Source organism: Acinetobacter legionensis (assembly GCF_057165765.1).
Window position 1 is genome coordinate 2,537,545 of record NZ_CM169896.1, and the last position, 57,671, is coordinate 2,595,215.

The following is a 57,671-nucleotide window of genomic DNA, read 5'->3' on the forward strand; positions in this document are numbered from 1 at the left end:
AATCTTAACTTTATACCCTGCTTTCTTAAATTCCTCACCCAAATTAATTATTTCATGATGAGTGAAATCTTTAGTGATATATTCACTTATAAACAGCTCTCCTTGATCCGCTTTTAACCGAATTTGGGTCTTCAAAAAACTTTTAAGCTGATCAATTGAAAAATACAGCATGTGATTTGAATCTATTTTATTGTCACTCATTTTAGGTTTTGGCATTAAAAAAACTCATATTAAAGAATGTCAAAAATATTATGATCAACTTAACTTTGAATTGAGTATAAATATTGAAATATCATGTATTCGGTTGAAATCAATCTATACGATTATTTTTTAACAACTTTTAAGCAATGATGACAAACTTCCAACTCACCATCTTTACAATAATGTGTTTCAATTACGCGATGAAAGCCAAAAATACATTTTATGAATTGAATCAAAATCAACTCCTCCATAGGGTAAAAGCTCACCTCAAGATGAGCTTTCCCAGCCAGCAATTTTATTATGGAAGCCATATTCCAGTTGGAACATTTCCCAATAAGTGTACGAGTAATGTTAAAGCTACAAACATGAAAAAGAAAAATGCAATGCTTATTGATTTGTGTATCATGATTTCACCTCCACTTTATTGTTGTTTCTTTTTTATACAATAAATCATTTAAAATATCAAATAATTTAAATAACTTATAATTTATTTTTTACCATTTGTTAAAATTAAGCTTTCGATTGCAAAAAGATTGCAAAGCTAAAACTAGCCTAATCAACTCAAATTTAAGATACAACTGGGGTATAAGGTCTACCTATTTCAGTGAATTTATTCGAAACTGCAATTCTCGTATGCACTTCATTGACCTGACTTAAAAAGTACTTTGCTGATAATTTATCTCCTAATAACCTAATTCAGTGCATCTTGGTTTCAACCAAACTTCGAAGATGATAGCCTGACCAATTTTCCCACATTGTCCTCCCCAAATACTTAATCGTTCTTAGTTGTTGTTTTCTCTTTAATGTATGAGCTTTTGTATCTTTCCAAGGCTTTGCATTTTTTCTCGACAGAACGATAGAACGTGTATGTCTATCTGAAATCACCTATCAACAGTATTTTTTGTCATAAGCTCCATCCGCATAGTTGGAATCTATATGTTTATTTTTGGAATTTAATCAAGTAAATCCCTGAATACTTTTGAATCTCCCACGATATTTGTAGTGAGCTGAACAGCACGTATTTACAATGTTTTAGTATCAATACCAATGTGGAGTTTACACCATTGTCGACAATATTCAGGCTAAGGTTTTTTACGCTTCCATTCTCCTTCAACTAAAAATTTCATACCTGTAGAGTCAACTCATAGGTGAAGTCCATCTCTGCTTTGTTCTAAGCTAATTGCAATATCAGTATACTTTTGTCTTCCAAAAAGGGTTGAATAATTTGGTGCAGTCCAGTCTAATCTGCAAAGACGAACGAGACTTTGAACAAATCCTGTGGTTATTCGTAAAGTTAAACGAAAGAGAGATTTAATTATTAAACAGTACTGAATCGCTTTATCTGAGTAGGTTTGATTTCGTCCTTGTTTGTGTATTGATTGTGCATAGCGCTGAGTAATTGGAATCAAACCAAATAGTGATATTGCCACAATTAATTTAAATCTTCGCAGTATACTGCTCATGTAAGGAGACCAATTCGTTATACGATATATTTTGGATGCAGACTTATTCATCTAAGAGTTATATTGCTGAATGAGCCTTTAGAGATAGCTTTGTGCAACTAAGCCAAAATTAACTACCAAATAATAAAAATAAGAGAATTCATAGATTATCCTAAATTATAGATATCTGACTTTAAACCAAATATTCCAAGGCAAAGCTGACTGATATAAAAAAGGCACATTTGCGCCTTTTTTATATCTAAAGTATATTTAAACAATAATATTTAGTTTTTTAGTAAATAAGTTTTAATAATTTCATTCTCATCTAATATCATCAACTCATCAGCTACCCAAAAAATATAAAACTCGTTTTTAAACTTAATCTTTCTTTTCGAATAGTTTGTTACTGAGTCTGACTGGTTAGCTTTTACTTTAAAAGACTTTTTATTATCATGTCCTAGCAGCTTACTTCCGTGCCAAGGTCCACCTATACAAATATTCATAATGTTTGAATTAAAAAATGTGGTCTTGAATGTACATTTAAATCCTGGAATAAACAATCTATACCTTGGTATAAATTTTAATCAAAAACTTACTCTCATAATTCGTCCCTATGGTGCATTATTTAATACTTTATCAGCTAAAGCTAAAAAACCAGCTCAACAATTTACGATAGCAATTCCTAATATTGACTCCCTCCAAAAATAACGTGATAAAAATCACATTAAACACACAATATTTTTGAAATAAATAGAACAATTCATCTTATTTCATATTTTTAAGTAGAAGTCAGAAACCGATTGTTTATTGTCTAACATAAAATTAATCAACCCACCTAAAAAAGGTGGGTTGATTAAAGACTTAGATAGCAAGTCAAAGTGAAAAGCACAACCTTCTTCACTGATTAAATTTTACACAATTCATATTAACATTCAAATAAAATATTTTACCTTTTGGTAAATCTTCATATATGTATCGTCAACTTTATGTAACAGCCTCATTATTTAAACTAGAAAAATCAAAGATTTTGTGCCAAAAAAGCTAAATCATCAATCTTTATAGATTCACAACCCTCACATTTTCTATTCTAAATTTATCTCATATTACGCATATAAAAACTAAATAAAATACTGATATATATACTATTTTATTTAAAATAATAGAACTTGATTTTTTTTGGTTATTTTAAACACTATTAAAAAAAAGCGATTTTGAAATATTCAATACTCACTGATGACCATAATGCTCATTGGCATTTATTTTAAAGATAACACAAATAAATATTCATAAAGAGAGGGTCATGTGGGTATGTAAATCATACAAAATGATAGAAAAATAGAATAGGTTCACTACAATAATAATAGGAAATCTTGCATGTAGCCAGTCAGACACTAAACAATGAACTTAAATTCAAATTTCCCTTTATAATCAATTTCATCCAAATAATCTTTAATGTCATGCGCTATATTTTTAAAAGTATTTAAAACATCACTTGGTGGATCAATCATAACTTCAATTTTATAATTTTCATCTTCTCTATTTATAGTATGTGTATATGCACCATCACAACTCATTCTTAATTCTAGATCATGCTCAATCTTTTTAGTTAAGTTATTTGTTATCAACACAATTTTTGAAAATCTATGCATATTCCTTCTTTCCATAATCAGATAAAGAATCTCGCAATTCCAACCAAAAATCCTTTTTAATTAAAAGTTTGATCAGTCAGAGAAGCTATGGCGCTTGAGCTACGATTCACTATATCGTATTTTATAGATATAATAATTCAGGTTTAGTAAAACAATCAACTGTTAAAATTTAAAAGATTCTACTATTATGAGATTTCTTTCTCAAAAAATTAAATTTTTTAGAACTTTTATAGATAAATTATTATCATTAATAATAGCACATTTAAATAAAAAATTTAATAATATCAAAAATATACATAGGATAATTTTATCAAAAATCATTGTAACATTTCAAATCATGTTCTTAAACTTCAATTCCCAATAAGACTCTATCGATCTGAGCTTGATTAATAAGATTGTGGCTTAGTAGGTTTCTTAAACAAGTTAAATGGATTAGATTGAATCAGTCGCACTGTCGCAAAGGGTCTAGCTTTATTGGTAATAAAGAAGCTCAAGCAACACTTGATGCTGAAAAATCCAGTACAGATAATACTAAATAACAAACAATCCAAATGCTTCAAAAAACGGCTTTAGCTGGAGTGAATGCAATTGTTGGAATGGCGAATGTTGTAGCTGGTGATGTTAATGCGAGAACTCAGTCGAATAACGAATATTCGGATAAAGCAGCGATTAAAGAAGGGGCTAAAGGTAAAAAGCAAATAGATTTTTTAAAAACTTATTGGGGCATGGTAGTTAGAATCGAAAAACATTTGATGTTAAACCAGAGTATATATTAGCTCAATTTTCAGGTGAAACTGGGTGGGGAGAACATATAAATCCAGGGGCAAAATTTAATCTGGGAAATATTATGGCAGGTTCTTCTTGGAAAGGAAAAACGGTGAGAGCATGGGATAAAATAGAAAAGTCCTACGACCCTTACAGAGTTTATGACAGCCCTGAACAATTTGCAGATGACTATATAAAAACAATAGCAAAAGCAGGACGATATAAAACAGCTAAAGGTGCAAAAACTCCTGAAATGTTTTTTCAGTTCTTAAAAATTCAGTTTATGCTTCCTATAAAACTATGTATCTAAAAATTTAACCATGGTCAAAGATGTTAGTCAGCACCTTAGTCTTAACAATGTATCTCAATCAGATAACCCATCAAAGCCTAAAACCCAGATTAACAAGGAGATACTTTCTAAATTTGCTCAAAATGCAGAAATTCCAGACAATATTAAACCTGTCTTTCCTAATTTCTATAATACTCAGTCATCTAATCGTATTGTGAATATCAATCAGAAAACAGATATTCACGTTAGCGGTATTTCTGATCCGATGTTGGCAACTCGAAATGTTCGTAATGAACAAGACGCGATTAATCTGCAAATCACTAGAAATTCTAAGGGAGTGAAGGTTTAGTTAATTAATACTCACTGGTGTATCTGATCTTTTGAACTCTTTGCCATATTCAGAGTATTCATTATCTTGAATTGAATAACATGTTTTTACATTATCATAATCATCTCGATAAGCAAAAATACTTCCTTGAGTGCATAAGAGTGAATTATTAACTGAGTATTGGATTACGGGAGGTTTTCCTGTTAAATCTCCTTTTTTATCTTTAAAACCTAGAATTCCATCTCTTAAAGGTAAAGCTAAGCCATTTTTTGTATCTAAAGCAATAAATCTAAATATTTGAGGTGATGAGCTTAGGTTGAGAAGAATGTACTTTTGGTTAAAATTAGGTTTTTGTGTTTTTAGAGCATTTTTGTATTTAGCCACGTTTACTTTTGAGCAAAAGTCGAAATCATCATAATCAAATTGGCATTCGGTTGTAGCTTTGTATGGAGCATTAGCCCAAGCCCCACCACTAATTAAAAGAGTTAAAAGGAATAGTTTTTTCATTTGTTTGCTTCTCTAAAATTGTGTTTACTTGATTAATTGATAGGACTAAGGCGACCAAATAATTTAAAATCTTTAGCTTTAACCCAACCTGAAGTATCATTGCCGTTTTTATCTATATACATTACATAAAGCCAAGTTTGATTTTCGTTCTTAAATTCCTGATAAGCTATAACTGAATCATTCTGAATAATAAATACACCTTTCAACTTACATTCGCTTGATGGTGCTGAATGAAAATATGATCTAAATCCCTTTGTACCTTGAACTGTATAGGAATACTTTGTTCCGTAATGCATGCCATTATCATCTGCTATCTTCGATAGGTAATCACATGTCTTAGCCCAAGCCCCGCCGCTTAATAAAAGGGTAAGAATTATTAGTTTTTTCATTTATTTTCATCTCTAAAAGTGTGCTTACTTGATTAATTAATAGGACTGATACGATCAGATATTTTTAAGTCATTTTCTTTAATCCATCCTGAAGTATAAACTCTATCTTTAGAGCCATACATCACATAGATCCAATTGTGGTTATCATTAGTAAACTTTTGATAACCAACCACTGAATCATTAGGAATTAAGTAAGTCTTAGCATATTTACATTTATTCGCCGGTGCAGAATGAAAGTATGCTCTATGTCCCTTTGGTCCTTTAACAACAAAGCTGTATTCAGTTCCATAATGTATGCCTTTTTTATCAGCTATTCTGTTCAAATCTTCACAACTTGCCCATGCCCCAACACTAAACATACAACAAGCAATTAAAATTAGTTTTTTCATTTATGGATCCCTTTTTTATTCACTCTATGATAGATTTTTTACTGAAAAGAACAAGATGCAGTTAATTTATAGATGACTAGAAACTCGGGGGAATATTTTTCATGAAACATATTATCTTTTTTAGCTTAATAAGCCTTATAAGCTGTTCAGTAATTGCTAAAGATTGCCTTGAATTGGTATCCTCTACAAATATTAGAGATATGCTATTCTAAGAAATTAAACTCGGCAGCAAAGAAACTGCTTTTAATATATCAGAGTAAATAAAAACTCTTGAACCTGACTATAAGCAGCAACTAATAAAAGCTCAAAGGCTTTGGGTGCAATTTAAAGAAGCAGACTGTATCATGAGTTAAGTTATTCAACCATCATACACATACACACGATGATACAAGGATCGATCTGCTGTATGTGTTTATGTTAGTTTATATAAAGCAATAAAAAATCCCTAAATCATTATAATTTAGGGATTTTTTAAATCATACAAAGCTATTTGAGTTTATATGACTTTAATATCTTGGTAGGTATATCCAGACTCGAACTGGAGACCTCTACGATGTCAACGTAGCGCTCTAACCAACTGAGCTATACACCTGAAGTGCTGAGAATATTATTCATTTTTTAATAAGATGACAAGCCTTATTTCTTCACTTTTAATGCATTCGCACACTCTTTAAGCAATTTCTTGATATTTTTAATATCCTGTTGATTTTCATTACCTAAATAGACAATTTTTTGAAAAATCTGATTCACTTGCTCAAACAGATGTTTTTGTTCAGCCCGCAAGGTTAAACGCTGCATCCATTGTTGAAACGTTTCTGCTTCTGCTTTTTGATCAACCACAGATAATTGATGATTAAATTGAGCAATGATTCGCTCAAGTCCTGACATTTGACGAATGCGCCAAAATTGCGTCACACCCCAATAGATCAACAGTAATCCGAGAATTCCAAAAATTAAAACCAAACCATAACTATAGGCCGATGTTAAGCCAAGTTTCTTCATCCAGCCGCTTTGCTTCTCTGCATCGTAACCGACAACCTTACTCTGCCATTGAAAACCAGCATAGTCACTCCAAACACGCAATGTTCTAAGCAGCGATGAATGCTGAAAACGCAAATTTGAATAACCCGCATCACCAAAAATCGAACGATCATCATTCATCACATTTTGCATACCACGATCAATACGTGTTGGTGCAATGATAGCTGTTGGATCAATGCGTTGCCATTGCCCATGTTGATAAACCTCAGCCCAAGCATGTGCATCTAACTGGCGTACTTCCCAACTCTGACCATCAGGAGACAACTCCCCCCCTTGGTAGCCTGTGACCACACGCGCTGGAATCCCAACATAACGCATCAGCAAGACAAAGCTTGAGGCATAATGTTCACAAAACCCCTGCCGTGATTGAAACAAGAACTCATCAACACGGTGATTCCCTAACTTTCCAGGGGCAAGTGTATAAACAAAATTTTCTTTCTTGTACCAGTTCAATACATTCTGAATATAAGCTTCAGGATTAGACTGACTCTGCTGATACAGATTTAAAGCAAACTTCTGAGCTTGTAGATCACTCTTTTTAGGATAACTGAGGTTATTTTTCAGCATCATCTGTTCAAAATGTGAATCCTGACTATCTCTAACCTGACCTCCCAACCACTGTAATTCAATTAGCTGGGTTCGCTGTACCAGTCGTTTAGGTGTAATCGACCAATCTTGGTGTAACTCAAAATGTTGTTCTATTGGAATGGACTTTTCCAAACCGGTAATCCATTGCTGACTTGGATCACTGGCAAGATACTGATAATGAAATCCATCAATCTGCCCTGTTATCTTGGAATAGGCTTTTACCTGTTTATTGGGAAATTCACTTGTCCATGTTGTGCCATCATAGCGATCAAGCACCATCGCACGCCAATATAGTTCATTACGGTTTGGTAATTGCTTCATATTGCCAATAATTCGGAATGCTAATGAACTAGACTGTGAAAGCTCAGCGATATCACCAGGTGACATACGATCACTCAATCCCGTTACCGCTTTATTATTGGGAATGGGGATTTGCCAAAGTGGTGGCAACCGCGGGAAAAACATAAACAGTAAAACAAAGAATGGCAAAGCTAATGCAATAAATTTAACAATATGTATTGAATCAGTTTTAAATGACTGAAAAATCGGTTGATCTATTTCAAAATTAACGATTTGTACACGATATATCCCAACCAAGCTACTGATTAAACAGCACAAAACTAACAGTGCCATCCAAAAGGCTTGGCTGTGTAAAAACAAACTGGCACTGACGAATAAAGCGAAGTTAAACAGAATAATGAAGTCTCGTTTTGATTTGGTTTCAAGCGCTTTAGCAAATAAAAAAGTGGAAAGAACGGCTGTCCCTGCTTCTACGCCTAAAAATGTGCGTGAATCAAAATAAATGATGAGCAAAGCTAAAAGTGCAAAAACTAATTTTGGGATTTGTGTAAATAATCGAGGCAGATTATAGACTTGATGTTTATTAGTTTTGTCATAATACAGCGCCAAAGTCATTATATTAATGAGGAATAAAATAGACAATGCAATAGGCATATAAGCCAGTTGTGCCAACCAAATTAAACTCAGCACAACTAAAATTGAAATTTGTATCGATTTATTCATTGTTCATCCTCACGCTTGCGCCAATAAGGTTTTGATATGAATATAGTGCTGTTCTCCAATCCCATTTTCAGTTTGTGCATGCGGTAAAATAATGCTGTACGGCGTTTCAGTCTGATGACATCGATCGACCAACTCCATCATAAAACTCAGCTTCTCTTCATGGTCTGCACTTGGCATTTTGCTATATTCAATTTGCATCGCATGGGTATCGACCAAATCATCGAATTGTTTGACAAATAATCCTTGTCCACGCGCAGCCTGTTTCCAAGAAATGCTTTGCAATGAATCACCTGATTTAAAAGTCCTTAACTCTTTAAATTCATCTAAATCAGGTTCGCCCGTATTAGAATAATTCTGTGATTGATGCGTTAAAGGCTTCGCTTCAGGAGCAATCCAATAACTTTCAGTTAAATAAATATAGGTCCATGCCCGCACCAAACCGAGTGGATATGTGGAGTAAATTTGAATTGGGGGGACTGAAAATTCGCCACGTTGTTGTGGGATAAAATTCAATTCAAAACTTTGTTGTTTTTCTTCAAATAGAAAAGATTGTAATTGTTCATCAAATTTAAAGTTTAAAAATTTAGGCGTAGCACGGTCCTGTTGTAGGTTTACTTTCACTTTAAAAACTTCATTAACCTTACCCACCTCATCGACAATTACGTCTAATGTAATCGCATGTAATTGTTTAAAACTGAGATAGAAACTAATACATAAAATCGCACTCATTAAAAAACAAAAGCCAAGAATTAAATTATTGGCATAATTAATACCAGCAATAAAAGTAATCAGAATGAGGACTAGATATAAAAAACCCTGCTGGTATATAAAAACCAACACTTGGTTTTGTTTCAGTGTACGAGTTCCTGTATAGCGAAACCGAAGATGCAGCCATTTAACAAATCGTTGACCTAACATAAGCGTTTCCAATTAGCCCTTTACAGGAACTTTTTGCATAAGCGCTCGTGTCTCAGACTCACCTAATCCTATACGATGAGACACCACAGCAACAAATACGGCTTGTACATCATCTGCAATTACAAATTGTCTTTTTTCAATCAAAGCATAGGCTTGTGCTGATTTTTTTAACGCCAATAATCCACGTGGAGATAAGCCATGACGACCTTTACGTGTTTCTTCTGCTAAATCAAGCATATATTCAAAAACCACATCGCTCAATGTAATTTGATTTACCATACATTGTAATTGCAAAATTTCCTGATGTTGAAAAATTACTTGCAACTTTTCAATCAAATCATGTCGTGAGTTTTGTTGTAGTAATAGTTTTTCTGCTGCGCGTGATGGATACCCCAAAGACAGTCGCATTAAGAAACGATCAAGTTGTGACTCTGGTAAACTATAGGTTCCACTTTGAAAAAGTGGGTTCTGCGTTGCAATCACCCAAAATGGATGAGGTAAAGAGTAACGTGTACCATCTATAGTGACATTGCCCTCTTCCATTGCTTCAAGCAAAGCACTTTGGGTTTTAGGGCTACAGCGGTTAATTTCATCTGCAAGCAGAATTTGGGTAAAGATTGGACCGTGTTTAAACTCAAATCGATGCTCTTTTTGATTAAACATATTGATCCCAATCACATCACTTGCCAGCATATCATTGGTAAACTGAATCCGTTGAAAATCGAGACCTGCTAGACGTGACAAACTGCTGGCTAAGGTGGTTTTTCCAAGTCCGGGTAGATCTTCAAAAAGTAAATGTCCACCAGCTAATAGACTACATAACGCCAGTTTAGTCTGATGACTTTTATCTAAAATAATTTGGTTAATTTGACTTAAAAAGTCATCAATTTTGGGGTAAAACTGAACGAGGTCTAAATTTGTTACAGGACTATGTTGTTCTGATGCCTTTACTTGTGTTGTTCCCCAAATCACCTTATATTTCCCCAATAAAATTATTGTAACTTCTTTAACATACACGGTTTTAAGGAATACTCAATCTTGACTGCTATAATTCCTTATTTTCATTTGCTGAATATTAGATATACTTCAAAATTTATAGCCCCCATCAACTAAAATTTTAACTTTGCAGCATGTTTTAACTTTATTTTTAAATCATCTGCACCAATTGAAAATTCACTTCCTGAAATTTCAGCCTGTTTAATCAATTCGATTAAGGTTTTATTGATAGGCGCTTGTTTACCTAACTGCTGGGCGAGCTGAACGACTTCGCCATTAATCCAGTCCACTTCTGTGGTTCGCCCTGCCATCAGATCATCTTGCATAGATGATCGCGCCAAGGGATCAATTGCCAACATTTTACGGCTTAATATTTTAAAAATGAAATCGGGCAAACTGATTATTTTAGGCAATAGATGTGCCGAAATTGCTGTGAGTTTGGCTGGCTTAATTTGTGCTAAATCTAAGAGATATAACGTTTCTTGTTGCGCCATAGCAAGGCATTGTCGATATTGATGATTAGACAATTGTTGTTTTAACGGTAACTTTGATAAAGCATTGATTGAATTATTTAAATTCAGCAAAATTTTTGCCCATTGCACTGCAAGCATATCCTGATCAAAAACAATTTCTAATTCAGCTTGTTTAAAAAGCTTGGCTAAATCCTGTTGCTGTGCATACGCTTTCACATGCAACGCACCAGATGTCCCTTGATGAAAATGCCCAACTGCTTGAACTGCAACATTAAAAGGCACCATACCTTCTAAAATCGAATGATGTTTTAAAATCCGCTTTAAAATCGGAACATTACTCAACCCGTTTTGAAAACTCACAATATAGGGTCTGTGTGCGCCCAAGTTGTCATAAAGTTCCTTGGCAACTTGCTCAGTCGCAGCCGACTTTACACATACAAAAATAATATCAGCATCTGTGACTATTTTAGGATCAACACTGAGCTGTAAATCATTTGCCGCGATTTTTATCGTTTTACCAGTGTAATCTGTCAGTTTTAAACCAGACGTGCTTAATTCTTCATATACACGAGAACGTGTAATAAAGCTCACATCAGCACCTACCGTTGCTAATCGACCGCCAATATAACATCCAATACTACCAGCACCATAAATATAGATTTTCATAGCAGTCTCCTTTTCATTTATATGTATTACATGATTTTAGCGGAGTTAGAATTTGCCAACTGTCAGTTATACGACAAGTCTAATCATGAAGTGTGCTGTTATTGCGTTAAACCGATAAATCACTTCGCTCATCTTCAATAAAAAACGGCACCCAAGTGCCGTTTCTATTTAAGCTTTAAATCAACTTATACATTCCATCAACATGGGCATTTCTTCATTGTTCCACCAGCTGTTGGATAGCGGGCATCTACACAATAGCGATGAAAAGTCTTTTCATCCATTGCATCCATATCGGGATGATGCTTTTTCATATGTTCCAGATAATTTTGATAATCTGGAACACCCACCATCAAACGGAAACTTTGTTGTAAGCGTGTCCATAATGTTGCAATTCTAGACCAATTTTTAGGATTAAAAATTAGTTCCTTTTGCGACATGATGGTCATCTTGATGATTTTATAAATCACCGTTTTACCACCTTGAGCAAATTTAAGCTTCATCACTCACCTCTCACTCTATCTGCAATATCAACTTAGTGTGATTTAGAAACAGACACTTCTTCAGGATCTGCATATACCGCTGGAGCTTCATTTACTGTTGGTGTAGGACTCGCCAATGCACGACGAATTGCGCCAATAGCGGCAAACAGCATCACAATCGCAACAATCATAAAGAATGCACATAGTGCAGCATTGATTTGATTGGACAATACAATGGTTTGCATTTCTTCAAGTGTTTTGGCTGGTTTTAAAATTTCACCATTGGCAATTGCTGTTGAGAATTTATCCGCCTGAGCCAAGAATCCAATCTTAGGATTAGTATGGAAGATTTTTTGCCAACCCGCAGTCATACAGGTAATGAATAAGAAAATTGTTGGGATAATGGTAACCCATACATATTTCTCTTTCTTCATTTTAAATAAAATCACTGTACCTAAGATCAAAGCCATTGCCGCAAGCATTTGGTTACCAATACCAAACAAAGGCCATAAGCTGTTAATACCACCAAGTGGGTCGACTACACCTTGATAAACAAAGAAGCCCCATCCCGCAACAGCAACCGCTGTACCGATCATATTCCCCACGAAGTTGTGTGAGTTTTTAAGTGCTGGAACAACGATACCCACCGTATCCTGTACCATAAAACGACATGCGCGAGTTCCAGCATCGACTGCAGTTAAGATAAACAGCGCTTCAAATAAGATCGCAAAATGATACCAGAACGCCATCATTGAACGATTATTGAAAATATCCGTGATGATATGAGCCATACCAATTGCAAATGTTGGTGCACCACCAGTACGCGAAAGAATCGTACTTTCACCGACTTCTTTTGCCAGCAAGCTCAATGTTTCAGGTGTAACCACAAAACCAAGTGTACGTACTGCTTCTGCCGCGCTTTCTACTGTAGTACCCAATACTGCCGCTGGCGCATTAATCGCAAAATAAACACCCGGTTCAAGCACTGTTGCACAAATCATTGCCATGATTGCAACAAATGATTCCATTAACATACCGCCATAACCAATGACACGAATATTGACTTCGTTATCAATCAGTTTAGGTGTAGTTCCAGACGAAACTAAGGCATGGAAACCAGAAATCGCACCGCAAGCAATGGTAATAAATAAGAATGGGAACATGGATCCAGCAAAGACAGGACCTGTACCATCGATAAAATGCGTAACAGCCGGCATTTTTAACATTGGCATTGCAACCATAATACCCACTGCTAAACCTGCAATTACACCAATTTTTAAGAAAGTTGATAAATAATCACGCGGTGCTAATAACAGCCAAACAGGTAATACTGAAGCGACGAATCCATAAATGATCAAAGCCCAAGTGAGTTGTGTTCCTGTTAATGTGAAGAATGGTCCCCAATAAGGATCAGCAGCAACATTTCCACCATAAACAATTGCAGCCATCATCAGAACAAAACCAATGATAGATACTTCAGCAATCTTACCTGGGCGGATATAACGCATGTAAATGCCCATAAATAAGGCAATTGGTATCGTCGCTGCAATACTAAACACACCCCATGGGCTATGTGCAAGTGCTTTTACCACTACCAATGCCAATACTGCAAGGATGATAATCATCACGCCTAATGCACCAAGCATGACCACAACACCAGCAAATGAACCAAGCTCTTGCTTTGCCATTTCCCCAAGTGAGCGGCCATCTCGACGTGTAGAGATAAATAAAACCAAAAAATCCTGAACCGCACCTGCAAGAACAACCCCGACTAAAAGCCAAATTGTTCCGGGTAAATAACCCATTTGGGCAGCAAGAATAGGTCCAACCAATGGCCCCGCTCCTGCAATAGCAGCAAAGTGGTGGCCAAAAAGTACATATTTATTGGTCGGAACATAATCCAAGCCATCTGCTAAACGATGTGCTGGAGTTAATCGCCGAGAATTTAGTTCAAAAACTTTATTGGCAATAAATAAACTATAAAAACGATATGCAATGCTATAGACACATACCGCTGCAAGTACTAGCCAAACCGCATTGACATGCTCACCCTTGCTCACCGCAAGTATTCCAAAAGATACTGCACCAATTATGGCGACAATCACCCAGATCAATTTTGATAAGGGTGATGATTTTGTTTGAATATTTTCCATTAAAACCTCACATCTTGATTACAAAAAGCAGTTCCATTGTTTTTATAAAGCGTAATGCATTTCCGTGACTCATTCCTTGGTGACTCTACTCCTCATTTTTTTGTTTTCATCTAAGACTTTGGCATTAAAACTGATCTGAATATGTACTATTAGCATGACATCACAATGACTTAAATCGTGACTTTGTTATTTTTATCATTCATATAATAATTCGACTATCTGACTCTACTATTAATTATGGGCTATCATTCTACGACTTTAGTCGAAAATTTAGCCGTTATTCTCTATTTTATAAAAGCTTTTACCCTTAGAAAGGCTTATACAAACTCTAATCTAAATACAATAAAAAAGGGATGATTTTCATCATCCCTCAGCTTCTTCATTTTTCAAAAAATGCTTAAGCACGCTCTAAGTAATCACCAGTACGAGTGTCTACACGAACGCTTTCTTCTTGCTGTACAAATAATGGAACACGTACAACTGCACCTGTTTCAAGTTTAGCTGGTTTACCGCCACCACCTGAAGTATCACCACGTACACCAGGATCAGTTTCAACGATTTTCAATACAACGAAATTTGGCGCACTTACGTTTAATGGAATACCATTAAATAGCATAATTGTGCATTTTTCGTTTGAATCGTCTTTCAACCATTTCGCAGCATCACCCATTGCAACTTTATCAGCAGCAATTTGTTCAAAAGATACGGGATCCATGAAGTTCCACAATTCGCCATCGTTGTAGAGATAATCCATTTCTACTTCTACAATATCAGCTGCTTCTAGAGATTCACCTGATTTAAAAGTTTTTTCTAATACTTTGCCAGATCTTAGGTTACGTAGTTTTACACGGTTAAACGCTTGACCTTTACCTGGTTTTACATATTCGTTTTCCATGATTGAACATGGGTTACCATCAAGCATAACCTTTAGGCCAGCTTTGAAATCATTTGTAGAATAATAGGCCATGAAAGGCACACTCCGAACTTACTAATTTAAATCTCTACTGTGATGCTATCAGCAAATCACCCGATTTGTGATAGTGATCATTCCAAACAGCAAAGAATGTATTTTACATTTTTCGTATTCTAAATGAGCAATACATCGTGAAGCAATGAAAAATTACCCATGTTCGGTCAGATTGAGGGTAAAATCTTCGATTCATTGGTGATTCACTGCTGTTCAATACAAATCAACTGTACTGAAAGCATTTTTCCATTGAAATATTTCAAATTGGACCTGACAAATTCAATCTGAACAAGCAATACAATCCGCTTTCCCTATCTCCAACTATTTATCGCACGTGGCATGTTAAATTACTTATATCAAGAGCAAAATTGGCAATCTCAACTCAGTGATTTAATTACTGACCCAATAGAGCTGTTAGAAACACTTGAACTTTCTAAAGCCCAGTTACTGTCTGGCGCTATCCTCGCGTCTGGACAATTTAAACTACGTATACCGCGCGCATTTGTAAAAAAGATGGAGGTTGGAAACCCCCTAGATCCGCTTTTACTACAAGTTTTACCACATCATCTTGAAATGGAAGAACATGAAGGCTTTGTCATAGATCCTCTTGATGAAGAACAAGCCAATCAGATTCCTGGATTATTACACAAATATAAGTCACGTTTTTTACTTACCCTTACCGGTGCTTGTGCCGTACATTGCAGATATTGCTTTCGTCGTCATTTTCCTTATCAAGACAATTTACCTAAAAATGAAGATTGGTTGAACATTAAAGGCTATTTAGAAGATCATCCGGAAATTAATGAAGTGATTTTGAGTGGTGGCGATCCGTTGACGCTATCTAATCGAAAATTAGCCATCTGGATAGAACGTCTAGAATCTCTCAGTCAGATTAAAATCTTGCGAATTCATTCACGAGTTCCAATTGTAATTCCAGAAAGAATCGATGAAGAGCTAGTTTCTTTATTGAAAAACAGTAGGCTACGTGTAATTCTAGTGGTACACTCAAATCATCCAGCAGAATTAGATAATTTGACCTGTTCAAAGTTATCTCATTTAGCAAAACAAAATATTCTTGTGTTGAATCAAGCAGTCTTACTTAAAGGTGTGAATGATTCTGCACAAACTCTTGTTAATTTGAGTCAACGACTTTTTGAAGCACAAGTTTTACCCTACTATCTTCATGTTTTAGATAAGGTAAAAGGTGCACATCATTTCGATTTAGGGGCGGAAAAAATTGATCAGATCTATAAGGATGTATTGGCCAGTTTACCGGGTTATCTAGTTCCTAAACTGGTTCGAGAAGTCGCGGGAGAGAATAATAAAACACCGCTTTTTGGAGTCACAACCTTTTAAGAGTTGAAATACTCATGATAAATAAAGAAATTTCAGAAATTTTTCAAAATATCACGGTTCTACAACGAGAAAGTCTAAGTTTTGCAGAAAACTCTGTGGCGTCTGTCAATGCATGGGTGGCCACACTTTCTATTATGCAACTTGGTGACACCTCAGAGTCTGTCTTAAAAGCCATAAGTGAAATCAGTGAATTAGATTGTAGCGAAATGCTACGCTTTGACTTAATTCAAGTTTTACATCCAATTACAGAAAGTATTTTATCTAGCCTTGAAAAAAATATATTAAATCAAGGTCTTTCTCAAAATGCGCGTATTGAACATATTATTGATCTTTCTTCTAGAATTCGCACCTATTTTGCCAACGTGTACATCAATATTGTGCGAAGAAGTCATCAAACACTAGTTTCAAATAAATTCTCATTTTTTAATTTCAAAGAAAAACGAAATTTACAGACAGCACGTACACTTGCAACCTTTTATGCTTTAGAACAGCTTGGTTTATTATTAGTTCAGCAACAAATGCTCTACAGTGGTCCATTGACCCATCAATGGTTAACCACCCACCTTCTTTATGAGCTCGCTGTTAAGAATCAAGAATTTAATATTAATATCAATCAATTACAAGGCACACATTTTACCATTCAAAATATCCAGCAAGCCTATGCACAAGTACTACTTTTGGATATTTTTAATACGCATCAGATTCGTCCAACAGAAACACAAGCGCTTTATCAATGTACATTTGATTGGGTTAAACTTATTCAAATATTACCAAGAGAAACCAGTTTATCGCGTTATGTGATTGATGGCTCAAAAGACGTTCCGCCCATTTACAATCGCAAACAACATGCTAACTTTCGGACTTCTTTGTATATTTCTACACAGAATCTGCTGGAACATATTAATTCAACGATTCATAAAGATGAATATCTGTCTAAAAATGAACAGATCTATTTATCCGCTGCATTAAAGTTTCATGTGCAAAATGTCTTGGGTACGACAACTGAACGTCAACATGAGCGCTATGAATACTCTGCACAACTTCAAATTTGCTTTAGCTTACAAACAGCGCATTTCTATTTATCCAAAGCTAAGAATTTCTATGAAACACTCAATTTAAATAACAATTATGCATTTCAGTCTGAATCCAATATCCATTCATCTATTTCAACAGGCTCAAGCACCGCATCAAACTTAGGACAAATTAAAAGTTTAGACCGTGAAGCAAAACAAATCTATCAAACTCAAGTACTAGACATTAGCGTCAGTGGTTATCGTATTCGATGGTCAGATGAAACCCCACGAAACTTAAGAACAGGGGAATTTATCTTGGTCAATGAAAGCCTCAATGACAAATGGAAAGGTGCAATCATTCGTTGGATCAAACAGTCTGTTAAAAAAACCTATGAAGTTGGTCTAGAGGTTTTAGCCCAAGATATTTACCCATGTGCAGTAAAAGTTCCAGCAGATCGCTCAACCATTAACTACCACCCTTGTCTTATGGTTCAAGTACAAAATTTGAATGAATCAAATATTTCTATTATTTTGCCAAATTTACCGTTCTTCAAAGAACAGCAAGCCATTTATTTACGTTTAGACACTGAAGAAATTAAAGTGTATTTAACAAAAACACTGTTAATTACCCAGAGCTTTATTCAGTTCGAATTTGAATTGATCAATGATGAAGAAAATAATCGTATAGATCAGTTCATTCAACACCAATCAGCCAATTTGAATAATCAAGATGTATGGGAAGCATTAAAGTGAGAAATCTATTATTATCGAAAAAATTAAAACTGTCTGAAACTAGATTACTCATTATTGATGATAACCAAATTCGTTATAATCAAATTATTGATCTTTTTCAAAGTAAGAATCATCAAGTACAAGCGATATTACTTGATGATTTAAAAAGTTTTGAAAAACAGCTCAATACTTCATGGGACTTGATTATTTTTGGTCGTGCTTATGACATCAAAATTGAGCAAGCTATTACATTGATTCAAGCCTCTGCTGATATTGATCTACCTGTTTTGTTCTTAAAACCTGAAGATTATCAAACCAACCAATATCAATCCTATATTCAAAAAGGCATCTATGATGTAGTTGACTTAAAATATACCGATCGTTTTTATATTAGCTTAATTCGTGCACTGTCTTACAGTCGCACCTTACAAGCGAAAAAACACCTTTTAAATGATCTTGAAAATGCCAAGAACCAAGCTCAAGCCTTGGTTGAAGAACAGCACAAAGCAATTGCCTTAATTCAGGAAGGTATTCATACCCAAGCCAATACTGAATATCTGAAATTGTTTGGTCTAAAAGATGAAGCAGAAATTATTGGATTGCCTTTATTAGATATTTTAAAGCCTAAGAATATCCATGATTTTAAACAACGTTTTAAAAAGATTTCTCAAGGTAATTTTGATTTAGCACGTTTTGAAATAGATACCCTGAATAGCGATGCTAAATCAGAAAATCCTTTGAAAATTGAGTTTCTTCCTTCAGATGAAGAAGACTGTATTCAAATCACCATTGAGAACAATTCTACAAGTCAAGCCTCTCAAGCTCACTCATTCGACTCTGCTAAAAAAGGAATGAGTAGTGTCGCTAGTAGTTACCAAAAAATTCAGTATGCTTTAATTAATCAACCCGCTAAATCTAATGCTTTAGTCCTTTTTAGCTTCGCCGCTTGTCCTGAGAATATTTTAACTTCGCCTTGGAAAACAGCTATTCAGTACTTAGAAGGCTTTAAAAATTTTATTCAAGAACAAACCAATAGCACAGTATATCAAATTGATATGTTATTGTATGCTGTTATTTTACAAGCAGAATCAGAGACGATTTTAGAGTCACGCATCCATGGACTTCATGCTTTAGAAAAGCCACAATTACTTGAGATTGATAGTCATACTTATCCACTGAATATTAAGATTGGATATTCAAATATACAGCAAAACAACTTTACAGAAGCAAATTTTGAGGATGTTTTAGAACAAGCCTATGATCATCGTTTAGCAAAAAAAGAGTCTGTATCAGACCAACAATTAACCGCAACTTTACAAGACACTAAAATTGAATTGTCATTGGTTGAACAAAAGTTAGATGCTGAACCATTGCAGCTACAAAGTGACCCGATTGAACCTACAGCAAAATCTCAGCTTGAAAATACATTGGTAGAGAAACAAGAACAAATTAAAGAAACTCCAGCGGCTCATATCTTTAAAGCCTCCGCTATTCTTGGTCAAATTGCACAATCTCTTGAAAAAAGTGAGATTCAGCTAAAATACCAACAACTTTATGACAAACAAGATAGTAATTTAAATACTTATGAAGTTAGTAGTGGTTTTATTTTTGAAAATCAGTGGAAAAAAGTAAGTAATTTAATTGATTTAGATGATGATATTGAACTTTCAATTAAATTAGATCGCTGGATATTAGTTGAAGCATGTAAGCAATTACATAACTTTATCACCCAGTATCCAGAAGCAAAATTAATCGTTAATTTAAATCGCCATGTCCTATTTCACGACAAGCAGTTCCCTGAGCTTATTTCTAAACTCTTAACGATTGTTGGAAGCCGTCAATCCCATCCTCTGATTTTACAATTTGATGAAGAGGATATAGCAAAAAATATCATTGAATCTCACAAGCAAATTGGTGTTTTACGTGATCATGGTGCCGAAATTTCAATTCGACGTTTTGGTTCTAGTATTTCAAGTGAAGCTATCTTAAAACAATTGGATGTAAGTTTGTTAACACTGGATGAGAAGTTTACGCAGCAGATGAATTGTGAGGCCAGCATGACTCAATTCCAACATACCCTGGAAAAATATCACACTATTAAACCAATTGAATTTTTGCTGAAAAATTTAAATGATATGAACTCTTTTGCAAATGCATGGAATGTAGATGTAAGATACTTACAGGGTGAATATTTCCAGAAAAAATTGGATCATTTAACTGACGTCCAAGATCAATAAAGTATAATATTAAAAAAGGTTGAGCGCCTAAAAAACTCAACCTTTTAAATTAATAGCATAAATAGATTAAAACTGGATAAAATTCAGCAACAAAAAAACGGGCTTTAGCCCGTTTTTTATGTTTTGTCGTATTAACGTTTAACAGAACGTGACATACCAGCAAAACGTTGTTTGAATTTATCGATACGGCCACCAGTATCAACATTCTTCTGTTTACCAGTATAGAATGGGTGACAAGCTGAACATACGTCTAAATAAAGTGTCTCTTTACCTAAAGCTGAACGAGTTTCGATAACGTTACCACATGAACAAGTAGCAACTAATTTTTCATATTTTGGGTGAATATCGGCACGCATGGTCGATTCTCCTAAGTTAAGAAAGGTTTAGCTGTCATCGCAATTAACCACTCTCAAAATCTAATAAAACTTTGAGGAAAGCAGATTTAAATTCTAAATCAGCAGATTAACACCATAACAGACCATTTCTTTTGGCCCACCGAGACTATAAGCGTCAGAGCTAAGCACAACAAGTGGGCAAGATTATACTTGAAAAATATATAAATTGCGAGCCACTTGATTAAAAATCAATATAATTTACTCATCAGTATGGTTTTGCTTAGACCAATAGTTAGCAATCACTCCACAAACCATTAACTGGATTTGATGGAAAATCATTATCGGTAAAACTATCATGCCTAAGGGCTGTCCAATAAATAGAATCTGCGCCATAGGTACACCACTGGCAAGAGTTTTCTTCGAGCCACAGAAGAATATCGAAATCTGATCTGCTTTACTAAAACCAAGCCATTTTGGAACATACAAAGCCAACAACATAATCACTGTGAGTAGAATTGAACATGCTAAGGTTAGATAGATCAATGTAGATAAGCTGACCTGATGCCATAAACCAGCAACTACTGCCCCACTAAATGCACCATAGACCACCATCAAAATAGAGCCTTGATCGAAAACCTTGACGATCTTTGGCATTTTTTGCATGAGTGGGAATACATACGGGCGTAATACTTGTCCTAATACAAATGGAACCAACAGCAATAAGGTAATTTCTATAATAGAAGATGTTGGGTCATAATTATGTTTAGATTGACCAAAAATGAATAAGCTCACTAAAATCGGAGTAATAAACATACCAATCAGGTTGGAGAAGGAGGCACTACACACTGCCGCTGCCACATTGCCTTTTGCAACAGAGGTAAAGGCAATGGATGATTGTACTGTCGATGGCAAAAAGCACATGAACAGAAAACCCCAATACAATTGTTGTCCAAGCAAAGGTTCAAGCACAGGTTTTGCCATTAGGCCCAATAGTGGGAAAACTAAGAAGGTAAAAGCAAAAACCAGTGCGTGCAATTTCCAATGCAAAACCCCCTCAATCACGGCTTCACGTGATAATTTTGCGCCATGTAGGAAAAATAAAATCGCAATTGCAATTGTAGTGATTTTTCCAAAGATAAGCGCTGCCTGTCCTGAAATCGGAAAAATAGAAGCTAAAACCACCATTGCGATTAAAAGTATCGTAAAGCGATCTAATGCTAATAATTTCAACATTTTCATAAGCAACGTCCTGTATTCTAAACATGAAAAAGCCCAGTAGTTAAATTTTACTACCAGGTAAAATTCAATCTTACTGAGCGAAATAAATAAAGCTATTCATTTGGCTAAATATTCACTATTTATTTACGACACATCTCAAGTTAATTTAAGGCCTATTGATATTTCTTTGCTAAATAAGCAATAGACCCTCATCATTTTTTTAATGATGGGGGCTGTAGACATTTCATAAATGGCTTGCGTTGTAGGTTAAAATTGAGCATGAGACGTATACGTCGTAAAGCATGAAGAGAATAGCGAGACTATTTTCGAGTTCCATAACATAGGCTGAGATAATTTTAGCCACAACCCTGAGCAAGAACAAAGCACGGCTTTGTTTGCAACGCAAGGCACAGCGGGGACTAGCATGTTTTTACCGGTACATTGTTACCTTGCCAAACGATGTTTTTCATCATTTAGAATGGCTAAATTTCGTATCTCGCGCCTAGTATCGCCTAAAAAACACACCTAGTCGCAAACGTAGACAAATTGTCAACGGCCCCTAATTATTTCGAGCATCTTGATCTTGTTGGATCAATTCAATTTTATAGCCATCTGGATCCTCAACAAAAGCAATGACTGTGACACCACCCTTCATAGGACCCGCTTCACGTACCACATTACCACCACGTGCTTTGATCTCTTCACAGGCTTTATAGGCATCATCGACACCAATAGCAATATGTCCATAGGCATTGCCTAATTGATAACTTGCAGTATCCCAGTTATGGGTAAGTTCTAATACAGTATGATGCTCTTCATCACCATAACCCACAAATGCTAAAGTAAACCGCCCTTCTTCATAATCACGTTTACGAAGTAATGTCATACCGAGAACTTCAGTATAGAATGCTAAAGATTGTTCTAAATTGCCTACTCGTAACATGGTATGCAACATGCGCATGATTTATTTTCCTGTTTAGTCAGATATTATCTGCCAATATAGGCAATACAATTCAATATTTCAAATTATCTATATTTTGTCAGATCAATGAGACAATCTTCTGGATTATTTTTAAGCAATAACAGCTTATTTTAGAAAAACACTACAACTTTATCTTTAGAATAAACTATTTGAATGTGTTAGCAATCCAATGGTTCAAACTCTCATCCTGTTAAAGAAGCCTATTTTATCTATAAGATAAAATAGGCTTCTTGTTATCCTCATAAATCTATCTTGAGTAATTCAGTCGCTTACTCGATGGATTGATTCATCTTTTGCGCTTGATGTTGTCGCAACAATTTTCCAACCCATAACACAAGCAATAGGATTGGAATACCAATTAAGGTGGTCATTAAAAAGAATTTAGGATAACCAATGTGGGTAACAATTGTTCCAGAATAGCCACCTAAAATCTTAGGTGTAAGCGTCATCAATGAACTAAAGATCGCATATTGAACTGCTGTAAATGACACACTGGTCAAACTAGACAAGAACGCTATAAATGCTGCACCCGCTAAACCCGAAGCTAAATTATCAACAACGATAGCAAAATACAGCCAACCAGAACTATATTTTTCAATCACTTTACCCTTAATCTCAACGGCTGCAGATGAATCTGCTTTGATCACTGGAAGTGGTTGAATATCCACATCGATATCACTTTTTATCGCTGTTAATTGATAGCTTTGTTGAGTACTCAATGCTGCTTTTGTTTGTTGATAGTTTACCACAGCTATCACGTTTTTTGTGCCAGAAGCATATAAAGCTTTACCATCAATCGCACCGCTAAATAAACCATCTCTATCTAATTTTGCTGGGTATGTTTTGTCATCGAGTTTAAGTGTAATCGGCTGATCTGGATTAAGCTCAGATACAGATATTCCCGCAATCTGCCCCTTAACCACAATACTTTGCTTCGCTTCTGTTGCAGATAATTGATTATCACTAGTGATAGGCAATAATTGAATTTGAGCCTTGGCTTCTTCTTTTAGATAGGGCACCGTATATTCATTTGCAACAGCCTGCTTAACTAATGCTGCTTTAATATGAATGGTATTTTCCCCTATCAAGTCCTGACCAGGCACAGAAACCTTCCAATAACCTACTTCATCAGGTTGAGCTTGAAATTTCTTATCGCCAATCTGTACAAATACTGCTTGCATCGGTGCACCAGATTTCACCAATCCAATAAATATTAAATTAGTTGAGCTTGCTAAAACTGCACCCACAAACATCAATTTCATAATGTTCATACGTTGTGCAAGTAACCCCCCTAAAAAACCACCCAATAGACTAAAAATCACCCCGTAAATTTTAACAGCTTCTGCAATTTGTTCTTTGGTAAAGTTTAAATCTTGATAGAAAACATTCGAAATAACACCAGCAATAATGTCTGAAATTCGATAAAAACCAATCAATAACAGTAAAACCAATGCCAGTTTTACCCCATAACGCTTAAAAAAATCAGCAATCGGGTTAACCCAAGTCTCATAGGCCATCTTTTTATTAACGACACCAAAACGTATCAACGATGTAGCAACAAGAATTGCACCGAGACCTGAGCCTAAAAAGCGCACAGCTTCCATTAAAAACTTAAGCAAGTTGTCTTCGACTTTCCAAGTCGCTTGTAAATATTGAACCATGTCATCAGAGTAAATATATAAACAAACAAAACTCGCCACAGCCAAGATAAAGACCAAAACCAAACGATAGTAATCAATATTTTTATAGTGTTTATCAACTCGATTAACCAAGGGTTCTCGAATCACTAAGGTTGTGATAATGCCCACCAGCATCACCAGTGCCATCGTTAAATAAGTATATTTCCATGCTTCATAAATATAGTTCCCTTTTGCAGTTCCCAAAGAAGCAGCAAGGAATAAAGCGCCTGCACCAGCAAGAATCATCCCTAAACGGTAGCCTGCGTTATAGGTCGATGCCAACACCGTTTGCATCTCAGTTTCAGCCAGCTCAATTCGATAGGCATCAATCACAATATCCTGTGTTGCTGCGGAAAACCCCAGTAATACAGCCCCCACAGCCATTTGGTAAATATAACTTTGGCCCAAAGCGGGATCAGAAAACGCCATAATACAAATCGCACAGATAATTAGTACTTGTGCAATCAACAACCATGCGCGTCGCCGCCCCAGTCTTTTGGTGAGTATCGGGACGGGTAATTCATCAATCAGCGGCGCCCATACAAATTTAAAAGAATAGCCTAGCGCAGCCCAACTAAAAAAAGTCACTGCACTTTTTTCAATTCCGGCCTCACCTAGCCATAAAGATAAACTTGAGAAAATTAGCAGAATGGGAATACCTGCCGAAAACCCAAGAAAGAGCATAATTGCAGCACGCCGATCGATAAAAGCGGCAAAAGCAGATTTCCATCCTTTTTTTGCTGTGGAATTCTGCTCAGCTGATTGCTGAGATAATTGCGTTGTCATTGCGTTGTTATTTTCTGAAAAATGAAATAGTGCTATTCAACCGCTTAATGCTTAGAGTTTCAATCACTTTTATGCAACTGATGAGCGCTTTTACAGATATTTCCGCTTTTGGCGCTTGATCTTTACCCCCAATCCTGTATACCTTTAACTTTTCAACCCATATAAGTTTTGGATTTCACCTGTGACCCAAAGACACGATCAATTAAGCTCTACTACTGTTTCAATTACGACGACTGCAACCCCAATACAAAAAACTGAAACGATTTTTCCATCTGCTTTTGATCAAACGGAAATTCAAAACACGTTGACACAAACCGCACTAAAATCAGAACAACTGACGCATATCCCCAATCTGAGCAAGATTCCTACGTCAACCAAGAGAATCAAGCCTTTAAATAATTTCTTAGGGCAAGATCGTGCCAGAGCCTCTGTAGAAGCAGGGATTGCTTTACCTTATTCAGGTTACAACATTTTTGCTGTGGGCACGGCAGGTCTTGGAAAAAGGACCATGATCAAGCGCTTGTTGCAACAACATGCCAAAACTATGCAAACGCCTGATGATTGGGTCTATGTTTATAATTTTAAAAATGCGCGACAACCGATTGCCCTGCGTTTTCAAGCAGGTCAAGGCAGTAAGTTTCAAGCTTTAATCCACCAAGCTTGGCAAACCATTCTTAAACAACTTGAACGTCGCTTTAGTGCAGAAACGTATCACAATCGTATTGAACGCATTCGTCAGATTACGGGAAATGAGCAACAACTCGCTTTAGTTGAACTGACCAAAGAAGGCGAAGACCTAGACCTAAAACTAATTAATCGTAACGATGAACATATTTTTGTGCCGATCTATGTCAAAGATGACAAAATATTGGAAATGTCACAGGAAGATTTAAATGCGCTTGACAGTAAACAGCGTGCAGAAATTAATTCCAATATGCGTTATATGGATAAGAAACTTGAACGGCTTGGCCTTCAGTTAGGTGATTTAGAAGATGATGCACGTGATCAAGTTTCTGAACTGAATCGTGATATTGCCAAACAAGTGGTGATTCCTCGTATTGATTTAATTTTAAGTAAATTTAAAACCGTAAATGGACTAGATCAATATTTAAAACATTTTGCTGCTGATATCATTGAAAATGTTGAAACGATTCTGGATCAAGAAGGTGAAGAGTTCTCTCCTGCTTTATTTAATCGTGTTCCTTCACGTTACCAAGCCAATGTCGTAGTGAGCAATAAACCGAATTCTGGTGCACCAGTTATTTTTGAAGACTTCCCAACACATTACAATTTACTTGGACATGTTGAACAGTTGACACAAAATGGCACGATCACCACTGACTTTACTCTGATTCGTCCAGGCTCATTGCATCAAGCCAATGGTGGTTTTTTAATTTTAGAAGCGGAACAACTGTTAGAACAGCCTTATGCATGGCAAGGTCTAAAACGCGCATTAAAATCAGGACAATTAAAGTTATCTTCTCTTGAGCACATGCTGACTTTAACAGGCAGTATTTCAATTGAACCGGCATCTGTGCCACTTAACTTAAAAGTGGTTTTATTGGCAGAACCTGAAATTTATTATGAAATTTTAGAATTAGAGCCAGAATTAGGCAGTGTTTTTAAAATTCGTGCTGATTTTACCGACACTCTGCAACGTAATGATGATAATGAGCAAGCCTATATGCAACTGATTGCAGACTATGTTCAACAAGATAAATTACTGCCATTTGATCGCTCTGCATTGGCAGCGTTATTAACAGATTCAAGTCGCCAAGCTGAAGACCAAAGCTCATTGTCTTTACATGCTTTAACACTTGGTGATTTAATTCGTGAGTCACATCATCATGCAGCGCAGTCGGACGAAAAGTTAGTTACGTCTCATCATATCAATACAGCCCTGAAACATCGTCAATACCGCTTAGGCTATTTAAGAGAGCTCTATTGGCAAGACTTGTCACGTGGCACTCAGTTAATCGAAACTCGTGGCCATCGCTTAGGTCAAATTAATGCTTTATCTGTGATCCAATATGCCGACGTTGAGTTTGGTTTACCTTCACGCTTAACCGCTTCTGTATACCAAGGTGGTGGTGACATTCTAGATATTGAACGTAGTGTGGAACTGGGTGGTTCATTACACGCCAAAGGCGTCTTGCTCATGTCGAGCTTCTTAAAAGCACATTTTGGTCGTGAACAGATTTTGCATTTTTCTGCTGCCCTCGCCTTTGAACAAAGTTATGGTCAAGTAGATGGTGACAGTGCCACAGTTGCAGAACTCTCTGCGTTAATTTCTGCGATCTGCCAATTGCCTATCGATCAATCTTGGGCAATCACAGGCTCAATGAACCAATTGGGTCAAGTTCAGCCTATTGGTGGAGTTAATGCAAAAATTGAAGGATTCTTCGACGCATGTAAGCTACAAGGATTAACCAGCAAACAAGGTGTGATTATTCCTCGTCAGAATATGCAGCATTTGATGCTTCGTCATGATGTGATTGAGGCTGTCAATGAAGGTCAATTTCACATCCACGCAATTGACACTATTGACCAAGCTTTAGAAATCCTAATGGCGCGCCCTGTTGGTACCTTAGACAAGAAAGACCGCTATACCAAAGGTTCAATCTATGCAGCAGTGATGGCACAGCTTGAATATTGGCAGGCATTGGAAGATGGTGTTGAAATAGAACAGAAACCAAAGAAAAAGAAAAAAAAGAAGAAGGAAAAAAAACTGAAAAAGGCTGAAGCTGAAGCACCAACTGTCTTCACTGAAGAAAACCAGCTTGAAGTTGTGGCAAAGCAGAATAAACGAAATTCATCTTAAGTTGATTGTTAATTTACAGCCTCACATAGACAAAGCTTTGAATATTCAAGGCTTTGTCTTATTTTTCATGATCATAAATGAGTTAAACTTCCTGTTTTTTTAAAATATCTAAACACTTAAACTCTTCACCAGTTATCGCAAAGTCTTGTCTAGGCTGTTGATCAATTTTCCCATCCTAGAACAAAATAAATCTTAGCCAAATAAAAAAGCACCTTCCGGTGCTTATTCTACATCATCTACTCATTAAGCATCTGGCGCTGGGCTATACTGCTCAATCAATGGTTTTAATTCACCATTTTGGAACATTTCTAGAATAATGTCGCTACCGCCGATCAATTCACCATTAATCCACAATTGAGGGAATGTAGGCCAATTTGCAATTTGTGGCAAAGTTGCACGAATATCAGGATTTTCCAAGATATTTACATAAGCAAATGGACGACCAATTTGGCTAAGTGCTTCAACTGCACGCGCAGAGAAACCACATTGTGGAAATTGCGGAGTACCTTTCATATAAAGAAGTACTGCATGTTTAGCTATTTGATCGCGAATTAACGCTTCTGTATCACGCGCTTGTTCAGTCATTGATTAAATCCTCAACTCATCTGCCTGCATTATACCTAAATCCACAATAAAGAATATGTCTAGACGATTATTTCCAATTTTATTTATATTAAAGCTTTAAATCTTCCGCATATTTTGGTTAGATAATCTTTCACCTTTTCCACTTCTAACAGATAAGAGTTAGTTATGAATAACATCACCCTCGCTCCGGTACAAACTGATCAACCTTCACATTTGATGCCTGTATTCAGCCGTCAACCGATCAGCTTTATACGAGGACGAGGTTCTTATCTTTATACAGAAAATGGCACTGAGTATTTAGATGCATTGACGGGTATAGCCGTTTGTGGCTTAGGGCATGCTCATCCTGTGTTGGCTGAAGCCATTGCAGAACAAGCAGCTACGTTAATTCATACGAGTAATATTTACGAAGTCGCTTGGCAAACTGCAGCAGCACAAAAGCTGGCTGAAGTTTCAGGAATGGAAGAAATCTTTTTCTCAAACAGTGGTGCAGAATCGAATGAAGGTGCAATTAAAATTGCACGTAAATTTGGTCATTTACAAGGTGTTTCCACCCCTAAAATCATTGTTGCAGACCAATCATTCCATGGTCGTACGCTTGCAACACTTTCTGCTACTGGCAATAAAAAAGTTCAGGAAGGCTTTGCACCTTTGGTTGATGGCTTTATTCGTGTACCTTTTGGCGATATAGAAGCCATTGAAGAAGCCGCTATTCAGCATCCTGACATTGTGGCAATTTTGGTTGAACCAATCCAAGGTGAAGGTGGCGTCAATACGGCTCCTCAAGGCTTTAGCTATCTTGAAGATATTCGTCGCATTTGTAATCAACATAATTGGTTGATGATGCTGGATGAGGTCCAAACAGGTAATGGCCGTACTGGTAAATACTTTGCCTATCAACATACCAATATTATTCCAGATGTTTTAACCACAGCAAAAGGTTTGGGAAATGGTTTTCCAATTGGTGCTGTGATGACACAGGGTCGTGGTGTTGGTGTTCTTGCTGCTGGGAATCATGGGTCTACTTATAGCGGCACACATTTAGGCTCACGTGTCGTCTACACTGTGATTGATTTGATCCAAAAAGAAAATATTGTCGCAAATGCTGCGGAAATTGGAACCTATTTAGTCGATCAGTTCCGTGCTCAACTTGCAGATCAGGATGTGGTTGTGCGTGGTTTCGGTATGATGATTGGTATCGAACTATCAAAAGACTGTGCTGAATTGGTGAACATAGCACGTGATAAGTATCATTTAATCATTAATGTTACTTCAGGTAATGTGATCCGCTTACTTCCTGCTTTAAATATGAATCATGAGCAGGCAGATGACTTATTGAAACGTTTAGTGCCTGCAATTAAAGCGTTTCTTGCTTAAACATTAACCAATACTTTAAGAGCTCAACCTGTTAATCTCTTTTAGTTTTATCGTCATTGCTTATAAAGTTAAAAATATAGAAAAGCCGCTTTAAAGCGGCTTTTTTATTAGAACTTATTAGAGTTAGAACTTTGGCTTTATGAGGCTTCTTGGAAAATTCTACCACCAGGTAACTGGCTAAAATATTGTTTTAAAGCGTCTAGACAACGATGAATTTTCATCGGTTGCTGTTCACGCTTTAAGGTCACAGCACTTAAAGTGAAAGTTGGTAACTTCCACTCTGGTAATACTTCAACCAACGTTCCATTCATCAATTCTTTTTGCACATCTAAATAAAGAATCCGAGCAATACCATGTCCATGTTGGCACAATGATTTTGCAACAAATACATTATTTGTCTGAAGACGATGCTTCATTTCTAAATTAACGACTTCACCTGTTGCACCATGCTGAAATGAAAAATGTTGAGAATTTTTCATGATATTTATCGGAATCAAATCATGATTCTGTAAATCTTCAGGTCGCGAAATAGGCGCAGTTTGATTTAAATAACTTGGCGATGCAACTAAGATTTGATCTACTCTTGCAAGAGGCGTACAACTCAAGTTATTCACATCTTCGATTTTTGAAGACATACGAATAGCAATATCTATACGCTCTTGGATCAAGTCGATATATTGGTTATCTGCTTCAAAATGAACCATCAAACCTCGATGTGCAGACATCCAATGCGATAAAGCAGGCACAACATGTGTTGCTCCTATTTCTGGGGTTGTCGCAATACGCAAATCCCCAACTAAATCATCGCGCAACTCATTAATGCGGATTTTTCCACGCTCTGCGGCAGCGAGCATTTCTTGACAACTGTGGAAAAAAGCTTGACCAGCCTCAGTTATACTCAGCTTTCGTGTAGAACGATGTAGAAGCGTAACTTCCATTTCATGTTCTAAAGATCTAATTTGCTGACTAACCGCACTAGTCGTAATGCCAAGGTCACGCGCGGCACCACTAAAAGAACTTTTTTCAACAACACAAGCAAATACACCCATTGCCCGAAGTTGATCTAACATAAATTTCCCTCTGAAATTATGAGCTGTTTCACACTTTTTTGTTCAAAACAACTCATTGTATTATACGAAGAAAATTACACTTTGCATTAAAATATTTAATTTATTGGTAAAATATTTGCTGGGTTAATTGGTTTTCCATCTAAACGTACCTGAAACTCCAGCATAGTACTGGTGGCGCCTGAAGATCCCATCTCTGCAATCTTCTGTCCTGCTGTCACCGTTTGACCACTTTTCACCAACATTTTGCTGTTATGAGCATATGCAGTAATGTAACCATCAATATGTTTTACTAAGACAAGATTACCATATTCTTTTAATCCATCTGCAGCATAAACCACTTGACCATCCGCTGCGGCAAAAATTGGATCACCTTGATTCCCTCCGAAACGTATTCCTTTTATATTATTCGCAACATTATAATTTGCAATAACAGGCCCATTTGATGGTTTTACCCATCTCAATTGTGTTGATTGTACTGTCGTCGTCGTTTGCACAGGCGGCGTTGCTGGCTGAGCAGTTATTGTCCCAGTTGGTGGTGTTGGCTGCTGTGTTGGTAACTTAATCGTTTGACGTTGAATTTGCGGTTCATTGTTAGTTAACGCTTTCGTCGTAGATCGAGTGACATTGCCACTACCCTTTTTCAAACGTAATGACTGCCCCACATAAATTCGATAAGGCGCAGCGATATCATTCATTTCAGCAACACTGAGATAACTCAAACCATAACGCATTGAGATTGCACTTAAGGTATCACCAGAACGAACTGTGTAATAGTCAGGTGCAACAGCATAGCGTGTAGGATTATTTATTTGAGGCTTCGATGCACACCCAGTCACCAATATTGTAGAGGTGATTGCTATTGTGGACAAAATGATTTTTATCCATCGTTTAGGCATTTGAATTGGAAGTGTTGATCGAGCCAAAAGCATTGATTTCCCTCTCTACAATCTTAAAATTTAAAAATATTTGCTTAAGATTAGCAAAAAACACACGCATTTCACTGTTTAACAGTGCTTTTTCACAAAGTTATAACACTCAAACATCAAAATGACTATGTGAGAGTTGTGATTGTAGTGTTTCAAGAATCGTATAATTAGTCGCGTCCATTTGAATTGGTGTAATACTGACATACCCATTGGCAATTGCAAAAAAGTCAGATTGCAGGTTTTTTGAATTCTTTTTGGGGTCTGTCACTGCTTCACCCGCCAAACCAATCCAATAGACTTGACGACCACGAGGATCGACCTGACTGGTAATCGGTTTTGATTGTATTCGACGACCCTGATAAGTAATTTGAGCACCTAAAATATCTTCTACATCAGGAATATTGATATTTAGAATATGTCGTGGAGGCAGTTCAGGTAAGCCTTTGGCAATAAACGTATAAACCCAATTTGCGGCTTGCGCATAATCTTCAGGATTGTCATATGAACGCACATTACTGCCCGCTAATGAAACTGCGATGGCAGGTTGTTTCATCAAACGCCCTTCAAATGCCGCCCCTACTGTTCCAGAATAAAGTACATCGTCTCCTAAATTTGCCCCACTATTGATTCCGCTCACAACTAAATCAAATTCGAAATCGAACAAACCATTCATGGACAAATAGACACAATCTGCAGGTGTACCGTTTACTGCCCACATATCTGTTGCAATTTGAATTGGTCGAAGTGGTCGATCTAGGGTTAATGCACTTGAAAAACCACTGCGCTCACTTTCTGGCGCAACAATAACAACTCGACCTAATGGTCGCAACGCTTTTGCTAAAGCTTGAATACCTGGTGCAAAAACACCATCATCATTTGCAATTAAAATATTCACTAACGGGTTCTCTGATTAAAATTTATTAAATGACTACTGAGTTATTTAATTCAAATTTATTTAACAATTATATATAGTTACTTACTCAATTTTAAATCTAATTTGTGACTATAAAGATGATTACACGTTCTCTTACTCATACTATTTCTATTGCTCTCATCACACTTTGTGCACAATCTGCATTTTCAGAAACATTAACTTCACAAGAGTCTGATCGAATTGCGAAAGAAGATATTGCAGCAACCCAAGTGCTTGCCGAAGTTTGCCCAGTGTTAATCGGTAACAATCCTGCATTTCAAACTAAAATTGAGAATTTAACCCAAATCTTATTAAAGGATCTCTCGAAAACTACAACATTAGTGCAGCTTCAACAAGATCCAGAATACCAAACTGTACTGAAAGAAGCACAAATAAGTGCCAAAGAAGTGGATCAAGCTGAACACAAAGCAGTATGTGCTGATGTACTTGAACTTTCACACTAGAACAGCATAAGAACCTCACGACCAATGCGATGTTAAAAAATACTTTTTTGACATCTTTTGCATTGTTAAGTTTGCGAAAATTTCAAATAAATCTACAACATCGATACACTTTCTCTATATTTTTCACAGTTTTTACGTTTAATCTATGCAAATTCTCAAATTAAAAATTGATTAGGTTATTTATGCGTATGACGTTAAAAATGCTGACATTAAGCCTTGTATCAGCAAGTAGTTTATTTATGACACATGCTTTTGCCGCATCTGACAAAATCGAAGTTACTCAGCAACAAGTATCTAAAGAAGAATTGGCTGCAATTTATGTATTGTCGGATATCTGCCCGAGTCTAATTAAAACAGATGCTGCGTTTAACAAAGGTTTTGATCATCTGCTTAAAGACTATATGCCAAATGACAAAGATCCTAAAGCAACCTTAAAATCACTTACCAAGCAAAAGGATTTCCAAAGAGCGTTAAAAGAAGCAAAAAGTGATGCAAAAAAAGCAGGTGATGCTGAAAATACAGCGATTTGTAATGACATTAGTCACTATCAGTCATAACGATTTGTACGATATATTTAACAAATATTGAATTAGTTACAATAAGTAAGAAATAAGCCGACTTTCCTTGTAGAAGTCGGCTTTGCTTTGCCCTAAAATGCTAGCCTGTTTGTGCTCATATAACGATTGGAACGACCTAGAATGACTCGAAAAAGCGCCATTGCTGCATTATTACTTTTACCTTCATTTTCTTATGCAGCAACCGTCTTAACAACTCCGCCAGAATTAAATAATAAATCGTATGTCTTAATGGACTATGAGACAGGTCAAATTCTTGCATCGAAGAATGAAAATGAAAAATTAGCACCTGCTTCGATGACTAAAATGATGACGAGTTACATCATTGAGCAAAAACTTCTTAAAGGTGAACTGACCGAAAGTGAAAAAGTTCGCATGAATGAGTCTGCATGGTGCCGTGGTAGCAGTACTGAATCTTGTATGTACGTACCTTTAAATGGTACTGCAACAGTTTTAGAAATGTTACGAGGCATTATTATCCAGTCAGGTAATGATGCATCTAAAGCTATGGCTGAACATATTTCCGGTAATGAGGGTTCATTTGCTTATGCGATGAACCAAGAAGCCAAACGTGTGGGCATGGTCAATACGCATTTTATCAATGCAACAGGTATGCCTGCTGAAGGTCATTACTCAACCGCAAAAGATATGGCGGTACTTGCTAAACATATCATTCATGACAGTTCAAAATATTATCCTATTTATTCGGAAAAAGAATTTACTTTTAACGGCATCAAACAAGGTAATCGTAATGCCTTACTTTATACTGACCCAAGTGTTGATGGCTTAAAAACAGGTCATACAGATGAAGCGGGTTATTGCTTAACTACCTCCTCAAAACGTGGTCCAATGCGTTTGATTTCTGTGATTTTTGGTGCGCCGTCTATGAATGAACGTGCGAGTCAAACACGTTCATTATTAGCATGGGGTTACTCAAATTTTGAAACTGTCAGTGTGCAACCTGCAAATCAAGTTCTTGCTAAAGCAAAGGTTTATTTTGGTAAAGAAAGTGACGTACAAATTGGTTTAGCTGAAAACTTCAATGTGACGATGCCTAAAGGTCAGGCTAATGCCATTAAAACTCAAGTTACTGTTCAACCCAACTTAAATGCACCATTAAAACAAGGTCAGGTTGTAGGTAAACTTACTGCAACTTTAGACGGTAAAGTCATTGCTGAAAAACCATTAGTGGCGTTAAAAGCTGTAGAAGAAGCAGGCTTCTTCTCTCGCTTGATCGATCATATCAAAATGTTCTTTAGCAACTTGTTCTAAATTATTCGCTTAAACCTAATATTGAGTTTATTAGACTAAAGCACAGGCATCCTGATCACAGATTTGGATGCCTTTTTAATTTATACTCGGTAAAAACACATTGGTTAAATTTTGCTTTTGACATGGAAGCCAACATGAAAAAAAATATTCGTTCGTATTTAGACCATCATCCTAAAATTGATTCAACCTGTTATATCGATGATCTCTCGGTTGTAATCGGTGAAGTAACTTTGGCGGAAAATGTATCTGTTTGGCCTTTTGCGGTGATTCGTGCTGATGTCAATCACATTAAAATTGGGCGTTATTCTAATGTACAAGACCATTGCATGTTACATGTTAGTCATAAAAATGATGCTAAACCCAATGGTTCACCTTTAGTAATTGGGGAAGATGTGACGATCGGGCACCATGTCACTTTACATGGTTGTACCATTGGCAACCGTGTTTTAGTTGGAATTAATACCATTGTTCTTGATGATGTGGTAATTGAAGATGATGTCATGATTGGTGCAGGCTCTCTAGTTCCACCAAGAAAGCGCTTGGAAAGTGGTTACCTCTATGTAGGAAGCCCTGTACAAAAAGTTCGCCCTTTAACCGATAAAGAAAAAGAATTTCTACCTTATTCAGCAAGACATTATGTCAAAGTGGCGAATCATCATTTAGAGACACACGATTAATCATAGGATTAAAGCAAATATCTAAGCATGCTTAAAAGCGTATTTTTTATTTGAATACGTGTTGCTCAAGTAAATCTAATTCCACTAAACTACAGTGGAATTAGGCATTACATTTTGGATCAAACCGCTATTCAGAGACTTTGTAGTATTTGGTTAATTCTTCAAATACGGGTGCTTTGACATTGTCTTTTAAGATATAGCGGGTAATCACACCTTGATCTGTATGTATTTCCATAAAGATATTTTGCGAGCCTTTGAAGTCCCCCATTAGGTTGACTGGAATAAGCACACTGTTACGAGAACGATTTGCTTTAAATGCAAAATCAATTTCAGTTGGCCCAATCACATTAAAGGAGTGACTTTTTGCACCATCACTAAATACAACTTTTTCAATATTATATTTGGTATAGGCGCTATTTAAGCTGAGTTTCACCTTTAAAAAGTCTTTATGTGTCTCATTCCACACCACAGTGACGATTGGACAAAGTTCACTTGGCTGGCAAATTAATAATCCCTGTGTACCTACATTTGAAGTGGCATCATTAGGATTTGAAGCACACCCAGTGATCAGTAATACACCTAAAGGTATACATAATAATTTCTTTATCATACTTTTTAAATCCTATTGTATGCCCAAGAATTGGAATGGCTAAGCGATCTTAAAACAAGAACTGGCTTTACCTGTATAAAACGTTGCTTGATCAAGCCCCAATTCAAGCTTTTTTGATTTGACTATCTTTTATAGTCAATGTCTTATAATTCTATCCAAAAAACATTCGACGATACAGTAGATTCAAACAAATAAAGTCTTTTATGTTTTAGTGGGGTACACCCGTAAATAGCGAATGTATTTAATTCTGTGTTCAGTATTAAGTCGAATAATCATACAGACATATTGCGTATTACACTTAACACATCTACACATGAATATTCCAGCGGTCTATTGAGCTGGATCGATAGAACCAAATACATCAGTTTATATAGTAATTTTTATGTGAAACATTCTGACCTACAACAAGCTGGTATAAAATAATAGATTAATCAGTTAAAGCGCTGAGATTTCAGCTCCAAATGCAAGATAAGCAAACTTGCCCAGAAGTATTTTGAGCATATTGTGGATACATGTCCGCTTAGGATGATCAAAGAAAATCCGCATGAACATAGCCACCACGTGCTAAATTTTGTAGAATAATGCTTTATCTCCCTTGGTGCTGGTCATGACCGCTTGGACACCCCACGTTACTGTTGCGACAGTTGTAGAAAAAGATGGAAAATTTCTTTTTGTAGAAGAATATACCGAAGGTGTAAGCCATACTGTGTTCAATCAACCCGCTGGGCATGTTGAATATGGTGAAACTATTATTCAAGCAGCGTTACGTGAAACCATGGAAGAGACAGGATATGCAGTAGAAATCAATTCATTACTGGGGATCTATACCTATACCCCACCCATGTTTCCAGACCGCACTTATTTTAGATTTTGCTTTTTAGCGCATGTGACTGAATACTTTCCAGACGCACAGCTGGATACAGATATCATTGGACCACAATGGATGACGCTTGAAGAACTGCTTGAATCTGCTCGCGCAAGAAGTCCTTTGGTCATTAAAGCTGTACAAGATGCACTTTCTGGGCAAAAATACCCACTTTCGCTCATCTATGAGCACCAAAACTCTCCTTTAATTTCAAATTTGGATGCCTAATCCTATGCAACAACGTGTCATCGTCGGTATGTCGGGTGGTGTAGATTCATCTGTTTCTGCTGCACTTTTACTTCAACAAGGATATCAAGTTGAAGGGCTTTTCATGAAAAACTGGGAAGAAGATGATGGCACGGAATATTGTACCGCAATGGATGACCTTGCTGACGCACAAGCGGTGTGTGACAAAATTGGGATCAAACTCCATACTGCAAATTTTGCAATGGAATATTGGGATCGCGTATTTGAACATTTCTTAGCAGAATATGCCGCTGGGCGTACACCAAACCCAGATATTCTGTGTAATAAAGAAATTAAATTCCGTGCATTCTTAGATCATGCTGTCAATTTAGGCGCTGATTTTATTGCAACTGGACATTATTGTCGTCGTGGTGAAACAACCACAAACTCAAAAGGTGATCAATATGCGCCTTTATTGCGTGGTGTAGACAATAACAAAGACCAAACCTATTTTCTTCACGCAGTCCATGGTCGTGAAATCAATAAGACCTTGTTCCCTGTTGGTGAAATCGAAAAACCACAAGTACGTAAAATTGCGGAAGAATTGGGTTTAGCCACTGCCAAGAAAAAAGATTCAACAGGAATCTGCTTTATTGGTGAGCGCCGTTTTAATGACTTCTTAAAACAATATTTACCGGCACAACCTGGAAAAATTGTCTTAGATACTGGAAAAGAGGTTGGTGATCATCACGGCTTAATGTACTATACGCTCGGTCAGCGTGGTGGTATTGGTTTAGGCGGTCTCAAAGGTGCTGAAGAAGGTGCTTGGTTTGTTCTACATAAAGACATTGAATCTAATCGTCTTGTAGTTGGGCAAGGTCATGAACATCCACTGATGCAGAGTACCATTTTATGGTCTGAAACTATTGACTGGGTTGCGGGTGAACAAGCAATTCCAGACACTGGTTTCCGATGCACGGCAAAAACTCGTTACCGTCAGCCTGATCAAGCATGTACAATTTATAAAGATACAAACACTCCGAATGGTGTTCGTGTCGAGTTTGATGAAGCACAGCGTGCCGTTACTCCGGGACAAAGTGTTGTTTTCTATGTCGATGAAGTATGTTTAGGTGGTGGTGTGATTCATCATACCAATGCACCAAAACCAGATTTTATTGAGTAATGATTAAAAATTATTTAAAGGAATTTAGGCATGGTTGAGTTGCCCTTTCAACAGCCTCAAACTTTGAATCAACGCCAAAACCGAGCTTTGGCGTTAGCAGCTGTGTTTCAAGCAACACAGCTAACCCATATGACTGCAATGTCAGGACGTCAAAGTATTGGTGAAAGCGGTAATTTCTATTTTGAACAGCTCATCAAAGCTAGCCTCAATATTCGTCCTTCTGCCAATCTATCCGGTCAAACTTTAGATTTTTTCAATCAATTGGCAGACATTTCTTTAGGTTTAAAAGCTTTAGAAAGTAGTATTACACAACCTTTCTCGACATCACCGAAATCTAGAATTCCTAAAATTGCCAATGCAAAACTACCAATGACTTATGCAATGTCGTTATTGGCCTTGGAAAAAAAAGTCTATAGCAATTCAAAATTTGTTGAAATTATTGAACAATCTCAACAAAAAATATTAAAACAGCTGTCTTTTTTTGATAATAACTATTTACATCCAAGTATCATTGCCAATTTAGCACAAACCTATGTCGACACTGCTGGTCAAATTAATCCTCGAATTCTAGTTCGCGGGAATGCAGAGGCCTTTAAAGATTCTGCCCATACCAATCGTATCCGCGCCAGTTTATTCACAGGCTTACAAATGGCACACCTATGGCGTCAATTAGGTGGTAGTTCATGGAATATGATCTTTAGCAAACGCAAACTTCTTCAAGATATTCAAGATCTGGCTCGATTACAATATCAGGTTGTTTAATTTGATACTGTTCGGGTTACGCCATTCGCTCTAATTCCAAAATTTAAGGAATCTTTATGAACGCTTTAACCGCCCTTTCTCCACTAGACGGACGCTATGCAAGCAAATGCGATGCATTACGCCCTTACCTCTCTGAGTTTGGTCTCATCCATGCTCGTGTGACTGTTGAAGTGCGTTGGTTACAAGCGCTTGCAAATCGTCCTGAAATTACAGAAGTGCCCGCTTTTTCTGTTGCAACCAATACTGCTTTAGATGCGATTGTTACTCAATTTTCTGAAGATGATGCTAACCGTATTAAAGAGATTGAGCGTACCACTAACCATGATGTAAAAGCGGTTGAATATTTCTTAAAAGAAAAAATTGCACATATTGATGAGCTTAAAAATGCAGGTGAATTTATTCACTTCGCATGCACTTCAGAAGACATCAACAACCTTTCTCACGCTTTAATGTTGAAAAGTGGTCGTGAAGTATTAGTTGTTGCTATGCAACAAATTGTTGATTCTATTGTGGCTTTATCTGAAACACATGCTGAACAACCGATGCTATCACGTACCCATGGCCAAACTGCTAGCCCAACGACTTTGGGTAAAGAAATGGCCAATGTTGCATATCGTTTAGCACGTCAAATCAAACAGTTTAAACAAGTTGAATTATTGGGCAAAATTAATGGTGCAGTGGGTAACTACAACGCACACTACTCTGCTTATCCTGAAATCAACTGGCCTGCTCACTCGCAAGCATTTGTTGAATCACTCGGTTTAACCTTCAACCCTTATACAACTCAGATCGAACCACACGATTACATCGCTGAATTGTTCGATGCTCTACGTCGTTTTAATACAATTTTAATCGACTTTAACCGTGATGTTTGGGGCTATATCTCTTTAGGCTTCTTTAAACAACGTCTAAAAGAAGGTGAAGTCGGTTCTTCGACAATGCCACACAAAGTCAATCCTATTGATTTTGAAAACTCAGAAGGTAACTTGGGCATTGCAAATGCAGTATTAGCGCACTTAGGTGAAAAATTGCCAATTTCCCGTTGGCAACGTGACCTCACGGACTCTACCGTATTACGTAACATGGGTGTTGGCTTGGCACAAAGTTTAATTGCTTTTGAAGCATGTTCAAAAGGTATTGGAAAACTTGAACTTAATGCGACACGTATTCTTGAAGACCTTGATCATGCACAAGAAGTATTGGCTGAACCAATTCAAACTGTAATGCGTCGTTATGCAGTTGAAAAACCATATGAAAAATTAAAAGCATTGACTCGTGGTCAAGCGATGACACGTGACATGATGGTTGATTTTGTCAATGGTACTGAGCTTGAAGCTGTACCTGCTGCTGATCGTGCACGTTTGGCTGAAATGACTCCTGCTACTTACACAGGTAATGCTGCGGATCAAGCCAAAAAAATTAAAGATTTGATTGCTAAAATCTAAGCTTTTAATCATCTAAAAGACCTAAAAAATGCGAAGCCGATGCTTCGCATTTTTTTGCATTTTGATTACAATGCGCAGTAATAATTTTTAGAAAATACCATAATGATTTATCATGCCTTAACAAAAAAACATTGGCTTGTTCTTGCTTTGCTTGCAATCGCAATCATTCTTGCCAGTATCAATCCCTTAGAATACCCATCTTACATGCTGCATCAGATTGGCACCTTACTCATGCTGATTGTTCTATTTTTCTGTCTAAAGAAAATAGGGCTGACATTTTCATCATTTTTATTGTACATCCTCTTCTTGGTGATTCATGTCATTGCTGCACATTATCTTTATTCTTATGTGCCTTATAATGATTGGTCAATCAAATACTTAAACTTTGATCTCAATCAAGCAATGGGGTGGACACGTAACATGTTTGACCGCTTTGTACACTTATTCTATGGCTTATTTCTTTACCCATTTTTCTACCGAATTTTCCAAGTGTGGTTACCAAACTTAAAGCCTAAAACCTTATTTTTATTAGTCATTCAATTTGTTATGGCAACCAGTTTATTTTATGAATGGATTGAATGGTGGATTGCCATTGGCCTATCTCCAGAAGAAGCTGAAAACTATAATGGACAACAAGGTGATATATGGGATGCGCATAAGGATATGTTCTTAGCCACCATTGGTGCAATCATGACAGGATTAGTCGCTTTAAAAGCTGCGGCAAAAGTGAATCATCCTCAATAATAAGGCTTTTCTCCCTTCCAATATACTCACTTAGCGATCAACTTCTTGGTGAGTATAAAATCAACTGAATTTTACTTTTGCAATCTTTGTTTATTCTCTAAGATATCGGGCAAACTGCGCTCAATCCAACCAATCAAATAGTTTAATTTTTCAGCCGCTTGTGCACCTAAAATCGTCAATTGATACTCTACTTTCGGTGGTACCTCAGGATAAACCGTTCTCAATATAAAGCCATCTTGCTCGAGCACTTTTAATGTCTGTGCAAGCATTTTTTCGCTGATTCCCTCAATTCGATTACGCAGTTCGCTAAAACGTTGTACGCCATCATTTAAGCAACGTAAAACCAATACAGACCATTTGCTGGTTAAATGCTCCAATATTTCTCTAGATGGGCACTGACTGGATAAAACTTGACCAATTAAATCACTTGAAGCATAGATGCTCATAAATTCTCTCTACACAGTAATTAGCTTACTTTTAGGTACGTACTTACATATAGTAAGTTTAATGATTATGATAATAACATCAAGTTTAAAAAACATCCAACTTAAACCATATTTAAAGGTGAAATTATGAAAATCGCAATTACAGGTGCAACGGGTCAACTTGGACAATTGGTGATCCAAGCCTTACTTCAACATACAGCAGCTGAAAATATTGTAGCGCTGGTTCGAAATCTAGATAAAGCACAGTCGCTCAAACAACAAGGGATCGAAGTTCGTCTATTTAACTATGATCAACCTGAAACATTGATACCTGCATTAAACCACATAGATAAATTACTTTTAATTTCAGCCAATGAAATTGGCCGTCGAACTCCTCAGCATAAAGCAGTTATAGATGCCGCAGTCGCAGCCAAAGTTGAATACATTGCCTATACCAGCTTACTCAATGCAACAGATAATCCACTAGGTTTAGCGCAAGAACATCGTGAAACAGAAGCTCTCATTCTGCAAAGTGGTTTGAAATATACATTTTTACGCAACAATTGGTATAGCGAAAATTATCTTGGTAACGTTAAGCATACTGCGGAAACAGGAACACTTTACGGCAGCGCTCAAAATGGAAAAATCAGTTCAGCTTCTCGTTTAGATTATGCCGAAGCTGCTGCTAAAGTCCTTACTTCCTCAGATCATGAAAATAAAACTTATGAGCTTGCAGGTTCAAATCATTTTACCCTTGCAGATTTAGCCTCTTATATCACTTTGGCATCAGGTCAAACTGTACAGTATCAAGATATCAGCTCGGAAGATTATACTCAGTCACTTCTTACGGCAGGGTTACCCCATGCACTAGTAGCGGTTATTGTTGACGCAGATGTACAGACTGTAAATGGTGCAATGTATAGTGAAAGTAAAGACTTGGAACATTTAATTGGTCGTAAAACAACGCATATTCAGGATCAGGTTAGAGCTTTATTTTAGGCATTTTTAAAGATAAGCATGGGCTTAATACAAAATTTAAGCCCATGCTATACTGAGCAATTAAGGATGAATATTTTTGATAGGAAAATCGATATTCATCTCCAGATCTGCTAGGGACTGTCTTTCTGTGTTGTACATGGTTGCACGGAACACCGCAATTTTTCTCATCGTCATTGGATCATTAATATTCAGTATTGGCTTAAGTTTATGCTTCACATACAAATGAATCACTTCATCAAAATCTAAATAAACAGGCCCATCAAACATAATTTTGATTGGAACTTGATAACGTCGTTTTAACTTAAATGGCACCGAAAGTTTAATCGGAATATCCACTTTTAAAGGAAATTGAGGCAGTAGTTTATTTTGATAAACCAAATCCGTGGTTGTTTCTAATGGCATTAGCGTTTCAATCTGAATATCAGTCTCATAATCAAGCTCAACCTCAATCGGCGTTGTTACAACAAAACTTAAATTAGCCAAATATTTGCCTTTTAAAGGTAAAGCCAACTCACGGTCAATCGTCAACTCAGTATCTAAAGCACCTTGTGCATGTGTTTGTAAATAATTCCCCACATGGATTTTTGTCGGTAAAGATTCCGACAATTGAATTTGTGCCCTTTGCGCAGAAACCTGCATTGAGGCATGAATATTCAAATACAACCAAACGCACAGCGCAATGAGCAATACGACGCTCATAAAAGTGAACAACAAATTTCGTATAGATTTAAAGATCCACATTTCCATACCACCCTATTTTAAAGCTTCGGACTGTGGTTGTTGTGGTTTTACTGGCGGATGATCGCGGCGTGATAGCCTTAAACTATTGAGCGGAATTTTAAGTTGCCCTTTTTCAATTTTTACCGGTAATGTATTTTGAACATCTACTGTTGCTTGAAGTGCTGATTTAATTGGAACATTGAGGTGGCCCTGAATTGGAATATTGGTTTTTAATGTCGCATCAAGTGGCACATGTAAATTTTCTTTAAGTAACACCTTTACTGGGGCATCAAACTTTAAATGAATATTTTGGTTGAGTGGCACTTGTAAATTAATCGGCACATCCATATGAATCGGGATGTTCCCTTTTAATGGTAAAGTAATATCTTTACCTAACACAGTGACTTTAACCTTGGTATCAATCGGCATATCCTGATTGATTTTGATCACTTCATTCACAGGAATTGTGGTTTGAATAGGGACTTCATTATCAAAATACACATGTGGGGTTAAGGTTTGTGTAATCGGTAAGTTTAGCTTTTCATGAATAGGAATTTCAGCTTTCACTTTTCCTTTGACATCCACATCTAATGCGTCATGAATTTGTACTTTGGCTTGTAAAGGTTCTTTTAAATCGATACGTACAGCTTGATTTTCAAGTGGAATATAAATATTAAAATGTTTAAATACCCAGATTGCAATCAATACACCACACACCGTAGCAATAAGAATAAAGGCAACTCCCGCCATAACTTGCTTCAACTGCAAAATCCTGTCCTTAATTTTTATCCTTAATTATTTTTTATTTTAAATACTTATGTGAATTAATATGCGTTTTTATGTATAAAAGTCGAAGAATTTTGTTTAATTATTAAACAATTGATATCTAATCTACGGATTATTTCGAAAAATCAGCTAACCAATAGCACTGCACAATTGCTGTATTATTTTTATACTCAACACTCACATCGCCTTTTTCATGATTTTGATTGAATTTTAGAGTTTTAAATCGCTGCTTTGCTGTTGTAGCACTCAGATCAAAATATAAATATTGATTGTATTGTTGCGCGGGACGACCAAAACTAAATTCTATTTTGCGAATAGGAATGCCAGCATAAGTGACATTTTTTAATTTATACGTGGTTGAGTCATAAACCTGTTTATCCACATATTTTACATCAATCGTATAGTGTTCAAGTGGTGCAATCAGTTCTGAATTTTCATTATGAAAATCGTATTGCTGCCGAATTGCACAGTTTTGTTCGAAGCGATCTTTTAATAAAGGACGTAGTTCTAAGGATTTGGCATGTGTAGCTCCCGTTAGCAGTAACATCATGCTCAGTAATATCTTTTTCTTCATGTGATTTTCCTTTGTTGCAAATTACTTTATATAAAATAGCTTTTATTAGACTTCTTGCGTTAGTCAAAAATGAGCATTTAATACTTGTATCGTTTTAAATAATGATGAAACCATAGATGGTCTTTCTATCGTAAGGCATCACCTAAGCAAAGCAATTTAAACTTTAAATGTGGCATTGCAAACTTGCTTTTCATACACCTATTTCTATGTGATAGTAAAAAGTTTCATCACTTTTAGAAATCATCCCAAAACTTAATTCACAATAACACTATTGAAGTCCATTTTTATCAGACCATAAACAGATAGCAATTGCATCACTCTTGCCCTTTCCAGCCATCACAAAATTTGCAGCTTTAGTTGGTTGCTGTATATTGCTTTTAATCTTATTAAATTGCTGTTTGGCTGAAGCCATTGGAAGATCAAAGTACAACGTCTCACTCAAAGTCAAACCGCCCCCATCAAAACTCAATTTTATTTACGACTAATCCCCTGTAAGTCGTAATTTTAAACTAAAATTTTTGCTGACGTAAGCCGCTTGCTCTTCTACTTCATCCTTAACTACCTGATTCATTAAAATTACCTGCATCTCATCATGAGTATAAAAATCGAATTGTTGACCAATCGCACAATTTTGTTCAAAACGATCCTGCAATATAGGAGTTAAATCAAGACTTGTATGCGGAGTTGCGTGAATCATTGTTGATAAATTCAGCAAACTTAAAGCAAAAATTGATAATTTTTTCTTTATTTTTAATATTCTCTAAGTTTTAATTAGAATCATAAATTAAAACTTAAATAGAACCATAACTTTATAATATAAAAAAAGGAGCTCCATTTGAAGCTCCTTTTCGACGACTCTTAGAAATTATGCATTTGTTTCAGCTGGTACTTTTGGATAGCTTACACCACATACTTGTTCAGCAATACGCAATACTTGGCAGCTATAACCAACTTCGTTATCGTACCAAACGTAAGCTGTTAAACGGTTACCAGAAGTAATTGTTGCTTGTGCGTCAAATACACCCGCTGTACGCGAACCAATAAAGTCAGACGATACAACTTCTGTAGAGTTAGTATAGCCAATTTGACCTTGAAGGTTAGAGTTGATCGAGATTTGACGAATATATTCGTTCACTTCTTCACGATCTACTTCTTTCTCAAGTGTTAAGTTAAGAATAGCAAGTGAAACGTTTGGTGTTGGAACACGTACTGAATTACCTGTTAATTTACCTTGTAACTGAGGTAATGCTTTCGCAACAGCTTTTGCAGCACCTGTTTCTGTAATAACCATATTCAGTGTTGCAGCACGGCCACGGCGATCTGCTTTGTGATAGTTGTCAATCAAGTTCTGGTCATTAGTAAATGAGTGAACAGTTTCCACATGACCATTGATCACTTTGTATTTGTCTTCTAACACTTTTAAAACTGGTGTGATTGCGTTAGTAGTACAGCTTGCAGCAGAAATGATTTTGTCTGAATCAATGATGTCCGCTTGGTTAACACCAAACACCACATTCTTCATATCACCTTTACCAGGTGCTGTAAGTACAACACGACTTACGCCAGGGCATTTAAGATGCTGAGATAAACCATCGATATCACGCCATTTACCAGTATTATCAATCACTAATGCATTGTCGATACCATAAGCTGTGTAATCAACTTCAGCAGGACTAGATGCATAGATCACTTTGATAAAGTTACCATTTGCAATGATTGCTTCATTTTCTTCATCCACAGAAATCGTTCCTGCAAATGGACCATGAATTGAATCACGACGTAACAATGAAGCACGTTTTTCTAAATCACCATCAGATGATTTACGTACAACGATCGCTTTAAGGCTTAAACCACGTCCAAGACCTGATTGGCTAATGATCAGACGCGCTAAAATACGACCAATACGACCAAAACCATAAAGAACAACATCTTTAGGCTCAACTTGTGCGGGACGACCTTCTAAAGATTGAACAGCTTGAGCAACAAATGCATCAATATCGCCGCCCTTTTCTTTATATTCAACTGCAAGTTTACCTAAATCAACTTCAGCAGAACCGATATTATCTAATTTCGCTAAAGCTTCTAAAATAGGGAAAGTATGTACAACAGAAAGCTCAACATCCATCATACGTGTACGACGGTGTGCTTTAAGGATTTGAATTACTGAACGGTTCACTAAAGAACGACCGTACACAGAAGTCACAATGTTTTTTTCACGGTATAATTGACCGATTAATGCAATCATACGTTCCGCAATTTCTTCACGGTTTTTCCAGCGACCTTGGTGCTCTGCATGTAGGGCGATGATAGTGTCTTTGCTCACAGATACGTCCTCTATTTATGTATATCTAGACATGGATTTTTAAACCCCACAATTGTAATGTAATTCTCATTTAGTTGAAATCAAATCGTGATACATTTTTATAGAATTTTGTCATACTGGGTATTTTATTTTAAATTATGCCTTGATCTTTAAATAATATTTCAGTTCTATGTGGATTTTAGTCGTGATATTGACTTTATTAGAGTAAGAAGAAAAATAAAGATCATGTTAGATCTTTAAATTCCAAATTGCTACACTTAACCTGCTGTTAATAGTAAAGCTATCACACATCTAATGAGTTAGATCTTGTTAAAGTCACGATTCTAAATGACAATCCAACTATTATCGATCTTTGTTTTAACTAACGGATTCTTTCGTCCAATTTTTCAATATTCAATACTAAATTTTTCCGTTTATTGTTTTGTTGATAGATATGCCAAATCCCCTCTAATACCAAAATACTCACAGCACACCAAATTGGAATATAGGTAAACCATTCATCTGCAGAAATAGACTCTCCCAACGCCAACGAGGCTAGCGCCAACAAAACAGGTTCTAAATAACTTAATAACCCAAACAAAACCATCGGCAAATAACGACTGGCTAAAATATAGCTACCTAGACCAATTGCACTCAAAACTCCAAGCCCTGCAACCACAAGAATTAAAACGGGTGAGTTAGCAAATTGACTATATGCTTCTAATCCAGTTTGGGTGAAATAAATTGCAATAGGAATACAAATTAAAATATCCCACCAAAAGCCACCTAAATTATCGGTTTTGATGGTTTTTCGAATCAAGAAATAAAGAGAGTAACCTAATGCAACACTTAGTGTTTCCCATGCAATACTACCCAAACGCCATAATTCATGCCCTACACCAAGCACAGCAAAAGCAACGGCAACCATTTGGAATTTTGATAATTTCTCTTTATAAAATAAACTACCTGCGAGTACAAGGACCAAGGGTAATAGAAAATACCCAAGTGAAACTTGTAATCCCCGCCCATTCATTGGGCCCCACAAGAAAAGCCATAATTGGAAACAGGTCAAAATAGATGTAATGATTAATAAAAGTAATAAAGCAGGTTGTTTGAGGATTCGATAATAAATCGCTTTAACATGAACAAAATCACCACTCCATAGCATGAATAAAGTAAGGAACGGCAAAGTCGCAATAATCCGCCAACCAAAGGTTTGCTGACTATCTAGATCGCCCAACAATTTGGTATAAAAATATAAGACCCCAAACGTTACAGATGCCAATACAGACAATACGACGCCCTTAAACATCTGTGGCCTCACCATGATTTTCAAATAAACTCTTAGGCATTATAAACACCTTCACCCAAAATTAATTTGAATTCTCAATTATTTTCAAAATTAAGGATTTACAACTACTTTAATATTTAAAATATATCAACTTAAATTTTCTATCTTATTCTTGCGTATTCTGTTTGGTTCGAATCAGATCTTTTAAGTTAAAACCTACCGTCTGCGCATAGCGGAGAAATTCAATCACCTTTGCTTCATCTGGATGAGGATCTCTAGACAGTAACCACAAATATTTTCGTTTAGGTTCTCCGACCAAAGCCATTTGATAGTGTGAATCAATTTTTAAAATCCAATAATCACCACGGCCCACAGGCATCCAACGAACCGCTTCTGGAATAAAACTCACTTTAAATTTTGAATTAAAAGGCTCATTACTGATAAATGCTTCACCCAGTGAACGCAATTCTTGTCCATTTTGATCGACGCATCGATTATCTACTGCAACATTACCATATTCATTTACGGTATAACGTGCAGTGACATCTGACTTACAGTCTTTTTGAAAATACATTGGTTTACGGGCAATTTCATACCATAATCCTAAATATTGACCCAATTCCAATTTTGGAATCGCTGCTAAAGTCGAATTTTCAGCATAGGCTTTTGGATATAAAAAGCTCGAAAAAACCACCCCCAACACGATTATTAATTTTTTGAAGTCATATAATTTGGGTAATATTTTAAATGATTGCACTTTATACCCTCAGCATTACTTTTTACTATTTATTATAAAATAATCATAAATTTAAACTTAGACTGTAGCTTTATGTATCCTTGTTTGGCCTAAAGCTACAGCAAGTGCAAAAGTGAAATCACGTCAATAAAGCAATTATTTTAACATTCTATTTTTTAAACGCACAATTTCGTCTCGTAAACGCGCAGCTTGTTCAAATTGTAATTCTTTAGATGCTTTCAGCATTTCTTTTTCGAGTCTCGTAATATGCTTAGTAAACAGTTTTGGATCAGACAAAATGTGACGTTCATCAGCAGTTAAAGCTTGATGCTGATCATTTATGTTTACTTCAATTTGATCATCACTAATAACCTCACCCGTATCAATTTCTTTAATTGCTTGGCGTACAGCACTACGTGGAATAATACCATGCTCTTCATTAAATTGGATTTGTTTAGCCCGACGACGATCGGTTTCATCTATAGCTTTCTGCATCGAATCGGTTATACGGTCAGCATATAAAATCGCTTTACCTTTTAAATGTCGTGCAGCACGACCAATAGTTTGGATTAACGATCGTTCAGAACGAAGAAAACCTTCTTTATCTGCGTCAAGAATGGCAACCAAAGAAACTTCCGGCATATCCAAACCTTCACGCAATAAGTTAATCCCGACCAGAACATCATGTACGCCTGTACGAAGATCATGAATAATTTTGACTCGCTCAACTGTGTCAATATCTGAGTGCAGATAAGCCACCTTCACCCCATATTCTTTTAAATATGAGGTTAAGTCTTCTGCCATACGCTTGGTTAAAGTAGTGACTAAAACACGCTCATCAAGTTCTTTACGGATATTAATTTCTGAAAGAACATCATCCACTTGCGTTAAAACAGGACGTATTTCGATTTCTGGATCGACCAATCCTGTTGGTCGCACCACTTGTTCGGCAACTTGTTCAGATTTTTCAAGTTCATATTTAGCCGGTGTTGCACTAACATAAATGGTGGTTGGGACGATACGTTCCCATTCTTCAAACTTCATTGGACGATTATCCAATGCACTTGGTAAACGGAAACCATAATTGACCAAGTTTTCTTTACGTGAACGATCGCCTTTATACATTGCACCAATTTGGGGTACAGTCACATGCGACTCATCAATAATTAATAAAGCATCATCTGGGATATAATCAAATAATGTAGGTGGCGCCTCACCCGCTGGACGACCAGATAAATGACGTGAATAGTTTTCAATACCGTTGGTATAGCCTAACTGTTGCATCATTTCTAAATCATAACGTGTGCGCTGTTCGATCCGCTGTGCTTCGAGTAATTTTTCATGGTCTTTAAAAAAAACTAATCGATCAGCCAGTTCATCCCGAATCGTTCCAATTGCACGTTGTAGATTATCTTTTGGAGTGACATAGTGACTTTTCGGATAGATTGTCACACGTGGTGCTTTACGTACCATTTTCCCTGTAATTGGATCAAACCATCGAATTGAATCGACTTCATCATCAAACAACTCAACACGAACTGCGTGTTGGTCTGATTCAGCAGGGAAAATATCGATAATTTCGCCACGAATACGATAAGTACCACGTAAAAATTCCAACTCATTTCGCGTATATTGCATTTCAACAAGTCTGCGAATAATATCATCACGACTAATTCTGTCCCCTTGTACAATATGCAATAACATACTCATATAAGCATTCGGATCACCCAAACCATAGATTGCGGATACTGATGCGACAATAATAGCATCACGGCGTTCTAATAAAGCACGCGTAGCAGAGAGACGCATCTGGTCAATGTGATCATTGATCGCTGAATCTTTTTCAATAAAGGTATCCGAAGATGGAACATAAGCTTCGGGTTGATAGTAGTCATAATAACTAACGAAGTATTCAACTGCATTGTTTGGGAAAAAGGATTTAAATTCACCATATAATTGTGCAGCAAGAGTTTTGTTATGTGCCATGACAATAGTTGGACGTTGCGTTTGCGCAATCACATTTGCCATGGTGTAGGTTTTCCCTGAACCCGTTACACCGAGTAGAAGTTGATCGTGAAAACCTTTATTTATGCCTTCGACTAATTTTGCTATTGCCTGTGGTTGATCTCCAGCAGGTTGATAATTTGTAACAAGTTCAAAAGGTTGATGTTCACTCACAATAATTCACTCTTTAACCAATCGGGAAGAAGCCATAATAGTTTAACAGAAACCAATTAAACCCATACATTGACACCTATTCTAGATGGGGCTTTTTACACAATATTCAACAAATACCTTGACCCTTTTTTATTTCAATAGCAACATGGAAACAAGCGAATTAAAAGATTGAAAAACATGACATATCACTATCATGATGAAAGCATAATCAAAACTTTGCCAGAAGATACTGTGTTTGTTTTTGGTAGTAATATGGCGGGTACTCATCAAGGCGGTGCTGCAAAAACAGCACATTTACATTTTGGCGCAACTAAAGGTGTTGGACGTGGCTGGGCGGGACAAAGTTTTGCTATACCCACCATGAATGAACATTTACAGCAAATGCCACTTTCGCAAATTCAACACTATATTGATGATTTTAAAATTTATACAAAAAATCACCCGAAGATAAAATATTTTATTACTTCTGTGGGTTGTGGTGTTGCTGGCTATAAAGTTGAAGAAATTGCCCCCATGTTTAAAGGTATTTCACGCAATGTGATCTTCCCTGCTTCATTCCGCCCATTTGTAGAAAAAACTTTGCCTAAGCTCACACAAAAATTGCTGCATAGCTTTATATCAGATGAGGTCATTTTTAGTTCAGATATAGAACAAAAAATTCAAAGCTTAGATTTAACTGAAGCTGAAAAAAGTCTCGCTACAATTATTCTCAATACACCCATGTATCCAAATGATAGTAATGGTCGAGATCGTATTTTTGAAATACAAGATATTCTTCACAATCTAAATGGAAAAGTATTTGAATTTCAGTCTGATTCAGAGGGTTCAATGATTTTTGGGGGAGCTATTTTAGCGCTTCTAGAACTCTATAATTTAAATGAAACAGACTTTATTTCAGTATGGACTGGCCAGCGTACCATTGCTGCACCAAAAGCAGAACATCGGGCTAAAAAGTAATATACTTCAGTGTGTGGTTATTTTTGATTGAACCAATCTATGTTTAATTTTTACTTAAGTCATATCGCTCGGAACAAGGTCTGATGACAGCCCGATTCTGTTTGAGACTATAAGTCATTTTTAGACGATACAAGGCAAGTCATTTATAAAATGTCAACACCCCTAAACTAATAAGAGTGATATTGGAAAGCGTATGGAGCAAATGGATTTAACAATATTTGATTTGTCTCCAATTGCCATGTGGTTACAAGATTTTAGTGGTATAAAAAAAATATTTGATCAGTGGACGGCGCAAGGTATTCCCGATATTAAACAACATCTATTGGAGGATACTAGCCGTTTAAAACCCTGTTTGGCAGCGATCCGTACCATTCATATCAATCAAAGCACTCTGATTTTATATGAAGCTGATGATTTAGCGGAGATTTTAGAAAAATTTCCGGAAATGCATACAGAAAATACTGAACTATTACATATCCAATTTTTTTCAGCACTTTGGAATAAAGAAAAAGATTGCTCGATTCAAGTGGTCAACCTTAGCTGCAAAGGTAAAAAAATTGATATCCAACTTAGAGCCAATATTTTAACGGATGCGAAAGAAAGTTGGGATCGAGTTTTATTAACCACGGAAGATATCTCTCAGTGTCAAAATGCACGTCGGATTGCAGAATCCCTATTTTTGCATTCACCCACTGCCCTCTGGGTCAAAGACTATAGCCAAATAAAATCATTATTTAATCAATTGCTAGCGAATAATGTCACTGACTTAGATCAATATATTCAGCAAAACCCTGATTTTCTATTTCTTTGTTTTGAAAATATTCGATCAGTTGGTGTAAATCAAGCTTTACTGGATTTATTTAATGCCAACAATGAACAACATTTTTATCAGCATTTAAATCATATTTTCAGAGAGAATTATCAACAAAATTTTTATAAACAATTATTACATTTATGGGATGGCCATCATCAGCTTAAGCGAGAATGTGAGTATCGGTCAATCAACGGAGATTTGCTACATGTCCTCGAACAGTTTGTTATTTTTCCAGATTCAAAACATAACTGGGATACCGTGCAAATTGCCTTTACCGATTTAACAGAGCGTAAGAAATTAGAAGATCATCTGCTATATGCAAGCAAGCATGATCAATTAACTCAATTATATAATCGAACTTTTTTTGTAGGTGAAATTCAACGCTTACAAACTACCCCATTCAGTTCACTTTCATGTATATACTTAGATATCAATGGTTTAAAAAGGATTAATGATTTACAGGGCCATCATATTGGTGATTTGCTGATTCAACGTTTTGCAAATCTTTTAAAAAAATCCACCATAACCACCCCATATTCTGTTTCCCGTATTGGTGGTGATGAGTTTGTGATTCTTATGCCTGAATCAAATTATCAGCATATAGAGCTACTGCTTAAAATAATTAAGCAAGAAATAGAACTTGATCAAATTAACAATCCGCAACATCCACTTCATGTGGCGATTGGTTATGCAACAACTCACCATTATAAAAATATCGATGAGTTATTAAAAAAAGCAGATAAAATTATGTATCAAGATAAGCAAGCATATTATTTATTGAAGACCGATTAATAGTTTGACGGATTAAAAATATAATTTGAATTAAGTAACAGTTGTGCAAATCCAATTAAACGATAACCAGTTATCATAAAATACGATTAGTAATAAATATCATGAATTTTATTATTTTATATCCTCCTTTTTTAGGATATATTTCAAATATTCTAAAGCACCTCACATCGAACGAGAATCTTATAATGGAATTTTCTGATTCTTCTATTTTTGATATATCCCCTACCCCAATGTGGTTAGAAGACTATAGCGAAGTAAAAGAACAATTTAACCAATGGAAAAGTCAAGGAATCACAGATCTACAAAGCTTTTTAGAAGAAAATCCAGACCAGATCACAGCTTGTGCGCATAAAATTAAGATTCTTCAGGTCAATAAAAAAACCTTAAATTTATTTGAAGCAAGAACTCAACAACACCTCTATCAGAGCTTAGATATTATTTTTCAGAAAGAAATGCTGCATTCACATATTAAAGAATTGGTTGCACTTTGGAATGGAGAAGCTGAATTTTCAAATACTACTGTCAATTACACGATTTCAGGTAAAAAGTTAGATATCAAATTACGCGGTATCATTTTGCCGGGTTCAGAAGTCAGTTTAGACCGAGTTTTAGTCACCACTGAAGATATTACTGACTATCAAAATGCGCGCCGTTTAGAAGAAAAAAATCGCCAACTGGCAGAATCTCGCTTTATTTATTCGCCAACTTCATTGTGGGTGGAAGATTTTAGTCGTGTAAGACTACGTATAGATCAACTCCGTGAAATTGGTATCGAAGATTTTCGTACCTTCTTAGATGTTCATACTGACTTTGTAAACCAGTGTATAGAAGACATCATCTTATTAGACGTCAACCAAGCAACACTGGATTTATTTAAAGCCAAAGATAAAGAGACCTTATTTAAAAACTTAAATAAAGTATTTGCAAAAGAGATGTACCAGACTTTCCGTGAGCAACTGATTGAGCTATGGAATGGTAAAATTCATCATCAACGTGAAGCTGTAAATTATGCATTAGATGGTTCAGTACGAAATGTATTACTCCAATTCACTGTTTTCCCAGGTTATGAACATGATTGGAGTCTTGTTCAAGTCGCATTGACTGATATTACTGCACGAAAAAAAGCAGAAACGTATTTGGAATATCTAGGAAAACATGATGTTCTCACAAAATTATTTAATCGTTCATTTTATACAGAAGAAATCAATCGTTTAGAGCGTGGCGTACTACGCCCGACTTCAGCCATTTTTATTGATATGAATGGTTTAAAAGCCATCAACGATCAGTTAGGTCATGATGTTGGGGATGAATTACTTCGACGTATGGGCAATATTCTGACTCGTACCATTACCAATACAAGTTATACTGCTTCTCGTATTGGTGGAGATGAGTTTGTAATTCTCATGCCTGCGGCAAATGAGCAAACCGTCGAATCAATGATCATGACTATTGAAGAATTACTCAATATAGATAACCAGTACTACTCGTCACAACCTATCAGCGTTGCAATTGGTTACGCAACAACAGGTGCAAATGAAAGTATAGATAATATGCTAAAACGAGCAGATTTACTGATGTATCAAAAGAAAAAAAAATATTATGAATATGTCACGGAAATGCTAAATGACGGTGCTTAACCATCAACAAAGATAAACAATAAGCTTGAAAAAATATTCTTTTGAACACTTAATATAAAAATAGGTGCATCAAGCACCTATTTTTATATTTTACACACTTAACGTTTTCCCATCGAACGACGTGTACCACGAGGTGGCATCCAAGTACGGTCTGCGTATTGCTCAGGTTTAGGGCGAACGTTGTTATGGGCAACATCATCATCATTTTCTAAAGATGATGGCATTGGAAATGGTAAATTCACCAATGGCTTCTTTTTGGGAGTATTTTGGGTGCTCATGTGATTCACTCAATTTTAACTGACTATATTGTACGTAAATTTCGGCTTTGATGCGAGTGCTCTTAAACTTTCACTTTTATTTGTATTCTCTTGATACATTAATTTTTGCTTTTCGTGAATATTTATTGAATTTGAATAGATATTAGACGACCAAACATGAAAAATTAGGCTATGATAATGTGCTTTTTATTTTTTTAATCCCTATAAGAAGGAATAATGCCGTGGACGTACGTCTCTCTGATCGTGTAAATGCCATCAAACCGTCTCCAACGCTTGCTGTTACCAACAAAGCTGCTGAATTAAAAGCTGCGGGTAAAAATGTAATCGGATTGGGCGCTGGCGAACCAGATTTTGACACCCCACAACACATCAAAGATGCTGCGATTACAGCGATTAACAACGGTTTTACCAAATATACCGCTGTTGATGGTACACCAGGCCTTAAAAAAGCAATTATTGCGAAGCTAAAACGTGATAACAATCTTGACTATGCTGCAAATCAGATTTTAGTCTCTTGCGGTGGTAAACAGTCTTTCTTTAACTTAGCACTTGCTTTGTTAAACAAAGGTGATGAAGTCATTATTCCAGCGCCATATTGGGTAAGCTATCCAGATATGGTGATCATTGCTGAAGGTGTTCCTGTCATCGTGAAATGTGGTGAAGAACAACGTTTCAAGATTACACCTGCTCAACTAGAAGCTGCGATTACAGACAAAACACGTTTGGTGGTTTTAAATAGTCCTTCTAACCCAACAGGCATGATCTACAGCAAAGCTGAACTTGAAGCTTTAGCAGAAGTGCTCCGTAAATATCCTCAAGTTTATGTTGCTTCTGATGATATGTATGAGCCGATCCGTTGGGATGATGAGTTCTACAACATTGCGACTGTAGCTCCTGACCTTTATGAGCGCGTTATCGTACTTAACGGTGTATCTAAAGCATATGCAATGACTGGATGGCGTATCGGTTATGCAGCAGGACCTGCAAAATTGATTGGTGCAATGAAAAAAATCCAATCACAATCAACTTCAAACCCAACTTCGATTTCACAAGTTGCTGCTGAAGCTGCGTTAAATGGTCCTCAAGATGTACTTCAACCGATGATT

Annotated in this window: 55 protein-coding genes, 1 tRNA gene and 1 pseudogene (2 of these 57 only partly in view); 23 read left to right on the top strand and 34 right to left on the bottom strand. The window is 36.3% G+C overall.

The genetic code is table 11. The annotated features are described in order from the left end of the window. The 3 genes and pseudogenes from AC2G3J_RS11700 to AC2G3J_RS11710 all read right to left on the bottom strand — a co-directional run. Positions 1-216 carry the 5' portion of a hypothetical protein gene (locus tag AC2G3J_RS11700; RefSeq protein WP_336953166.1) on the bottom strand. 45 nt of this gene lie to the left of the window's left edge, so 216 of the gene's 261 nt are visible here — the first part of the coding sequence; its start codon is at positions 214-216; its stop codon lies off the left edge, out of view. Between the two features lie 552 nt (positions 217-768). Then, a pseudogene (locus tag AC2G3J_RS11705) lies at positions 769-1,715 on the bottom strand (IS5 family transposase). A gap of 1,319 nt (positions 1,716-3,034) precedes the next feature. Continuing rightward, positions 3,035-3,292, bottom strand: coding sequence for a hypothetical protein (locus AC2G3J_RS11710; RefSeq protein WP_336953168.1), 258 nt, complete (start codon positions 3,290-3,292; stop codon positions 3,035-3,037). A gap of 551 nt (positions 3,293-3,843) precedes the next feature. On the opposite strand from AC2G3J_RS11710, the gene AC2G3J_RS11715 reads away from it, so the two are divergent. Genes AC2G3J_RS11715 through AC2G3J_RS11725 form a run of 3 tightly spaced genes read left to right on the top strand, consistent with a single transcriptional unit; the run spans position 3,844 to position 4,695 of the window. Further along, positions 3,844-4,068, top strand: a complete 225-nt coding sequence (locus AC2G3J_RS11715) for a hypothetical protein (RefSeq protein ID WP_483770010.1) — start codon at positions 3,844-3,846, stop codon at positions 4,066-4,068. Continuing rightward, positions 4,062-4,367, top strand: coding sequence for a glucosaminidase domain-containing protein (locus AC2G3J_RS11720; protein ID WP_419820721.1), 306 nt, complete (start codon positions 4,062-4,064; stop codon positions 4,365-4,367). The genes AC2G3J_RS11715 and AC2G3J_RS11720 overlap by 7 nt, the downstream gene beginning before the upstream one ends. Before the next feature lie 10 nt (positions 4,368-4,377). Continuing rightward, positions 4,378-4,695, top strand: a complete 318-nt coding sequence (locus AC2G3J_RS11725) for a hypothetical protein (protein ID WP_483770011.1) — start codon at positions 4,378-4,380, stop codon at positions 4,693-4,695. Here the strand turns inward: AC2G3J_RS11725 and AC2G3J_RS11730 are convergent, their stop codons facing one another. Genes AC2G3J_RS11730 through AC2G3J_RS11740 form a run of 3 tightly spaced genes read right to left on the bottom strand, consistent with a single transcriptional unit; the run spans position 4,696 to position 5,959 of the window. Next, positions 4,696-5,181, bottom strand: a complete 486-nt coding sequence (locus AC2G3J_RS11730; protein WP_483770012.1) for a hypothetical protein — start codon at positions 5,179-5,181, stop codon at positions 4,696-4,698. A gap of 32 nt (positions 5,182-5,213) precedes the next feature. Continuing rightward, complete coding sequence (locus AC2G3J_RS11735; protein WP_336953174.1) at positions 5,214-5,570, bottom strand: hypothetical protein; 357 nt, start codon at positions 5,568-5,570, stop codon at positions 5,214-5,216. Between the two features lie 32 nt (positions 5,571-5,602). After that, the gene (locus tag AC2G3J_RS11740; protein ID WP_336953176.1) at positions 5,603-5,959 is read right to left on the bottom strand and encodes a hypothetical protein; all 357 of its coding nucleotides are present in this window, start codon (positions 5,957-5,959) and stop codon (positions 5,603-5,605) included. A gap of 296 nt (positions 5,960-6,255) precedes the next feature. Between AC2G3J_RS11740 and AC2G3J_RS11745 the strand changes: the two genes are divergently transcribed. Continuing rightward, positions 6,256-6,312 (top strand): hypothetical protein, encoded by a 57-nt coding sequence (locus AC2G3J_RS11745; RefSeq protein WP_419820722.1) that lies wholly within the window; start codon positions 6,256-6,258, stop codon positions 6,310-6,312. Positions 6,313-6,474: 162 nt separating this feature from the next. On the opposite strand, the gene AC2G3J_RS11750 is transcribed toward AC2G3J_RS11745, so the two are convergent. From AC2G3J_RS11750 to efp, 8 genes are all read right to left on the bottom strand, one after another. Next, positions 6,475-6,551, bottom strand: a tRNA-Val gene (locus AC2G3J_RS11750). Positions 6,552-6,595: 44 nt separating this feature from the next. Beyond that, the gene (locus tag AC2G3J_RS11755) at positions 6,596-8,611 is read right to left on the bottom strand and encodes a transglutaminase TgpA family protein (protein WP_483770013.1); all 2,016 of its coding nucleotides are present in this window, start codon (positions 8,609-8,611) and stop codon (positions 6,596-6,598) included. A 9-nt stretch (positions 8,612-8,620) separates the two neighbouring features. Continuing rightward, a complete protein-coding gene (locus AC2G3J_RS11760) occupies positions 8,621-9,529 on the bottom strand; it encodes a DUF58 domain-containing protein (protein WP_483770014.1) in 909 nt (302 codons plus the stop codon). Positions 9,530-9,541: 12 nt separating this feature from the next. Beyond that, entirely contained in the window at positions 9,542-10,501 is a 960-nt protein-coding gene (locus AC2G3J_RS11765; protein WP_336953182.1) for an AAA family ATPase, read from the bottom strand. 137 nt (positions 10,502-10,638) lie between these two features. Then, positions 10,639-11,664, bottom strand: coding sequence for a 2-dehydropantoate 2-reductase (locus AC2G3J_RS11770; protein ID WP_419328296.1), 1,026 nt, complete (start codon positions 11,662-11,664; stop codon positions 10,639-10,641). Between the two features lie 197 nt (positions 11,665-11,861). Beyond that, positions 11,862-12,164 (bottom strand): YbdD/YjiX family protein, encoded by a 303-nt coding sequence (locus AC2G3J_RS11775; RefSeq protein WP_004721243.1) that lies wholly within the window; start codon positions 12,162-12,164, stop codon positions 11,862-11,864. 32 nt (positions 12,165-12,196) lie between these two features. Further along, a complete protein-coding gene (locus AC2G3J_RS11780; RefSeq protein WP_336953186.1) occupies positions 12,197-14,296 on the bottom strand; it encodes a carbon starvation CstA family protein in 2,100 nt (699 codons plus the stop codon). 397 nt (positions 14,297-14,693) lie between these two features. Continuing rightward, positions 14,694-15,263, bottom strand: coding sequence for an elongation factor P (gene efp / locus AC2G3J_RS11785; RefSeq protein WP_004721246.1), 570 nt, complete (start codon positions 15,261-15,263; stop codon positions 14,694-14,696). Positions 15,264-15,602: 339 nt separating this feature from the next. Between efp and epmB the strand changes: the two genes are divergently transcribed. From epmB to AC2G3J_RS11800, 3 genes are read left to right on the top strand one after another with little or no spacing between them, the layout of a single operon-like run. Further along, positions 15,603-16,619, top strand: coding sequence for an EF-P beta-lysylation protein EpmB (epmB, locus tag AC2G3J_RS11790; protein ID WP_336953188.1), 1,017 nt, complete (start codon positions 15,603-15,605; stop codon positions 16,617-16,619). A gap of 14 nt (positions 16,620-16,633) precedes the next feature. After that, positions 16,634-18,385, top strand: coding sequence for a cyclic-di-GMP receptor FimW-related protein (locus AC2G3J_RS11795; protein ID WP_336953190.1), 1,752 nt, complete (start codon positions 16,634-16,636; stop codon positions 18,383-18,385). Then, positions 18,367-20,601: an EAL domain-containing protein gene (locus tag AC2G3J_RS11800; protein ID WP_483770015.1), complete on the top strand. Its 2,235-nt coding sequence runs from the start codon at positions 18,367-18,369 to the stop codon at positions 20,599-20,601. The genes AC2G3J_RS11795 and AC2G3J_RS11800 overlap by 19 nt, the downstream gene beginning before the upstream one ends. Before the next feature lie 131 nt (positions 20,602-20,732). Here AC2G3J_RS11800 and rpmE read toward each other — a convergent pair whose 3' ends face one another. The 4 genes from rpmE to AC2G3J_RS11820 form a co-directional block, all read right to left on the bottom strand. Continuing rightward, positions 20,733-20,957: a 50S ribosomal protein L31 gene (rpmE, locus tag AC2G3J_RS11805; protein WP_004721254.1), complete on the bottom strand. Its 225-nt coding sequence runs from the start codon at positions 20,955-20,957 to the stop codon at positions 20,733-20,735. Positions 20,958-21,194: 237 nt separating this feature from the next. After that, a complete protein-coding gene (locus AC2G3J_RS11810; RefSeq protein ID WP_336953192.1) occupies positions 21,195-22,175 on the bottom strand; it encodes a bile acid:sodium symporter family protein in 981 nt (326 codons plus the stop codon). Positions 22,176-22,713: 538 nt separating this feature from the next. After that, complete coding sequence (gloA, locus tag AC2G3J_RS11815) at positions 22,714-23,115, bottom strand: lactoylglutathione lyase (RefSeq protein ID WP_336953193.1); 402 nt, start codon at positions 23,113-23,115, stop codon at positions 22,714-22,716. 290 nt (positions 23,116-23,405) lie between these two features. Beyond that, positions 23,406-25,601: an AmpG family muropeptide MFS transporter gene (locus tag AC2G3J_RS11820; protein WP_483770016.1), complete on the bottom strand. Its 2,196-nt coding sequence runs from the start codon at positions 25,599-25,601 to the stop codon at positions 23,406-23,408. 181 nt (positions 25,602-25,782) lie between these two features. Between AC2G3J_RS11820 and AC2G3J_RS11825 the strand changes: the two genes are divergently transcribed. Continuing rightward, the gene (locus AC2G3J_RS11825) at positions 25,783-28,422 is read left to right on the top strand and encodes a Lon protease family protein (RefSeq protein WP_483770017.1); all 2,640 of its coding nucleotides are present in this window, start codon (positions 25,783-25,785) and stop codon (positions 28,420-28,422) included. A gap of 243 nt (positions 28,423-28,665) precedes the next feature. Here the strand turns inward: AC2G3J_RS11825 and grxD are convergent, their stop codons facing one another. Next, positions 28,666-29,007 carry a Grx4 family monothiol glutaredoxin gene (gene grxD, locus AC2G3J_RS11830; RefSeq protein ID WP_336953200.1) on the bottom strand — a complete coding sequence of 114 codons (342 nt, stop codon included), beginning with the start codon at positions 29,005-29,007 and terminating at the stop codon, positions 28,666-28,668. A 165-nt stretch (positions 29,008-29,172) separates the two neighbouring features. Here grxD and AC2G3J_RS11835 point away from each other — a divergent pair, with 165 nt between their 5' ends. Beyond that, positions 29,173-30,384, top strand: a complete 1,212-nt coding sequence (locus AC2G3J_RS11835) for an aspartate aminotransferase family protein (protein ID WP_336953202.1) — start codon at positions 29,173-29,175, stop codon at positions 30,382-30,384. A 137-nt stretch (positions 30,385-30,521) separates the two neighbouring features. Here AC2G3J_RS11835 and AC2G3J_RS11840 read toward each other — a convergent pair whose 3' ends face one another. From AC2G3J_RS11840 to surE, 3 genes are all read right to left on the bottom strand, one after another. After that, complete coding sequence (locus AC2G3J_RS11840; RefSeq protein ID WP_483770018.1) at positions 30,522-31,454, bottom strand: LysR family transcriptional regulator; 933 nt, start codon at positions 31,452-31,454, stop codon at positions 30,522-30,524. A 95-nt stretch (positions 31,455-31,549) separates the two neighbouring features. Then, a complete protein-coding gene (locus tag AC2G3J_RS11845; RefSeq protein ID WP_336953206.1) occupies positions 31,550-32,383 on the bottom strand; it encodes a peptidoglycan DD-metalloendopeptidase family protein in 834 nt (277 codons plus the stop codon). Positions 32,384-32,489: 106 nt separating this feature from the next. Further along, positions 32,490-33,275 (bottom strand): 5'/3'-nucleotidase SurE, encoded by a 786-nt coding sequence (gene surE / locus AC2G3J_RS11850; RefSeq protein ID WP_419328287.1) that lies wholly within the window; start codon positions 33,273-33,275, stop codon positions 32,490-32,492. A gap of 116 nt (positions 33,276-33,391) precedes the next feature. On the opposite strand from surE, the gene AC2G3J_RS11855 reads away from it, so the two are divergent. The 4 genes from AC2G3J_RS11855 to AC2G3J_RS11870 all read left to right on the top strand — a co-directional run bounded on the left by AC2G3J_RS11855 (position 33,392) and on the right by AC2G3J_RS11870 (position 36,281). Continuing rightward, a complete protein-coding gene (locus AC2G3J_RS11855) occupies positions 33,392-33,757 on the top strand; it encodes an MCR_0457 family protein (RefSeq protein ID WP_419328286.1) in 366 nt (121 codons plus the stop codon). A gap of 182 nt (positions 33,758-33,939) precedes the next feature. Further along, positions 33,940-34,314: an MCR_0457 family protein gene (locus AC2G3J_RS11860; RefSeq protein WP_336953211.1), complete on the top strand. Its 375-nt coding sequence runs from the start codon at positions 33,940-33,942 to the stop codon at positions 34,312-34,314. A gap of 141 nt (positions 34,315-34,455) precedes the next feature. Then, a complete protein-coding gene (gene dacC, locus AC2G3J_RS11865) occupies positions 34,456-35,604 on the top strand; it encodes a D-alanyl-D-alanine carboxypeptidase PBP5/6 (RefSeq protein WP_336953213.1) in 1,149 nt (382 codons plus the stop codon). 134 nt (positions 35,605-35,738) lie between these two features. Then, positions 35,739-36,281, top strand: a complete 543-nt coding sequence (locus AC2G3J_RS11870) for a gamma carbonic anhydrase family protein (RefSeq protein WP_419360745.1) — start codon at positions 35,739-35,741, stop codon at positions 36,279-36,281. 127 nt (positions 36,282-36,408) lie between these two features. Here AC2G3J_RS11870 and AC2G3J_RS11875 read toward each other — a convergent pair whose 3' ends face one another. Then, positions 36,409-36,891 (bottom strand): hypothetical protein, encoded by a 483-nt coding sequence (locus tag AC2G3J_RS11875; RefSeq protein ID WP_004820707.1) that lies wholly within the window; start codon positions 36,889-36,891, stop codon positions 36,409-36,411. Positions 36,892-37,498: 607 nt separating this feature from the next. Here AC2G3J_RS11875 and AC2G3J_RS11880 point away from each other — a divergent pair. The 5 genes from AC2G3J_RS11880 to AC2G3J_RS11900 all read left to right on the top strand — a co-directional run bounded on the left by AC2G3J_RS11880 (position 37,499) and on the right by AC2G3J_RS11900 (position 42,076). After that, on the top strand, positions 37,499-37,984 hold the full coding sequence (locus AC2G3J_RS11880; RefSeq protein ID WP_419328284.1) for an NUDIX hydrolase: 486 nt from the start codon (positions 37,499-37,501) through the stop codon (positions 37,982-37,984). A gap of 4 nt (positions 37,985-37,988) precedes the next feature. Beyond that, complete coding sequence (gene mnmA, locus AC2G3J_RS11885; protein ID WP_419328283.1) at positions 37,989-39,125, top strand: tRNA 2-thiouridine(34) synthase MnmA; 1,137 nt, start codon at positions 37,989-37,991, stop codon at positions 39,123-39,125. Positions 39,126-39,155: 30 nt separating this feature from the next. Further along, complete coding sequence (gene hflD, locus AC2G3J_RS11890) at positions 39,156-39,887, top strand: high frequency lysogenization protein HflD (protein WP_336953223.1); 732 nt, start codon at positions 39,156-39,158, stop codon at positions 39,885-39,887. 56 nt (positions 39,888-39,943) lie between these two features. Continuing rightward, positions 39,944-41,332: an adenylosuccinate lyase gene (gene purB, locus AC2G3J_RS11895; RefSeq protein WP_336953225.1), complete on the top strand. Its 1,389-nt coding sequence runs from the start codon at positions 39,944-39,946 to the stop codon at positions 41,330-41,332. A 102-nt stretch (positions 41,333-41,434) separates the two neighbouring features. Then, positions 41,435-42,076 (top strand): DUF2238 domain-containing protein, encoded by a 642-nt coding sequence (locus AC2G3J_RS11900; RefSeq protein WP_483770019.1) that lies wholly within the window; start codon positions 41,435-41,437, stop codon positions 42,074-42,076. Positions 42,077-42,147: 71 nt separating this feature from the next. Here the strand turns inward: AC2G3J_RS11900 and AC2G3J_RS11905 are convergent, their stop codons facing one another. Beyond that, complete coding sequence (locus AC2G3J_RS11905; protein WP_004721299.1) at positions 42,148-42,522, bottom strand: winged helix-turn-helix transcriptional regulator; 375 nt, start codon at positions 42,520-42,522, stop codon at positions 42,148-42,150. A gap of 126 nt (positions 42,523-42,648) precedes the next feature. On the opposite strand from AC2G3J_RS11905, the gene AC2G3J_RS11910 reads away from it, so the two are divergent. Next, positions 42,649-43,500 (top strand): SDR family oxidoreductase, encoded by an 852-nt coding sequence (locus AC2G3J_RS11910; protein ID WP_483770020.1) that lies wholly within the window; start codon positions 42,649-42,651, stop codon positions 43,498-43,500. Between the two features lie 60 nt (positions 43,501-43,560). Here the strand turns inward: AC2G3J_RS11910 and AC2G3J_RS11915 are convergent, their stop codons facing one another. The 9 genes from AC2G3J_RS11915 to uvrB form a co-directional block, all read right to left on the bottom strand. Then, the gene (locus AC2G3J_RS11915; RefSeq protein WP_336953231.1) at positions 43,561-44,241 is read right to left on the bottom strand and encodes a hypothetical protein; all 681 of its coding nucleotides are present in this window, start codon (positions 44,239-44,241) and stop codon (positions 43,561-43,563) included. Between the two features lie 12 nt (positions 44,242-44,253). Further along, positions 44,254-44,988 carry an MFS transporter gene (locus AC2G3J_RS11920; RefSeq protein ID WP_336953232.1) on the bottom strand — a complete coding sequence of 245 codons (735 nt, stop codon included), beginning with the start codon at positions 44,986-44,988 and terminating at the stop codon, positions 44,254-44,256. Positions 44,989-45,118: 130 nt separating this feature from the next. Further along, on the bottom strand, positions 45,119-45,580 hold the full coding sequence (locus tag AC2G3J_RS11925; RefSeq protein ID WP_336953233.1) for a hypothetical protein: 462 nt from the start codon (positions 45,578-45,580) through the stop codon (positions 45,119-45,121). A gap of 268 nt (positions 45,581-45,848) precedes the next feature. Continuing rightward, positions 45,849-46,028, bottom strand: a complete 180-nt coding sequence (locus tag AC2G3J_RS11930) for a hypothetical protein (protein WP_336953234.1) — start codon at positions 46,026-46,028, stop codon at positions 45,849-45,851. Between the two features lie 33 nt (positions 46,029-46,061). Next, the gene (locus AC2G3J_RS11935; RefSeq protein ID WP_483770021.1) at positions 46,062-46,277 is read right to left on the bottom strand and encodes a hypothetical protein; all 216 of its coding nucleotides are present in this window, start codon (positions 46,275-46,277) and stop codon (positions 46,062-46,064) included. A gap of 168 nt (positions 46,278-46,445) precedes the next feature. Further along, on the bottom strand, positions 46,446-47,903 hold the full coding sequence (locus AC2G3J_RS11940; RefSeq protein ID WP_336953237.1) for a glyceraldehyde-3-phosphate dehydrogenase: 1,458 nt from the start codon (positions 47,901-47,903) through the stop codon (positions 46,446-46,448). 361 nt (positions 47,904-48,264) lie between these two features. Then, positions 48,265-49,194, bottom strand: coding sequence for an EamA family transporter RarD (gene rarD, locus AC2G3J_RS11945; protein WP_483771077.1), 930 nt, complete (start codon positions 49,192-49,194; stop codon positions 48,265-48,267). Positions 49,195-49,339: 145 nt separating this feature from the next. Next, complete coding sequence (locus AC2G3J_RS11950) at positions 49,340-49,930, bottom strand: lipocalin family protein (RefSeq protein WP_336953240.1); 591 nt, start codon at positions 49,928-49,930, stop codon at positions 49,340-49,342. A gap of 135 nt (positions 49,931-50,065) precedes the next feature. Then, complete coding sequence (gene uvrB, locus AC2G3J_RS11955; protein ID WP_336953241.1) at positions 50,066-52,087, bottom strand: excinuclease ABC subunit UvrB; 2,022 nt, start codon at positions 52,085-52,087, stop codon at positions 50,066-50,068. 177 nt (positions 52,088-52,264) lie between these two features. On the opposite strand from uvrB, the gene AC2G3J_RS11960 reads away from it, so the two are divergent. The 3 genes from AC2G3J_RS11960 to AC2G3J_RS11970 all read left to right on the top strand — a co-directional run bounded on the left by AC2G3J_RS11960 (position 52,265) and on the right by AC2G3J_RS11970 (position 56,287). After that, entirely contained in the window at positions 52,265-53,044 is a 780-nt protein-coding gene (locus AC2G3J_RS11960) for an A1S_2505 family phage non-structural protein (protein WP_336953242.1), read from the top strand. Between the two features lie 202 nt (positions 53,045-53,246). Further along, entirely contained in the window at positions 53,247-54,650 is a 1,404-nt protein-coding gene (locus AC2G3J_RS11965) for a sensor domain-containing diguanylate cyclase (protein WP_419328277.1), read from the top strand. Positions 54,651-54,835: 185 nt separating this feature from the next. After that, the gene (locus AC2G3J_RS11970; RefSeq protein ID WP_336953244.1) at positions 54,836-56,287 is read left to right on the top strand and encodes a sensor domain-containing diguanylate cyclase; all 1,452 of its coding nucleotides are present in this window, start codon (positions 54,836-54,838) and stop codon (positions 56,285-56,287) included. A gap of 98 nt (positions 56,288-56,385) precedes the next feature. Here AC2G3J_RS11970 and AC2G3J_RS11975 read toward each other — a convergent pair whose 3' ends face one another. Further along, a complete protein-coding gene (locus AC2G3J_RS11975) occupies positions 56,386-56,565 on the bottom strand; it encodes a hypothetical protein (RefSeq protein ID WP_004721316.1) in 180 nt (59 codons plus the stop codon). Between the two features lie 221 nt (positions 56,566-56,786). Between AC2G3J_RS11975 and AC2G3J_RS11980 the strand changes: the two genes are divergently transcribed. Further along, positions 56,787-57,671: the 5' portion of a pyridoxal phosphate-dependent aminotransferase gene (locus AC2G3J_RS11980; protein ID WP_004721317.1), read on the top strand. Its footprint extends 351 nt past the window's final position; 885 of the gene's 1,236 nt are visible here — the first part of the coding sequence; it begins with the start codon at positions 56,787-56,789; its stop codon lies beyond the right edge, outside the window.

What these genes read in the sequence shown, in the direction of transcription:
- AC2G3J_RS11710 (WP_336953168.1), bottom strand. Translation starts at nt 3,292, where the DNA reads ATGCATAGATTTTCAAAAATTGTGTTGATAACAAATAACTTAACTAAA.
- AC2G3J_RS11715 (WP_483770010.1), top strand. Translation starts at nt 3,844, where the DNA reads ATGCTTCAAAAAACGGCTTTAGCTGGAGTGAATGCAATTGTTGGAATG.
- AC2G3J_RS11725 (WP_483770011.1), top strand. Translation starts at nt 4,378, where the DNA reads ATGGTCAAAGATGTTAGTCAGCACCTTAGTCTTAACAATGTATCTCAA.
- AC2G3J_RS11730 (WP_483770012.1), bottom strand. Translation starts at nt 5,181, where the DNA reads ATGAAAAAACTATTCCTTTTAACTCTTTTAATTAGTGGTGGGGCTTGG.
- AC2G3J_RS11735 (WP_336953174.1), bottom strand. Translation starts at nt 5,570, where the DNA reads ATGAAAAAACTAATAATTCTTACCCTTTTATTAAGCGGCGGGGCTTGG.
- AC2G3J_RS11740 (WP_336953176.1), bottom strand. Translation starts at nt 5,959, where the DNA reads ATGAAAAAACTAATTTTAATTGCTTGTTGTATGTTTAGTGTTGGGGCA.
- AC2G3J_RS11755 (WP_483770013.1), bottom strand. Translation starts at nt 8,611, where the DNA reads ATGAATAAATCGATACAAATTTCAATTTTAGTTGTGCTGAGTTTAATT.
- AC2G3J_RS11760 (WP_483770014.1), bottom strand. Translation starts at nt 9,529, where the DNA reads ATGTTAGGTCAACGATTTGTTAAATGGCTGCATCTTCGGTTTCGCTAT.
- AC2G3J_RS11770 (WP_419328296.1), bottom strand. Translation starts at nt 11,664, where the DNA reads ATGAAAATCTATATTTATGGTGCTGGTAGTATTGGATGTTATATTGGC.
- AC2G3J_RS11775 (WP_004721243.1), bottom strand. Translation starts at nt 12,164, where the DNA reads ATGAAGCTTAAATTTGCTCAAGGTGGTAAAACGGTGATTTATAAAATC.
- AC2G3J_RS11780 (WP_336953186.1), bottom strand. Translation starts at nt 14,296, where the DNA reads ATGGAAAATATTCAAACAAAATCATCACCCTTATCAAAATTGATCTGG.
- efp (WP_004721246.1), bottom strand. Translation starts at nt 15,263, where the DNA reads ATGGCCTATTATTCTACAAATGATTTCAAAGCTGGCCTAAAGGTTATG.
- epmB (WP_336953188.1), top strand. Translation starts at nt 15,603, where the DNA reads ATGTTAAATTACTTATATCAAGAGCAAAATTGGCAATCTCAACTCAGT.
- AC2G3J_RS11795 (WP_336953190.1), top strand. Translation starts at nt 16,634, where the DNA reads ATGATAAATAAAGAAATTTCAGAAATTTTTCAAAATATCACGGTTCTA.
- AC2G3J_RS11800 (WP_483770015.1), top strand. Translation starts at nt 18,367, where the DNA reads ATGGGAAGCATTAAAGTGAGAAATCTATTATTATCGAAAAAATTAAAA.
- rpmE (WP_004721254.1), bottom strand. Translation starts at nt 20,957, where the DNA reads ATGCGTGCCGATATTCACCCAAAATATGAAAAATTAGTTGCTACTTGT.
- AC2G3J_RS11810 (WP_336953192.1), bottom strand. Translation starts at nt 22,175, where the DNA reads ATGAAAATGTTGAAATTATTAGCATTAGATCGCTTTACGATACTTTTA.
- gloA (WP_336953193.1), bottom strand. Translation starts at nt 23,115, where the DNA reads ATGCGCATGTTGCATACCATGTTACGAGTAGGCAATTTAGAACAATCT.
- AC2G3J_RS11820 (WP_483770016.1), bottom strand. Translation starts at nt 25,601, where the DNA reads ATGACAACGCAATTATCTCAGCAATCAGCTGAGCAGAATTCCACAGCA.
- grxD (WP_336953200.1), bottom strand. Translation starts at nt 29,007, where the DNA reads ATGACTGAACAAGCGCGTGATACAGAAGCGTTAATTCGCGATCAAATA.
- AC2G3J_RS11835 (WP_336953202.1), top strand. Translation starts at nt 29,173, where the DNA reads ATGAATAACATCACCCTCGCTCCGGTACAAACTGATCAACCTTCACAT.
- AC2G3J_RS11840 (WP_483770018.1), bottom strand. Translation starts at nt 31,454, where the DNA reads ATGTTAGATCAACTTCGGGCAATGGGTGTATTTGCTTGTGTTGTTGAA.
- AC2G3J_RS11845 (WP_336953206.1), bottom strand. Translation starts at nt 32,383, where the DNA reads ATGCTTTTGGCTCGATCAACACTTCCAATTCAAATGCCTAAACGATGG.
- AC2G3J_RS11855 (WP_419328286.1), top strand. Translation starts at nt 33,392, where the DNA reads ATGATTACACGTTCTCTTACTCATACTATTTCTATTGCTCTCATCACA.
- AC2G3J_RS11860 (WP_336953211.1), top strand. Translation starts at nt 33,940, where the DNA reads ATGCGTATGACGTTAAAAATGCTGACATTAAGCCTTGTATCAGCAAGT.
- dacC (WP_336953213.1), top strand. Translation starts at nt 34,456, where the DNA reads ATGACTCGAAAAAGCGCCATTGCTGCATTATTACTTTTACCTTCATTT.
- AC2G3J_RS11870 (WP_419360745.1), top strand. Translation starts at nt 35,739, where the DNA reads ATGAAAAAAAATATTCGTTCGTATTTAGACCATCATCCTAAAATTGAT.
- AC2G3J_RS11875 (WP_004820707.1), bottom strand. Translation starts at nt 36,891, where the DNA reads ATGATAAAGAAATTATTATGTATACCTTTAGGTGTATTACTGATCACT.
- AC2G3J_RS11880 (WP_419328284.1), top strand. Translation starts at nt 37,499, where the DNA reads ATGACCGCTTGGACACCCCACGTTACTGTTGCGACAGTTGTAGAAAAA.
- mnmA (WP_419328283.1), top strand. Translation starts at nt 37,989, where the DNA reads ATGCAACAACGTGTCATCGTCGGTATGTCGGGTGGTGTAGATTCATCT.
- hflD (WP_336953223.1), top strand. Translation starts at nt 39,156, where the DNA reads ATGGTTGAGTTGCCCTTTCAACAGCCTCAAACTTTGAATCAACGCCAA.
- purB (WP_336953225.1), top strand. Translation starts at nt 39,944, where the DNA reads ATGAACGCTTTAACCGCCCTTTCTCCACTAGACGGACGCTATGCAAGC.
- AC2G3J_RS11900 (WP_483770019.1), top strand. Translation starts at nt 41,435, where the DNA reads ATGATTTATCATGCCTTAACAAAAAAACATTGGCTTGTTCTTGCTTTG.
- AC2G3J_RS11905 (WP_004721299.1), bottom strand. Translation starts at nt 42,522, where the DNA reads ATGAGCATCTATGCTTCAAGTGATTTAATTGGTCAAGTTTTATCCAGT.
- AC2G3J_RS11910 (WP_483770020.1), top strand. Translation starts at nt 42,649, where the DNA reads ATGAAAATCGCAATTACAGGTGCAACGGGTCAACTTGGACAATTGGTG.
- AC2G3J_RS11915 (WP_336953231.1), bottom strand. Translation starts at nt 44,241, where the DNA reads ATGTGGATCTTTAAATCTATACGAAATTTGTTGTTCACTTTTATGAGC.
- AC2G3J_RS11925 (WP_336953233.1), bottom strand. Translation starts at nt 45,580, where the DNA reads ATGAAGAAAAAGATATTACTGAGCATGATGTTACTGCTAACGGGAGCT.
- AC2G3J_RS11935 (WP_483770021.1), bottom strand. Translation starts at nt 46,277, where the DNA reads ATGATTCACGCAACTCCGCATACAAGTCTTGATTTAACTCCTATATTG.
- rarD (WP_483771077.1), bottom strand. Translation starts at nt 49,194, where the DNA reads ATGTTTAAGGGCGTCGTATTGTCTGTATTGGCATCTGTAACGTTTGGG.
- AC2G3J_RS11960 (WP_336953242.1), top strand. Translation starts at nt 52,265, where the DNA reads ATGACATATCACTATCATGATGAAAGCATAATCAAAACTTTGCCAGAA.
- AC2G3J_RS11965 (WP_419328277.1), top strand. Translation starts at nt 53,247, where the DNA reads ATGGATTTAACAATATTTGATTTGTCTCCAATTGCCATGTGGTTACAA.
- AC2G3J_RS11970 (WP_336953244.1), top strand. Translation starts at nt 54,836, where the DNA reads ATGGAATTTTCTGATTCTTCTATTTTTGATATATCCCCTACCCCAATG.
- AC2G3J_RS11975 (WP_004721316.1), bottom strand. Translation starts at nt 56,565, where the DNA reads ATGAGCACCCAAAATACTCCCAAAAAGAAGCCATTGGTGAATTTACCA.